Raw genomic sequence first — 56383 nt, 5'->3', positions numbered from 1 at the left:
GGAGTCGTGGAGCGAGGACGCGCGGCATATCTTCCGGCACAACCAGGTGGTCGACGACGAGGCGCACTCGCCGCGGGTCTGGGGCTCATGAGCCTCCACACGATCCGGGACTTCCTCTGGCTCGACGAGAACCTTGGCACATCGGGGCTGGTGCGCCCCGAGCAGCTGGAGCTGGTCGCCGCCGAGGGCTTTGCGTGCGTGATAAACCTCCTCCCCGATGAGTCCGATGCCTGGTTCCCCGAGGAGCCGGAGCGGGTCGCTACGCTGGGGATGGAGTTTGTGCGGATTCCCGTGCTCTGGCGCAGCCCGACGCGGGAGAACCTCGACGCGTTCTGCGCCGCGATGGACGCGCGCCAGGGCCAGAAGCTCTTTGTCCACTGCGCTGCCAACATGCGGGCATCCGCGTTTCTCTACCTCTGGCGCCTGCGCAACGGCTTTGATCCGACCGAGGCCCTCGACGACCTACACGATATCTGGCACCCCGACGGGGTCTGGGCGGAGTTTATTGAAGCAAACCGATAATCCGGCCGATGAGAACGGCCGGACTGGAGAGCGCCGCGCTAACCGGGGGGACACTCCGCTCACTGAGACCGTCCGTGAGTACGCGCTGACGCTCTTTGACGCAGTCGGCTTTACCACGCCCGCCGCGCCCGGTCATGCGGCCTTTGTCGATGCCTGGCTGGAGGCGGGCTACCACGGCGAGATGAGCTACCTCAAGACCCGCAAGCGCCTGCGCGGCGGCCCGCTCAACTCGCAGAAGCTCCTGGGAAAAGCCCGCAGTGTGATCGTGGTCGCCCAGAGCTACGATTTTGGCCCCCTAACCCCCGCCGAGCGGGGGGAGTATAAGGAATCGGATTCCTCTTTGTCCCCCCGTTCCACGGGGGTTAGGGGGCAAGCGGGGGCAGGGGGGGGACAAGGCCAGATCGCGCGCTATGCCCGCGGCGCGGACTACCACCAGGTGATGTGGGAGAAGCTCAACACGCTGCGCGACTGGCTGGCGGAGGAGTTTCCGGGGACGGTCAGCCGGGGCTATACGGACTCCGGGCCGATCCGCGAGCGGGAGCTGGCGGCGCGGGCGGGCTTGGGCTGGCAGGGCAAGCACACAAACCTGATCTCGCTCAAGCTGGGGAATTTTTTCTTCTTAGGCGCACTCCTGACCTCGCTGAAGCTAGAGCCCGACCCGCCGTTTGACAAGCACCACTGCGGCACCTGCACGCGCTGTATCGCCGCCTGCCCCACGGGCGCGATTGTCGCTCCCATGACCCTGGATGCCCGCCGCTGCATCTCGTATCTCACCATCGAGCTCCACGGCAGCATCCCCGAGGAGCTGCGGCCGCTCATGGGGGACCATATCTTCGGCTGCGACGACTGCCTCGCGGCGTGTCCCTGGAACGACAAGGCCCAGGCGGCAAGCGAGCAAAAGCTCTACGGCGGCGAGGGGCGTGTGGACTTGGTCGCGCTACTGGCTCTCCTCGCCACCGACGAGGCCTTTGAGGCGCGCTTTGCCGGAAGCCCGATCCTGCGTACGGGGCGCACGGGGCTGCGGCGCAATGTCTGTGTGGCGTTGGGAAATGTCGGGAGCCCCGAGGCGATTCCCGCGCTGGAAACCGTCGCCCAGACCGATCCCTCCGAGATGGTGCGCGAGCACGCCCACTGGGCGCTTACTCGTCTATGCGTTCGACCGTGACCACGACATCGAGCTTGCTGGCGGGAGGGCCTTGGTAGAGCCCGCGGACCGGAGCGACATCGCTGTAGTCCCGGCCGGTGTGGGTGCGGATGTAGGCATCGTTGACCACCATATCATTCGTGGGGTCGAAACCGTGCCAGCTGCCATCGGGGAGGAGGCACTCCACCCAGGCGTGGGTCGCATCGTTGCTGACAAGCCCATTGTGGCCCGTGTAGAGGTAGCCGCTGACATAGCGCGCCGGGATTCCCTGGCTCCGACAGACCGCCAGCATTACCTGGGCAAAGTCCTGGCAGACCCCACGGCGGTAGATAAAGATCTCCTCGATCTTCGTGTGGACATGGGTGCTGCCCGGCTCGTAGCGGAACTCCCGGTGGAGCAGCTTGGTCAGCGCGACCAGAAAGGCCGCCGTGCTACAGCTCAGCACCTCCTGCCGCGCCGACGCCGCGATCTGCTCGCACTCCAGCTGGATATAGCGGTGGTTGGGGACACGCTCCGTGGGGTCGAGGTACTCACAGAAATTATTGTAGAGGCTCGGCTGGAGATAGAATGGGCTATCGTCGGTGATGAGATCCAGGTGCGAGAAGGGGTTGTTCTTGCAGCTCTCCACCTCAGACTCCGCGACTATCCGCAGGCTATGGTGGGGCAAGCGGTGGCTGAAGTGGTGGACCGCGCCACCCGGTAGCTCGTAGCTGAAGAGGCGTGCCTCCGGTTCGACCCGTAGCTCGAAGCGGCGGCAGGTCTGCCAGAGGTCGCTCAAAGGCTTCAAGCGTAGCTCGTTGTGGCTGTTACGCACCAGACCGGGATAGCGGTATTCGGTGCTATGACAAATGCGATAGATCACGATAATGTTTCGCGCCCGTTTTGTATCGCCCCCGTTGTAGGGGGGCGTCAACGAGCCTACGGCTAGGAAGGCCTTCGGCCATAGGGAGCTCTCCGCGAGTTGTATGGCCGAAGGCCTTTGCGGCGGAACGCCCGTTGACGCTCCCCTACAACGGGGGCGATCACTGATACGAGAGATACGTTTTGGTGATACTACCGCCAATTTCCGTACAGCGCTTCTGAACACTCTGGAGGTACTCGTGCAAGCCCCCCACAATGATCTCATCGGCGCGGGCGTAGTTGAGCTCAGCGCGGAGTCGTCCGACCAGCCGCTCGGGGTCGCACGTGGCAGGGCTGCTGGGCGAGGTCCCGCTCACACGCCGTAGCGCCTCCTCGGTCTGGCCGATACTGTAGCGCACCGATGCCGGGAAGATCGGGTTGAGCACCAGAAAGTCCACGACCCCCGCCGGGTGAATCCCCTCACGGTGGGTCTTGCGGTACATCTCAAAGGCACTCACCGAGCGCAGGACCGCGATCCAGCCATGGATATCCGCCGGCCCACCGACGCCCAGGCCACCGATCTCGGGCTTTCCCGCCCGGGTGGCGGGAAGGAGATCGTGGTACTTGACATCTAAAAGCCGGACGGTCTGGTCGGCGCGCTCCAGGAAGGTGCCGACACGGAGCCAGTCGCGGGTCTCGTTGAGCAGCTGGGTCCGGTAGGTGATCCCATGGAAGAGATGCGCCGCGTTCTTGATCTTGGTGAAGAAGGCATGCGGAGTCCCAGCGAGCGCCTTATCGACATCCCACTCCTTCAGCTCCAGGTAGATCATGTTCAGGCACTCCCAGATCTCCGAGGCCACCATCTCCCGGATCGAGCGGGCGTTCTCACGGGCGTAGGTGAGGGCGGAGACAATCGAGCCGGGGTTGTCCGTGTCGAAGACAAAGTACTGGATGGCGGTGCGCTCATTGAGCTGGTCGTGGCGCTTGCGAAAGTCTGCGGCGCAGTCGGCGATCGCGAGGACGGACTCCCACTCCAGCATGCCAGGAACCCCTTCGAGAGTGGCGTGGTAGTGCACGTCCAGCATGCGCGCCGTGGCCTCGGCGCGCTCGACATAGCGCCCGATCCAGAAACACGAGTCGGCCTCTCGGCTAAGCATTGCGGCTCTCCTTTCCAAGCACCCAGGTATCTTTACTTCCGCCGCCCTGCGACGAGTTCACGACATACGAGCCTTTTCTCAGCGCGACACGGGTGAGTCCGCCGGGGACAATGGTCACGCGCAGGTCCCGGTCACAGAGGGCGAAGGGGCGCAGGTCGATATGGCGGCCCTCAAAGTGCCCTGGCTCCACGAAGGCGGGGGCGCGGGAGAGATGAATCAGCGGCTGGGCGATATAGTTGCGCGGGTTGGCTTTCACCAGCTCAGCAAAGACCTCGCGCTCTGAGAGGCTGGCCTGCGGCCCCATGAGCATCCCATAGCCCCCGGACTCGTTGGCCGCCTTGACCACGAGCTTGTCTAAGTTGTCCAGGATGTACTCACGGTGCTTGTCCTCAAAGGCGGGATAGGTCTCGACATTGGGCAGGATTACCTCCTGGTCTAGATAGTACTTGATAATCTCTGGCACATACGCATAGATCACTTTATCGTCGGCGACCCCCGTCCCAATCGAGTTGGCGAGCGCCACATTGCCCGCGCGGTAGGCATTGACCAGGCCCGCCACCCCCAGCTGCGAGTCCGGGCGGAAGATCAGCGGGTCCAGAAAGTCATCGTCCACGCGCCGGTAGATCACATCGACCCGCTTGAGGCCGTGGGTGGTCTTCATGGAGACAATGTTCTCCTCGACAATCAAGTCCCGGCCCTCGACCAGAGGAATCCCCAGCTGCTGCGCCAGATACGAGTGCTCGTAGTAGGCGCTGTTGTAGACCCCCGGTGTCAGGAGCACGACCGTGGGATCGTCGCTGCGGTGTGCGGGAGCGAGGGCGCGCAGGTTGTGGAGCAGGTGCGACGTGTAGTCGGCGATGGGGCGGACGCCCATGTCCTGGAAGAGCTGGGGCATCACGCGCGCCAGGATGGCACGGTTCTCCAGCATGTACGAGACACCCGATGGCGTGCGGAGGTTGTCTTCCAGGACATAGAACTTGCCGTCGGTGTCGCGGATCAGGTCGGTGCCGCAGATATGGACATAGACCCCGCCGGGGGGATCGGCCCCCATGAACTCGCGGCGAAAGTGAACCGCTCCCATCACCAAGGCGCGCGGAACGACCCCATCTTTGAGGATCTTCTGCTCGTGGTAGATATCCCAGAGAAAGAGATTGAGCGCTGTGAGCCGCTGGGTGAGGCCCTTCTCAATGGTCTCCCACTCGCCGGCGGTGAGGACACGGGGGACGAGATCAAAGGGAAACGCCCGCTCGACCCCACCCTCGGCACCATAGACATTGAACGTGATTCCCTGCTGCATCATCAGGGTCTCGGCGAGGCGCGCACGCTGGGCAAACTCGGTGGGGCTCATCGCATCCAGGTGCTCCGCGAGCGCGCGGGAGTGCGCACGCGGCTTGCCCGAGGGGAGCATCAGCTCATCGTAAAAGATACCCGGCTCATAGGTTTCCAAAAGCGACACGTTCACAGCCCACTTTCCGACGCAATAGCGAATTTTGGGCCACATTGACCACTCTGGTGCTAATTTAGCCGCTCACTGTTTCCAGCGTGTTTCCAGTCTCCCCCCCCCGGTTGGAGCGGGGGGGCTGGCGAGCGTCGCAGGCTCTCCTGTCCGGCCGTTCTCATCGGCCGGACTACGCGTACTTGGCCGGCACCGCGCGGCCTTTCTGGGCGCTCTGGACGGCCAGGTCGAGGATATGCACGGGGCGGCGTGCCCACTGTGGGGTGATGATCAGCTCCTCTTTTCCCTCGAGTGCCGCCGCGATATTGTTGTAGAACTTCTGTCCCTCGCTCGGGGCGTTCTTGCCCTCGCGGATCGTCAGCTCCGTGCCCTCGTGTTTGCGGATGATAAAGCGGTCGAAGTGCATGATATAGGTGCCCTTCGTCCCCGTGATCTCCAGGACACCACGCTCGTTCTTCGGGTGGCTATCGAGGTGCGAGACATTGAGCGAGAGCCAGCGGCCGTCCTTGAAGCGTGCCGTCAGCTGCGCCTCGTCCTCGTTGGTATCGTCGCCGTAGGGAAGCGAGTCTTGCCAGAAGCCGCTCTTGGCGTAGCCGCTCACCTCAACCAGCTCGGAGGGCTGGAGGATCTGGAGGGCGTACTCGAGAAGATGCACGCCCCAGTCGTAGAGGATCCCGCCGGAGATGCTCCGCTGGGTGCGCCACCACTCCCGAGGCTGGCCCCAGCCGCCCATGTGCGCCTCGATCTTATAGACCTCCCCGATCTCGCCGCTACCAATCAGCTCCATCGCCTTGAGGATATGCCCGTCCCAGTGGCGGTTGTGGTAGGTCGAGAGCAAGACCCCTTGCTTCTCGGACTCCGCGATCAGCCGGTCGCACTGGGCGGTCGTGATGGTCATGGGCTTCTCGATCACCACGGCGCGCCCGGCCTTCAAGCACTGGAGCGCCAGCGGAGCGTGCGCCACGTGCGGCGTGATGACCGTCACCAGGTCCACATCGGTCTTGCTCAGGAGCGACGCCACCCGGGTGTAGGTCTTGATCCCCGGAAAGTCCTGCCGCGCGGCCTTGAGCCGCTCTTTGTCCAGATCGCACACGGCGGTGGGGACCATCCCCGCCCGCTCCATCTCTCGTAGGTGATGCCGGCCCATGTTAAACGCAGCCCCATAGCCGATCACCGCAACTTTCTTTGCCATGCGAAGATTATGCACTCCCAAGCTCGTCTACGCTAGCCCTTGCCTCATTTTTCTAGTTCTGCATACTTTTTCCCCCACTGGAAGAGTGCTGCATTCAGCAGGATGCTAATGACTGGTAGGGAGGCTTTCCAGAAGAAATCGAAGGATTGTCCCGGCATAATCATTCGGATCCCTAAGCTAATCTGATACGCTGTGAGAAGAGAAGATAAGCATAAAGAGATCATCCATACTTTTTTTAGTTTATTACTGATAATTGTTGTGATGATCAAGAAGGATACACTAAAAGCCATCTCAATCCACATCCATAACATATTAAGCATTTTTCCAAACAATGAAGCGACTATGAATGGTATGTAGTATGCAGCTAATGCTGCCGCTATAGTAATAAGGGAGAAACGACTGAGCTTCGAAAGCTGCAATAAAGAATCTTTAAAATCTGTTTGCTGGACATCTAGTTTTTGGTGCATCATTTTGGAGTCACCCCTTTCGGGTTGTTATGTGGATCGGAGACAAACAAAAGGTTCCAGGTCATAAGATACGAGCCTTCTCCGTGGGTTTGTACGGGTGATGTAGAAGCGGAGCCATCCAGGCGGACGCGGATCACCCGTGTGGGCATACGGCAATCTGAGAAGTCTGGTGAGCAGTTTTTCGGATCGATCCCTTTTCCCGTAAAGGGCTTTACCCGCTGGTCTGCGTAAAAGATGCTGAGGAGTAGTGTGGGGTTCTGGTTGCCCAGTGTTCGATACCAGTCCCAGCCCTCTTCTGTGTCAAAAGGGGCCACTCCACCCGCGTAGGCATAGGAGCCAATCAGAGGGTCTCGCGAGTAGTCTGAGCAGGACTGACGCCAGTTATCTTCTAAGTCGCAGGTGGGCGAGCTCTTAAGGACACTGCGAGCAATCGCGAGGCTGGGAAGGCTATCGGTACTATAGTCTTCCATGTACATGCGTAGAGACATTCCACACTGGCGAATATTCGACAGAGAGCTCGTCTGCCGAGCAGATCGTCGTGCTTGAGTAAAAACCGGAAATAGTATACTGGAAAGTACACTAATGATAGAAATAACAATCAACAACTCGATAAGAGTAAATGCTTGATATTTTTTTAGAGACATGTGCGTGGCCTTTATAATTTATAAAGAAACCCCATCTACTCATTTATAAGTAGATGGGGATATCTACCCCTAGATTAGTAGGACTGCTGGCAGCTCATATTCGGGCAATGAGGCGCGCCATCAAGGTTGTTGCAGCAGCCTCCATTGAAGGTCGCGCTACAGGTATAGTTTTTTGCAGAGACCAGGTTGTTGGAGGGATCGTAGCAGCACTCCCACGATGCGTTCCAAGTAATTCCTTTATTGGGGCTAATAACGTTACAGTACTGTGCGTAGCATCCCGTACCACCCGTTGCTCCCGCTTCAAGACAGTGGATCGCAGTGGCTGTTCCAGCGAACGCAATATTGGAGCTACTAAACCATAGTCCCGTGCAGGCAAGCGTTGCGAGAAGACCGGTAAGGGAGAGTCGAATCTTATTTGTTTTCATTGGTTTTCTTTCGTAAGAGAGGAGGTGTTTGAGCTAAGAAGAGTTGCTCGAAGCTGTTGCAGAAGCGTGTCTCGCTCTGCTCCAGGGCTCGGCCACCCGTTATACTGGAATGTGATGACACCTCTTTCATCAACTACCAGCAGCATAGGCGTTGGGAAACTTAATCCTGCGCCATTAAAACAGTTTTCAGATTCTAAGGTATTGCAGATTGGAACTTTTCTCCAAGATACTCCAATTTTTGTTAGGTCTTTAGATGCTATATCGCATGAACTGCATCCTTTTTGGCTGACTAGTATAAGCGTTCTTGCCGGGACTTGACTCTTGTAAGAGATGTCAGACCATTTGCGTCCAATAATATTGGGAACATTTTCCTCACCTGGCTCAAGCTTGACTGTCCCGTTTAAAACAAGACCTTGCCGGATAAAAAGTAGAGATAGCCAGATGATAGAAATGGTTTTTAGACTATTGGGTGTTTTGATACAGATGACTTTCCCTGAGTTGATGGCTTTTAAAGATGCAGCTGAGTATAGGATTGAAGCTACTGTCATGAGCATACAACCAAAACATAGCTTAGGTTCAATCAAAAGAAGAACTGACTGGATGATAGGAAATATTCTCGACGCGAGTAGGCATATTATATAACTCCAACGAGGGAAGTTTTTTCCTGAGGAGAAGATACATGCGCTAAAGATTGTATAGAGTAATCCAAAAACAGGTACTAGGGATAAGATTACATTGTTTGTTCCTGAATGGCAAGAGATACATTTTCCTAAAACGGCACTTAATCCGAATAAGCAGAAGAAAACAGCATATCCTACTGATTTGTAGATCTCATCGGTATACAAGATGCCTAGGCCTACGAATAGAACAACGAGAATAATTGCCACTCGTCCTTTTGTAAAGGGGGACTCCTTTAGTAGGGCCGATTTTACGGATTGTTTGACTGCAGAAACGCCTGATACAATAGTTGTATTGTTATTATTTGTCCATACTAGTGTAGGACTGGAAATTTTATCTAATCCTGTCAGCTGTCTGACTTTTTTACCAGCACCTGGCTGGCTTAGGTCTACAGAATATGTTCCGAAAGCTTGGACGATGCCTTGTGCGAGAGTTGAGTGTGATTCACTTTTTCCGTAATAAAATAGTGTTGCTTTTTTAATTGCGAGTATGGATTCTGATTGTTTTTCTGTGAGAGTATGAAACGAAAATAATCCAGATAAAAATATTGTTATGAAATATAGTATACTGTTTACTGTTTTTTTATATTCTTTATTTTTCATATTTTTCGATCTCATGACGGTGTGAGGTTTTATTCATCTTTGGAGATTTTCCTAGGGCGTTTGTCATGACGAGAGTATAGGCAGATTGGATTACAGAAAGCTTACAAGTCCAAGGCCTCGTTTTGAGAAGGAATTACAAAGCTAGGTGTCTTATCTACGTAAGCAGGGGGAATGAGGAGATGGTAGATGGCTCAGGCGATGTTACGTGTCGAGATGCTGGGGGGATTTCAGGTAGCGGGAGTAGGGGGAAGCTTTAGTCGTTTTCGGACGCGTCAGACGGCATCCCTATTTGCGTACTTAGTCTTCCACCGAGGGAAGCGTCTCTCTCGTGAAGTGCTGGCCGAGATGTTCTGGCACGATGCTCCCCATCCCGATAAGGCACGCGCGAGCCTCTCGGTTGCGGTCTCATCACTACGTAGCCAGCTAGAGACGGAGCTCGTGGGACAGGTTCTCCTTGTCGATCCACGTACTTTAGGCGTCAGAGCCGAGGCTGTGAGCAGCGATGTGCTGGAGTTTGAGCAGGCGCTCGATGGGGTTTCCAGTGACAATACCCCCGAGGCGATCAACACACTACGCCAGACACTAGCTCTCTTTCGAGGGACATTTCTCCCCGGTTTCTATGATGACTGGGTGCTGAGCGAGCAGGCACGCCTAAGGGATCGCTTCACGGCTGCCGTGCGGCGACTGGGAAGCTTCTCCGAAGAAGAGGGAGATATCGACGAGGCCATCTACTGGCGTCGCCAGGAGCTGCTCTATTTTCCAGAAGATACAGGCGCTCTGGAGCACTTGATCCAGCTACTGACGGAAGAGAAGCGGATGGAAGAGGCGGCTCAGGCCTACCACGACGCGGTGCGGCGCTGGAAAGACGATGGCTTGGGGAGCTTGCCTGCTTCGGTGGAGCGGCGTGCGCAGGCGGCTTTGGCGCTCTATCCCACGGCGAGTACTCGAAAGAAGCCTCGGCCTGCGGCAGCTCCAGTTGTCTTTGCGGCTCCTGCTCCCTCTCCCCTAAGAGAGACGCCACCGCTGAGCCGCGTGTCCGCCCTACCGCTGGATATCACCCATTTTGTGGGGCGTCAGGAGGAGCTGGCGCAGCTGAAGGGCCTACTGGAGCGCGAGGAGGTACGCCTTCTCACCTTGATTGGGCCTGGAGGAATTGGGAAGACCCGCCTCGCGCTGGAGCTGGCGCGACAGGTTCAGCAAGAGGGGGGGAGTGCCTACTTTGTCTCCTTGCAGGAGGCGCGCCACGGGCAAGGGTTTCTTCAGGCGATTGCCAGTAGCCTGCAGGTCCGCCTCCCCTCGGGGCAGGGGGGTGAGCTACTGGAGCTCGTCTCCTCGCTTCTCAGTCAGAGCGGTAGGGTTCTGCTTGTTCTGGATAATATGGAGCAGCTTCTTGAGTCCGATGCCCTTGAGTGCCTGCGGGCTCTCTTGCAGCGTGCTCCCTCTCTCCAGTGCCTGGCAACCTCGCAGAACCGGCTCTCCATCCCAGGCGAGCGGCTCTTTCCCCTCGCCCCCTTGCCAACCCCGCCTGTGGAGTCTCTTGCTCTGGAGGAAGAAGACCCTGCACAGTTTGAGGCGCGCTGGCCCAGTGTGGCTCTCTTTGTGGATCGTGCGCGTGAGAGCGTGCCGGACTTTCATCTACACGCTCGTAACCTGGCGATTGTTGCTCGTATTGTCCATGTCTTGGAGGGGATCCCGCTTGCGCTGCTGCTGGCAGCGGCACGCGTGCAGGTAATGTCCCCCCTGCAGATCCTTGAGGGGGTCGAGGCACGGTTTCAGCTCCTGGCGACAACTCGAAAGGGCGGGCCGGAGCGACATCGCTCTCTCTATGCCAGTATCTCGTGGAGTTTTGATCTTCTGCGTCCTGAGCTAAAAGTTTTCTTAGCGAGGCTGACGGTCTTCCGGGGGAGCTTTGGCCATCTCGACGTGGAGCAGGTACTCGGAATCCCTCTTGCGCTGGACTACCTTGCAGAGCTGTGTGACTGCTCCTTTCTCACGACAGAGCTGAGCGAGCATCGGGTGTGCTTTGTCATGCTGGAGTCGTTGCGGCTGTTTGCGGACCAGCAGTGGGGGCCTCAGGAGCGTGAAGAGGGACGTCGCCGACACGCGGAGTACTTTGCCGGTCTTGCGGAGCAGGCGCGCGGGCACTGGCGTACAGACCAGGAGTCGCTTTGGATGGAGCGCTTAGAGAGTGTCCTACCGAACCTGCGTGCTGCGATGGGCTGGAGCCTCGAAGGGGAGGAGCCTGAGCGTCTGGAGGTCGCCTATAGGCTGGGGAGTAGCCTGGGGCGCTTCTGGTGGATAAATGTCTACCATAAAGAGGGGCAACGCTACCTTGTAGAGCTACTCCAAAAAGAGTCACTACACCAGGTGGTGACTGTCGAGCAAGTCGTTCGCCTGAAAATCAGTCTGATGACTCAGCTACTAACGGGTGGTGAGTACGAACAAGTTTGTCTCTGGGGAAAAAAGGCTTTAAGTCTAATGAGCGAACGGGGAGATGAGATACTAGAAGCTATAATATATGCAAATATGAGCGCCGCTGAGGTGAGTACCTATGGTGTTGATAATTTTATAACTTATTCAAATCGATCCTTTTATTTGCTGCGAAAAAATAGTGATTATGAAAGACTCATAACAGGTTATTATAATGCTGCTATGGGTTATATTCGTATTGATAATATTGAACAGTCGATAAAATTTACTTGTAAGCACTATTTATTGGCGCGCAGGATACGTAATGGGGCATATGTTAATGGCTCTATCATAGCCCTTGCCGGTTGTTTAATGACCTATGGAGATGAACGGCATGCTTTGATTCTTTATAAGAATGTAATTAAAAACTGTTTGCACTCCAAAAATTTCTTTGAGATGCTTGGGGCTCTGATCTGTTATTGCTTGATCCTGTATAGAGCTAATCCCACGCCTGAGCTACGAGATATTTTGGAATCTATATATGGCATGAGGCAGGTTTTAGGTTTTGAGTTTGGTATTGTCTCGTCCCGTTTTATAGCCCAACATGAGCTGCAGATCACCCCGAAAAAAGTGACCTCGCTTGAGGAGACGAAGAAGACGATCCTAGCTTGGGCGGAGGAGCTGACACAAGGGCAACCTGACCTCACCGATGAGCAGCTACGAAAAATTGTAAGGGAGTTTGTAAGAAGCCTGTAAAGCAAAGCTGTTACTCTCATTACGTCAATGAAAATGACACTCAGATAGAAATCGTTGCCGAGGAAAATGAGATGAAAGTTACAGGTTTTCACAAGATTATCGCTTCAGGAGCGTGCCTACTCATCGTGGCGCTAGGCGCTCTTGGAGATAACGTTCAGCCGACCGATGTGATCTTACCGACACTGGTCACTGCTGGCACTACCGCGCCTTGTGTCGTCACGGTGGAGGGCAGCGGGGTCGCGCATCTGCACAGTATCCCCTCGGGGGTTGTCGAGATGGATATCACGGTGCAAAACGGCGGCAACTATGTCTCTGTCCCGTTTGCGACCGGCTACGTGGGGCCGGTGACGGTCTACGCCACCGTCGAGGGAAGCACGCAGGTTGTCGGGACGACCACGGTGGTCTTGCCTAGCTAGGCGGAAGAGCAACAGGCTTCCTATGTCTGGTCGTCAAGCCACCGCCTACGGCTCTCCCTTGCTGACCGAGGGAGCAGCAAGCGTTCTCAAGAACCTAGCTTGGTTTGAGGCGGTGCGCTTGGTCGACCCTGAGCAGACCTCGTTTGAGGAGCTACGGCGGTTCCCCCATGACCTCTTGGTGTACTTCCCTGAGGGAGTGGCCGCCGCCGAGGTCAAGGACTTTGATGCCTACATCATTGTCAGTGATGTGCCTCAAGACAGCGACGCGCTGGTTGTCTTGAGCCCTTTTGACTCGGTCAAGACAATCCGCGTGGGGATTCTCTCGGCGCTATCGGGGCAGTACTACCGCTCCCCCCGGCTTCGTAGGCAGTCGTGCTAGCTCTGCGCCAGCATCGGTAGGGCAAGCCGGCGCGGGTCTTCCAGCACGGCACGGCTATCGTCGCGCTCGATCACGTTGTAGAGGGGGTCGCGCTCCACCGGGTCGCGGCCCGCCTCGACAATCATCTGGACTAGCTGGCGCTGGCTCAGGTTCTGCCCCTCGTTGTCGTCGTCGATCTCGTGCGTGATGGTGTACTCCACAATGGTGCCGTCGATATCGTCGGCGCCGTACCACTGCGCGGTCTGGGCCACGGGGGGGGTGATCATCATCCAGAAGGCCTTGATGTGCGGGAAGTTGTCCAGCATCAGCCGCCCGATCGCGATCGCCTTTAGGTCCAGATAGCCGGTCGTGCTGGGGATATGCGAGAGCTTGGTGCCCTTGCTGGAGAAGGCAAGCGGGATAAAGGTCAGAAAGCCCCCGGTCTCGTCTTGGGCCTCGCGCAGCTTCATCGTGTGGATCACGCGCTCCTCCAGGGTCTCGATATGGCCGTAGAGCATGGTCGCGTTGGTGTGAAGCCCCGCCCGGTGCGCGGTCTTGGCGGTCTCCAGCCACTCCGCGGCGGTCTCTTTGCGCGGGAAGATCGCATCGTGGACCCGGTCGGTGAGGATCTCTGCGCCGCCGCCGGGCAGGCTACAGAGGCCGTGTGCCTTGAGCTCGAGGAGCATCTCGGTCATGGGCTTGTTGGCCAGGGTCTGGATATGCAGGAGCTCGACCATCGTGAAGGCCTTGATATGCGCCTCGGGGCGGGTAGCCTTGACGGTATCAAGGAGCTCAAGGTAGTAGGAGTAGGGGAGCTTCTTGTTGATCCCCGCCACCATGTGGATCTCGGTGACCGGCAGGTGGCGTGTGCGCTCCAGCTTCTGGCGTACCTGCTCCATGCTCATCGTGTAGGCCGAGGGGCCGTCTTTTTGGGCGTAGAACGAGCAGAACTTGCAGCCCTTGTTGCAGAGGTTGGTGTAGTTGATGTGCTGGTTGCGGACATAGAACGTGTCGTTGCCGTTCTTATTCTCGCGGACGATATTGGCCAGCGCCCCGATAGCCGTGAGGTCGTCGGACTTCCACAGCGCCAAGCCATCGTCGAAGGAGAGCCGCTTGCCCTCCATGACCTTACCGTAGATCCCGGAGAGCTCTCCACGCTGGAGGTACTGGTGCATAAAAAGTGACGTTGCCATTGGTTTGCCTGACTTTGTGAACTTGTTCACAAATTCTATCGCTGCCGGAAGGGGCTGTCAAGCGGGCCAGCGCTTCAGGTGGTAGGTCAGGTGCGCCTCCAGCATCCTCAGGTAGCTCTCGGCATCCAGCGCGCCAAAGACAGGGTGCTGTGCGACCCGCTCGCCGGGCGCGGCGGTGGCGAGCGTGGCCTGAAGAGTCTCCCGGCTAGCGGCCCAGCGCGCCTTGAGCTCGGAGAGGGGCAGGTCGCCGCGGGGCTCCTCACGCGCCTTCGACGGAATCGAGACCGCGGCGCGGAGCAGGGCGCAGCCGACGTAGAAAACAGGCTTGCGCCGGGTCGAGCTACCATCGGGGGGAGCGGGGAGCAGCTCCTCGGCGCGCATCAGGTGGTAGGCGACCTGGGCCGCTGACCAGTCGCCCTGCTGTGCCTGCGTGGGCGTGAGCGCCTCTAGGCGACGGAGCACCTCGGTTTTTTGCTGCTCGATGGCTTGCCAGTGTCTTTGCTGTCGGGTCATGGCTTAAAATTTACCTTGGATTCTGTTAAACTGCCGTGTCTTTGGTAGGGAGCGGCGCGTCCCGTGCCGAAACTAAGCTTAGGAGGTTTGTCATGCTACTGATTCCTGTCTTTGTCGCTCTGGGCACGCTCGCTCAAGGGCCGACTTCTCCATCCACGCTTCTTCCCGGCTTTACGGTCACGACAAAAGTGCTCGAGGTCCCTGAGGCGACCAAAGTGACGCTCGAGAATATCACGCGCTTACCCAACGCCAAGACCGTGGTGCAACCCAGCGTGAGCATGCTGGCGGGCAACGAGGGCAAGACCGCGATTCTTAGCCAGCTCGAGTACCCGATCACGGAGACGGCAAAGGGGCAGGCACAGTGGGGCTGGAGTATCGCCGCGACACCCACCGAGGAAAAAGACGGGACGATCCGGCTTGCCTTCCAGCTGGAGCATAGCTTTCTCGCGGGCTACAACGGGACGCTCCCCACTATCACACGGCGCTCGGTCCAGACAACCTACCGGCTGAAGTCGGGCGAGAGCTTTCTTCTGCCCCTGGGTAAAGGGGAGAACAAGGCCCCGCTCTATGCCCTCGTGAGTGTCACGCGCGACCGACGCTGAGCCTACGGGGACTTTATGGCCCTGCTCTGGTAAAATACCGGGCATGAAGAAGGTGTTTCTGGCGGCAAGCCTTGCCATGATGAGTGGGGCGACCTGGGCACAGGGAATCTCGGTGACGGTCAACGGGAATCCGGTGGCGTTTCCCAAGCAAGGGCCGATCCAGGCACCCGATGGCAGTATCCTGGTGCCTCTGCGCGAGGTCTTTGAGAGCCTGGGGGCATCGGTGCAGTTCTTGCCCAAGACCCGCACGATCACCGCCACCCGCGGCACCACGACCGTCGCGCTGCAGCTGGGCGAGTCGGTGGGCTATGTCAATGGCAAGCCCAAGAGCCTGCCGACTCCCGCGCAGAATATCGGGGGAACCACCATGCTCCCCCTGCGCATTATCTCCGAGGCGTTTGGGGCCGATGTGAAGTGGGACGCCAACGCGCGGCTGGTGGCGATCCTCCTGGTGGGAGCCAAGCCCGTGACCAGCACGGGAGTGGGGGGTGGGAAAGTGCCGCCGCCACCCGCCCAAGAGAAGCCCATTGTGATCCCCGTGAAGGGCCTGACCCCCGAGGAGATCAAGAACGCGGGAGGGGGCACTGCGCCGCCCACCCAGCCCTTGCAGCTCAACACGCCCGCCGTTATCACCAAGACCGAGCCAGTGGCGGGAACCCTCACCGCCATGGCGCCCGATAAGCTCACGGTCCAGCCCGCGACGGGCCTCCCGGAGTCGCTGCCCCTCTCCCCGGATGTGATCGTCCTGGTGAAGGTGGGCGATGCGCCTCAGGTGCGCCAGGAGCTCGCGGCGCTCAAGACGGGCGATGCCGTTCAGATCAAGCGCGATAGCCTCGGGCGGGCGTTTCTGATCGAGGTGAGCTACGACGAGCGGGTGGGGGTACTCAAGAGCCTGGAGGCGCTGGGCGACCACTGGATCGCGCTCTTTACGGAGGGAAGCGCCGCCGAGGTCGAGACCCTCGCCGATATCAAGCGGCTCGGCAACCCGTCGAGCCTGAGCGAGGTCAAGCCCGGCGAGCGGGTGCGCCTGCGGATCAACCCCGTGAGCAAGCGTGCCGTGGCCCTGAGCGTGATCGAGGGAGAGAAGCCCGCCACGCCGCGGGTGGAGGTGCTCAAGGTGGTCCACAACGCCAGCCCCAAGTGGGTCAAGGGCGGCGATACGATCACCTTCACGGTCACCGGAACCCCGGCCGCCAAGGGGACACTTCGGGTTCCCGGACTCGCGGGAGCGGAGGCGCTCCCCCTGGTCGAGACCAGCCCCGGGAGCTATATCGCCAATATCACGGTCCCTGCCGGTGTCGCGCTCAAGGACGCCACCGCGCTGGCGACCCTGGCCCTCGACTCGCTCTCGTCGCCGACCGTGGCATCCGCGGAGACCTTTGTGATCGATGCGGTGGGGCCGACTATTGGAACCCTCACGCCCACGGAGAGCAGCGAGCTCACCGATGCACGTCCTAACTTCACCGGCACCTACGCCGACCAGGGCAGCGGGATCGACCCGCGCAAGATGCAGCTCTCGATCAACGGCGAGGATGTCACGGGCCGCGCGATCTTCACCGATACCTACTTCACCTACCAGCCACCCACCGACCTGCCACAGGGCCCCGTGGTCGCCAAGCTCACGGCGCGTGATGCCGCCGGTAACGAGACCAGCCGCGAGTGGCGCTTCACGGTGATCCCAACCGCCCTGCTGAGCTCGGTTGTCGCGCTGCCCGCGGACCGCCCGCTGAACTTTGGCGATGTCCTGACGATCAAGGCCGTGGGTGCGCCGGGCTCGAAGGCGACCTTTACGCTGGGGGCGAAGGTGAAGGACCAGCCGCTCAAAGAGGACTCGCCGGGGGTCTACGTAGGGAGCTACACGGTGCAGAAGCAGGATGTTCTGGTCGCCGCGCCGCTGAGCGTGACCGTGACCGACTCCCGTGGGCGCACCGCCACCCAGAAGGCGAGCAATGCCATCACGGTCACGGCGGGGCCACCGGAGATTCCGATTATCGACCAGCCGCAAGACGGTGCCAGTGTCGGGGGGAGTGTCGTGCTCTCGGGGCGCAGCCTGCCCAATGCCACGATTAAGGTGACCGTCCGCTACACCGGCAAGCGTGCCAGCATCCTCACGGCCTCCGGGCTGGTCGGGGAGGTGACCGCCAAGTCCGATGCCACCGGCCGCTGGTCCACCCAGCCCATCGTGCTCCGCGTCCCCAAGGAGCTGACCAGCCTGCTCTTCACCGCCGAGGTCACCGCCACGGGCACGGGGGGCAAGGACTCCAGCACCGCGACGGTGAAGTTCAAGAAATAATCGCTCTAAGCCGGGGCCTGAAAGTCCCCGCCTCAGCCGCGCAAGCGCGAAGCGGGCCGAGCCCGCAGAGAAGCCGAATCGGCGCGGCCCCGGGCCGCTTCGCGCAGAGCGCGGCCCAGATGTGGCCTTTCAGGCCACCGAATCTTCGTTGTTTTTGGCGGAAAGGTGCTGGTTGATCTCGTCGCGTAGCTCGGCGACATTGGCGAGGGAGTGCCGCCAGCGGATCGGGCGCTCGCCGGAGCGGGTCACTAGCGTGTCGCTCTCCCGGCTTATTTCAATCGCTTGAATCTCCTCGAAGAACACCCGCCGCTCCCCTAGCAGATGAATCCACGTCACCGACTCGCGGTCCACGATAATCCGCTCGATCTTGAAGCGGCGTAGCTCGATAATCCAGATAGCCAGGCACAAAAGACCAAAGCCACTGAGGACAACGCAGACCTTATCCATGTCTTCCAGGCCGTAGCGATGGCTGAAGAGGGCAAGCCAGATACCCATGGCCAGGGAAGAAATTCCGGTAAGCAAAGGAAGTGCAAGCATGCTTCGGTAGAATCTTGTTTGGTAGTGGAAGGTGCGCTTGCCGTTGTCGCGCTCGGTGGGGATCAGAAGCTCGCGAGGGGGTGTTCGTAGGCGGCCCATGGATATCTGGGGGGCGTACTGGCGGATCATGGCGCGCAGCAGATTGTGGTCTTTCAGCGCCGACGAAAACGAGGCGCTCCAGTCGCGGGTGTCGAGGGTGAGGACATTGCGCTGGAAGATGAGCTGGGGATCGTGGAGGGCGAGGACCTCGCTCCAAGCCGCCTCGTGGAGCGTGTGACCGTCGAAGTAGCGCACGCCCTGCTCATCGGCCTCGAAGCGCTCGGTGCGCTTGGGGCTTTTGTAGCTAAAGACATGCCGCCCCGTGATCGTCCCTTCTTTGCCCCGAAGCAGCCACCCGGATGATTTTGCCTGAGTCGCCTTCTGCGTGACAAGCTCCAGAAACTCAGTCTGGTCGCCCCAGAGGGTAAACGAGAGGTCTAGCTTGCGCCCGTCGCGAAAACGCAGGCAGTTGGTCGTGCGTGCGCCGCGCTCGCTTGCCTGGAAGAAATAGTCGTCGATCTCGTCCCAGCGCGCCGCGTGCCAGCGCCCAAAGTGCCGCCAGCGCAGACCGTCGTCGTCGGCCACGAGCCGCGCGCGCGCCTCCCAGAGAGCAAATGCCAGCGCAGGGGGAAGCATGACAAGGGTGAAGAGTAGAATAATTTCGACCGGGATTTCGGTCTTTGGGAACTGGGAGGTCAGCAACATGAGGAGCCAGAAGAAAAAGAGGATACGTCCCATTTGGGCGATATACTTTCCCGCCCGAAGCTGGACGGTAGGTGTCTCTTTTTCTTGCTGGCTCTGGGTTTGCATGGGGGGCTTAGAGGCGCGCGGCGAAGGTGCGGACGATCTGGGTGAAGTCGTTGTCGGCGCGGTAGCCTAGCGCGAGGGCGCGCTCGGGGGCGAACTTGGTGGGCCAGGTGGCGACCAGCTTGGTCACGCGCGGGTCGGGGACATCTTTCACCAGCGCGAGCGCCTCCGGGCCGCCCACTTCGAGCAGCGAGTCTAGCATCTGTGAGACACTCACGCACAGGCCGGGCAGGTTGACCGCGGGGCCGTAGACTCCGCCGTGAAAGACCTCATGATCAAGGGTGAGCGTGTGGCGTAGCGCCGCGACCGCCGAGTCCGGGGAGAGAATCCAGACCGCGGTGTCGCGCGTGACGGGGAGCTCGGAGACCTTTCCCTGGAGCGGCTCGCGGATGATCCCACTGGCGAAGCTGGAGAGCGCCGCGTTGGGCTTACCGGGGCGGACACTCACGGTCGGGAGGCGCACGGCGCGGCCATCGACATACCCCTTGCGGGTGTAGTCCCCGATCAGATACTCGCTCATGAGCTTCTGCACCCCGTAGGAGCCCTGCGGCGCGGCGACCGTGCCATCGGTGACGACCTCGGGGAGGTTGCCGCCAAAGACCGCGACGCTCGACGTGAACACCAGCCGGGCAACGGGGCCGCCGCTGGCGCTCTGGCGGCGCAGAGCCTCCAGAATATTGCGCGTCCCCTCTAGGTTGGCGCGGTAGCCCAGGTCGAAGTCCGCCTCCGCCGAGCCCGAGACCACGGCCGCGAGGTGGTAGGCCTGCTCGACCGGTGCCACCTGCGCCAGAGTCGCCGCCAGCCAGGCAGCATCAGAGAGATCTCCGACAAACGCGGTCACGCGCTCGCTGGCAAAGGAGAGAGGCACGACATCGAGTGCCGTGATGGTCGCGTCGGTCTGGGCAAGGAGGGTGTCGATCAGCAGCCGTCCCAGAAAGCCACCCGCACCGGTTACAAGGATATGCATGGCACTAGGTTGTCCAGCGAGGGCGCAGATTCCTACATCCCCCCGCTCGCACCGCTCGCGACCCCCTTCGCCTTTTCGCTCCTTCGTCGCTGCGAAGGGGGTTGGGGGGCTTCCTTAATCCCCTTCGCCCCGCGGAACGCGGGTTTCAGGCGAAGGGGGTCGCCGTCTAAGCGGCGGGGGGATGTCACTCCTTCGGCAGTGCTGGCTCGATGTGCACCAGAACACGGGCGAAGCGCTTATCGGTGATCTGGGCGCGGACAGCATCCTGCACCTCGTGGGCGATCTCATGGCCGTGAAAGACCGACAGCTCGCCGTCTACCCGCACATCGATCTCGACATAGTAGTCAAAGCCCATCTTGCGGATAAAGCACTTGTGCAGGTTCTCCACTCCCTCAACCGTCAGCGCGACCCGGCGGACCTCGGCCTCCAGCGCGGGGTCGGGGTGGGCATCGGTGAGCTCAAAGAGGGCGCCCCGCAGGACACCGATCCCGTTGTGGAAGATCACCAAAGACGCCATGAGGGCGGCCCAGTCATCGGCGCTAGGCCAGCGGGGATCGGGGTGGAGGCGGCTGCCCACCAGGGCGACCGTGATTCCCACAAAGGCGGAGATGCTCGTGATCGTGTCGGAGCGCTGGTGGAGCGCATCGGCCTTGACCGCGTTGCTGCCCGTCTCCTCCCCGACCTTGAGGGAGAAGCGCACCAGCGCCTCCTTGATCGCAACCACCCCCAGCAGCACGATCAGGGTCCAGGGAGCGGGCATGCGGTGGGGAGTGCGGATGCGCTCGATACTCTCGTAGGCGATCCCAAAGGCCGCGACAAACAAGAAGATCGCCACTACCACGGCGGCCAGCGGCTCGGCCTTCCCATGCCCCTGCGGGTGGTTCTCATCCGCAGGGAGGGTCGAGACCTTCAGGCCGAAGTAGACCAGGATCGACGAGAGCACATCGAGGCCGGACTCAATGGCATCGGCGATCAGAGCGTAGGAGTGCCCAAAGATCCCCGCAAGCATCTTCCCGATGGCCAGGAAGATATTGACTCCAATTCCGATCAGCGTCGAGCGCATCCCCTGTTCAGCGGGGTGGGGGACAGACATCGCCCCCATTGTATCGCCTTCTAAGGAACGGGCACCCAGACAATCGCGTGGCGCTCCCCGGTGGGCAGGGTCGCGGTCCCGGAGATATTGCCCTGGGCATCGACCCCCGTCGCCGTGGAGCTGGCAAAGCCGGCGGGGAGCAGGCGATGCAGGTCGGTGAGGGTGTGGCTTGCACCGGTCCAGGCGATGGCATGGCGGCTCGTGATCGTCCCCGTGGGAATCCCAATCGCCCCGGTGCCGCAGATCACGCTCCCCGAGACTCCTGTGGCGTAGGTGTCGCGGAACGACGACGAATCCAGGGTCTGGAAGCTGGTGGCCGTGCCGCTCCAGAGCATTGCGTAGTTGAAGCGCACGCGCCGTCCCCGCTTCTCTACATAGATCTGCACATCGACCCCGGCGTAGCCCACTTGGGAGAGGCCATCGGTTGCGCTGGCCACCGACGCGTCGTACGGGGCGGGGTGGAGGGAGACCATCGAGCGTGCGCTCCCTGACCAGACCACCGCGCTTGCCTCGCTCTTAATCTCGTAGCCGACCTGCTTGCCGCCGCCCACGCCCAGCGCCACGGTGCCATTTCCGCCGGGATGCAGGTCGGTCACCGCGCCCGAGGCCGCGTCCCAGAGCAGGGCGTGCTGGGGGCCGTAGGAGATCACCTCGCGCTTGGTGGTGATGGACTGCGCCTGCCCCACAATCTGGCCGCCCCCGACCGCGTTGGCCTGAGCGCCGTAGTGGTCAAAGGGAACGAAGAGCACCGATGCGCTCTCCGCAGTGCCCGTCCAGCAGAGCGCGGCGAGGCGGTTGTTTGTCGCGGTGCCCGTGCCCGAGCCGACCTGGTAGCCCTCGGCCTGTGCCAGCAGGGTCGAGCGGCCCACAACAGTTGCTGTATTCAGAAAGCTAGGGTGCAGATCGAGCGTGGTGCCGTCTTGCGAGAAGAGAGCGGCATGGGAGCTGCCCGCGGAAGTCAGGCTCCCGGCTGCCTGCCCGGCAAAGATCCCATTGGCGGCGGCAGTGCCTCCCGAGGGAGTGAGGTCGATTGCCTGGTAGGCGGTCTGTGCGTGCGCCATCACGGAGAGGGAGAGCACGGCAAGTGTGGTGAAGAGTTGCTTGACGTTCATGCTCCAACAGAGAGGGAGCCAGAGCGTAAAAATACACCCGCGAAAAGAAATTTTTTATGGCATAACGTGTTGAGATGCGCCGCCTTACCCCCCAGACCCCCGACCCTGAGCTCCTGCGTGCCTACCGCGCGGGCGAGCTGCGGGCGTGGGACCTGCTCGTGGCGCGCTACGAGGTGCTGGTCTGTGCGATCCCGCGCCGGATGGGGCTCTCGGCCAGCGATGTGGAGGATGTTGCGCAGACCGTCTTTATCGCGCTCCTGAACCATGTCGACAAGCTCCAGCAAGAGAGCCGCCTCTCGGCGTGGCTGGTGACCACGGCCAAGCGTGAGTCCTGGCGCCTCGTGCAGCGCCAGCGCACCCGCCGCCTCACCGAGCTCCCCGAGACCGAGACCAGCACGCTGGAGCAGCTCCCGGACTCCGAAGACGCCGCCCTCCCCGAGGCGAGTGTGATCGCCTTGGAGGAGCAGCACCTCGTGCGCCAGGCGCTCTCCCAGCTCCTGGAGCGCTGCCGTGAGCTCCTCACCCTGCTCTACAAAGACGATCCCCCGCTCGCCTATGCCCTGATCGCCGAGCGCCTCGGAATCCCCGTGGGCAGTATCGGTCCGCAGCGTGCGCGGTGTTTAGAGCGCCTCAAGAAGATCCTCCATACCCTGGACTTCTAATCGTGTGATAAAGCCGCCAGAACGATAAACGTCCGGCTTACCCAGAGGGTATCCAGGCCTTTGGCCGCCGCCTTGTGCCTCGTCGGTACAAAGAGGCTCGTTGGTACAAGAGAATTCCGAGCGAAGCGAGGCGGCGCGAAGCGTCCCATAGCCCTGAGGTTTACCGTCGAGGGCAATCACACAATCTCCGACAAAAAGAATTTTCCTGTGCGTGTATTTTCTCGTGTCTTGCTCCCTCTGTACAGGCGGGACTCATCCTCCCCAGCTGCAATCTTAAACGAAAGAACGAGACAATGAAGAAATCTCTGATAACCCTTCTTGCGACGGTCAGTGTGCTGCTTCTGCAGGCACAGACCTTTGCGCAAGAGTATCACTACAACGATCTCACCCCTGCGGGCAGTACCTCAGGGCGACTGAGTGGGACCGCGGGCGGCTCACAGGTCGGGGCCGCCACGGTTGGTGGCACCTCGCATGCGGTATCGGTGGGGAGCAATGCGCTGACCTCCATCGACCTAAACCCGGCTCTGTACTACAACTCCATGGCCATGTGCACCGATGGCACGCAGCAGGGTGGCTGGGGCTACTCCAGCCTCAGCGGAGGCGTGCATGCCTTGGTCTGGAATGGCTCGTCGTCCTCGTACGCGGACCTGAACCCTAGCGGCTACATGTTCTCCTACTGCCTCGGGGTGCGCAACCACAAGCAGGTCGGCTATGCCCAGAACCAGGTCTACTTTGTCACCGCCTCCCATGCCATGTGCTGGCACGACTCTGCGGCGAGCGCGGTGGACCTCCACCCGATCTCTGCCTATCCCTTCTCCCGCGCCCTCGGCTGCGACGACAACGAGGAGGTAGGGTATGTCTCGTCGCTTGCCTACCCGGACGGCGATGCGGCGGGCTACCACACGACCAGCCACGCCATGCGCTGGGCAGGGACCGCCGCGAGCGCCGTGGACCTGCACCCGGTCGGCTACGATGCCTCGGAGGCGAGCTGTACGAATGGTACGCAGCAGGGCGGCTGGGGCTATATCGCCCTGGGAACCAGCCACCAGCACGCGCTTCTCTGGAGCGGCAGCGCCTCCAGCGTGGTCGATCTGCACCCCAGCGCCTACACCGACTCGAAGATCACATCGCTGAGCGGCGACAAGCAAGTGGGCGAGGGCTGGGTCGGGGCCGCCAACACGGCGGGCTCGGTGCGCCATGCCCTGCTGTGGACGGGGACGCCCGAGAGCGTGATCGACCTGAACCAGTTCCTACCCGCCGGCTACACCAACGCCGTGGCGACGGGAATCGACGCCAATGGCAATGTCGTGGGCTACGCCTACAACGGAGCGCATCCCTACGGCCTCGCGATCCCCGCAGGTGCCATCGCCGTGGTCTTTGCACCGGGCGCTCCGGCTCCCGTGCAGCTGGCCTCGCTCACCCTGGACCAGGCCAATGTCGCCCCCGGCACGACACTCCAAGGCCAGGTGACACTTGGTAGCCCTGCTCCTGCGGGCGGCGTGAGTATCCAGTTCCTGAGCACCGCGACCGCTCTGGTGCCCACTCCCGCCTCGATTGTCATCCCTGAGGGCGAGACCACCGCGACCTTTAATGTACCGACGGATGGTGCCACGCTGACAACACCGGCGAGCCTGAAGCTCTACGCCACCGATGGAACCGTGAGCCGCGCGACCGCACTGACCCTCACCCCCGTGGTCAAGCTGGCATCGCTGGTGGCCAACCCGGTGGAGGGCGGCTTCAACACCACGGGAACCGCCTCGCTCAATATTCCTGCCCAGCTGGGCGGAGCGAGTGTGGCCCTGACCAGCGGGAACCCGTCGCTGGTGAGTGTCCCGGCGGCCTTGAACTTCCTCCAGGGCTATACGACCCTGAGCTTTGCCATCACCACGGCATCGGTCACGACCACTACCGTGGTTCCGATCACCGCGACCATGGGAGGAACCACGATCTCGGGGAGTGTTACCCTGAGCCCTGCCCCCGTTGTCGCGCTGAGCAGTGTGAGCGGCCCCGAGACCGTGGGCGGTCAGACCATGCCCGTGACGGTCACGCTCAATAACTTCCCCCGTGCGGCGGCCGGTGCGGTCATTACCCTCACCAGCAGCGACCCCGCGACCCTGCAGGTTCCCGCAACGGTGACCGTCCCCTACGGCACCTACAGCACGACAATCAACGCGACCACGGTCGTGGTTCCAGGCCGCAAGGGCGTCACCCTGAAGGCGACCTACAACGGCTCCACAGTTAGCGCAACCGTCTTTGTGGTCCCTATCCCCACGGTCGTGATCACCCAGGCGGACTACATGCTCGACACGAAGATGCTCAAGGTGCAGGCAACCACCACCTACGCCAACAGTGTCCTGACCTACGGCGATGCCAATGGCCCCTTCGGGACGATGCAGTTTGAGCTGGGAGTCTTCAAGGGCTCGATCCTCCTCGACACCCCGCCGACAACGGTCACTGTCTGGAACTCGGTGGGAGGACAGGCAAGCATGGCGGTTACCATCAAGACCGGTCTGGGAGGAAACAGCGGTGGAGGCGGCGGCGGTGGTGGTAGCACCACCAAGTACAAGCTGACCCTGGTGACCAACGGCAAGGGAACCATCACGGCAAGCCCCGCGGCCAGCACCTACGCTCCCGGAACCGTGGTCACCCTGACCGCCACTCCCGCCTCAGGCTCCCCCTGGCTGGGCTGGTCTGGAGCGGTCTCGGGAACCACGAATCCCATCGCGGTGACCATCACCAAGGACACGTCGGTAACCGCAAACTTCCGCTAAGCTCCTTGGTGGGCTGGTGGAAGACGATCAAGTGGTGCAGCTTCTCAGGGAGCTGCATCACTTGATCGTTGGTGCAGGCCCGGTCCGCACAAATAAATTGACCCGAGTGTATTTCTTCGAGGTAGAGATGCATTCTTTAAACCGATCCGCGGGAATACTAACCCTATGACACACTGTCCTTCCCTACAAGACTGGCTCGACCTAGCCGAGACGCGCACAACCCCCGCGCGTGCGGCGGAGCTTCAGGCACACCTGGAGAGTGGCTGCGCGGCGTGCACGGCGCAGCAGGCTTGGATTGGGCGGACGCTGGCGGCGTTCTCTCAGGTAGCGGCTCCTGGCCTGGCTGAGACAACCCGGCGGGCGCTTCGGGAGCTAGCCGCGGCACGGCTGGAGGCACGCGAGCGGCCTCTCTGGATCGCCACGCTCCTGCGCGATACCCGCCTGCAGCAGGCCGTGGGAGCACGGGGCAGCGACGAAGGCATTCAGCTACGCTACGATGCGGGCGAGTACGAGATTCGGCTCTGGGCCGAGGCGACCGAGGTGGAGGCCGTGGAGCCCTGGTACCTGATTGGTCAGGTCTACGACCGCGCGACCCAAGACTTTCTCTCCCCCGAGGCGGTGCTGATGGTGGGAGCGCAAGGCAACGCCCAGACCGCCCACACCGAGAACCAGGAGTTCCACTTTGGGGCCGTGGCGGCGGGAACCTACCGCCTCGCCGTGCGCCTCCCCAACACCGAGCTGCTCGTCCCCGAGCTCACGCTGGAGGGGGTGTGAGCGAGCTGCTACAGCAGGCGCTGGGGCTCCTCTCCACGGACCCTGCGGCGACGCTCCGCCTCGCCGACGAGGCCTTGGGCGTGGAGGCGACACCGCTTGCCCACCGCATCCGTGGGCAAGCACTGCGCGCGCTCTCCCGCCACGCCGAGGCTGTCGAGGCCTTCTCCGCCGCCGCCGCGCTCGCCTATGCCCTTGGGGACACAACCCAGGCGGCGCTCGTGCAGGTGGGAAGTATCGACTCTCTGGGGATGCTGGGCCGCTACGACGAGGCCGAGGCGCTGGCACTGGCGCTGGAGAGCGCGCTCCAGGCTGTTGGGGCGAGCGAGGCCGCAGCAAAAGTAGTCTTCAATCTCGGGGGCCTGCACTACCGCCGGGACCGCTATGCCGAGGCACTGGCCTGCTTCGAGCGGGCCGCAGAGCGCTTCGCAAGCTCGGCCAACGCTGCGTTTCTCCTGCCCCATGTCTGGACCAATACCGCGCTCGCCCTGACGTTTCTTGACCGCACCGACGAGGCCCTGGCCCTCTACGAGCAGGCACGGGCGGCGTTCTTAGAGACCGAGCAGCTTGTCGAGGCCGCGACAGTCGAGGCCAATATCGGCTTTGTGCACCATGTCTCCGGGCGCTCGGTGGCGGCGCTGGCGGCGCTGAACCAGGCGCGGGCGCGCTTTGCGGAGCAGGGGCGGCTCCACGATGCGGCACGCTACGCGATCGATGCGGGCGATGTCTACCGAACCCTGAACCTGGCCCCCGAGGCACGCGAGTGCTACGAGCAGGCGCTGGCGGTCTTTGTCGAACTCCCCCTCGACTACGACGAGGCCCGCGCCCGTCTCGGGCGCGCCGCGACCCAGCCGCTGGCACCGGAGACGAGCGCGGACCTGAACCGGGCAGAGGCGATCTTCGAGCAACAGCAGGTCGCGCCCCAGCGTGCCCATGCCCAGCTCCTGCGGGCTCGCCTCGCCTTGCTCCAAGGCCAAGCCGATGAGGCCCGGCGCATGGCCCGAGCCGCGGCGCGCGCCTTCGCTCAGGCAGGCCTCCAAGGCTGGGCGGCGGAGGCAGCGCTCGTGCTGGATACGCTCGGCCCCAGCCAGCCAGGGCGCCTCCAGCGCGTCCGGCGCACCGCGCAGCAGACCGGGCGCGGCTGGCTGGAGTGCCGGGCCCTGCTCGCCCTTGGAAACCATGCCGCGGCCGCAGGAAAGACCCGCACCGCCCTGCGCTACCTGCGTGCCAGTGTCGCGGCGCTGGAGACCGTCCGGGGCCACCTGGCACAGGAGGACTTCCACACAGCCTTCCTACAAGACAAGCTCGGGGTCTACGAGGCGCTGGTGGCGCTCTTGCTGGAGCAGGGAACCCCCGAGAGTGTCGCCGAGGCACTGGAGCAAGTCGAGCGCTCTCGCTCCCGGCTCCTGCTGGAGCGTGTTCTGGCCGCGGTGGAGGAGAGTGTCCCCGTGCTGCCCCAAGAGCTCCAGGGCCGCTTGAGCGCGCTCCGGGCACAGCTCAGCCGGGCCTACCACCGTGAGATTGTCCTAGGCGACAGCGAGGCGCGCCGCCTGACTCTAGCCAGCGCGGGGCAGCTCAAGGGCCTGGAGCACTCCTACCGCCAGCTCCTGCGCGAGGCTGAGCTCAGCCAGCCCGCCAGCGCCAGTGCCCTCGCCCCGACCGTTCCTATCGCGCTTCTCGCCCAGAGCCTGTGTCCAGAGCAGTGCTTGGTGGAGTACTACCTGCACCGGGGAGAGCTGGGGGCCTTTGTCCTGACAACCCAGGGCGTGCGCTTTGTCGCGCACCTCTGCACGACCGCGGCGCTGGAGACAAACCTGCGCCGCCTGCGCTTCTACCTCCAGACCGCCGCCACCGATGCCGAGCACGGGGGAGAGTCGCTGCCACAAGCGGGGATTCAGCAGGTCCTCGGGCTCCTCTACGACCAGCTCCTGCGACCGCTGGGGCCGCTGACAGGTATCACGCAGCTGGTGATCGTCCCGCAAGGCCCCCTGCACCGGGTGCCGTTCCACGCGCTCCACGATGGCACCGGCCCGGCGCTGGAGCGCTGGGAGCTGACCCTGGCCCCCAGCGCCTCGCTCTGGCACACGCTCCAGCAGCGGCCCCGCCTCGCGCTCGACAATCGCCTGCTCCTCTTGGGGGTTCCCGAGCCCGGAATCGCCCAGGTGGCCCAGGAGCTGGCGCAGCTCACCGCGCTCCTCCCCGATGCGATCTCGGTCTGTGGGCCGGAGGCGACCCTGGCGACCTTCCTGCAGCACGCCCCCGGCAAGCGCCTGCTCCACCTGGCGACCCACGGCCTCTTCCGCGCCGACAACCCGCTCTTCTCCGGCCTGCGCTTCGCCGATGGCTGGCTGCTGGCGCGCGATCTCTATGGGATGCGCCTGGACGCCGAGCTGGTCACGCTCTCGGCCTGCCGGACCGGGGTCTCGGATGTGGCGCCCGGTGACGAGCTCTTTGGGCTGGTGCGGGGCTTCTTGGCCGCAGGGGTCAAGTCCCTGGCGGTGAGCCTCTGGCCCGCCGACGATACCGCGACGGCGCGGCTGATGGGGTTGTTTTATGAGGCACTGCTGGCGGGGGAGACCCCCAGCGCCGCGCTTCGTCGTGCACAGACAACGCTACGTGCGGAGCTTCCGCACCCGTACTACTGGGCACCGTTTTGTGTGATCGGCTCGCGGTAGCCACCGGTCAGAATGGTAAAGAACAATGAACGTACTTAAGGCAATTCTTACACTGAGTTTTCTCCTGCTCCTCGCGCGCATGGGGTGGGCGGATGGAACTATCCTAGGGCATGTCCTGGTGAAGACCAAGCCAGGGGTCTCGATTAGCGCGATCGCCAATACCTACCGGGTAAAAGTGGACGACCAGGTGCCGGGGACTGCGGTCTATAGCCTGACCGTGCCCGCAGGCCAGACCGAGGCGAGCTTTGCCACGCTCCTCAACACCGACTCGCGCTTGGTCTTTGCCGAGGTGGATACGTTCTTGCTCAACCCGGAGATCAAGGGCGACCCGGTCCATCTTGCCTTCGATTTTGCCGCCGCCGATGCGGGGTTTTTGGCCCAGTGGACCGCGCCGCTCGGGGTCTACACCGACTCCAGCCCGCTACGACAGGTCAACCTGGGGCTGGCGCAGGCGCGAACCCGGGGCGCGGGCGTGCTGGTTGCCGTGTTAGACACGGGCCTGGACACATCGCACCCGCTCCTCCAGGGCCACTGCCTACTGGGAATGAACGTCCTCAACCCGGCGTACCTCCCCGGTGAGTCCTACGACGGGCTAACCAACGCCGCGATGGGGCACGGGACCATGGTCGCCGGGATCATCGCCCGGATCGCCCCCGATGCCCAGATCCTCCCGATTCGTGTGCTCAACGCCGATGGGCTCGGGAGCGCACTCAATGTTGCCAAGGGGATTCAGTACGCACTGCGGAGCGGCGCAAAGGTCGCCAACCTCAGCCTGACCTCGTCGGTGCGCTCCAAGACAATCGACGATGCCATGGACGCTGCCGAGGCGGCGGGGATGACCTGCATTGTCGCCGCAGGCAACAACGGCACCAGCGAGACCCAGTACCCGTCGTCGCGCAAGGAAGTGGTTGTCGTGGGGGCCGTGGACAGCAACAATATCAAGGCCCCGTTCTCCAACTACAACCGCTCGGTCTCGGTGGTTGCGCCCGGTGTGGAGATTCGCAGCACCTACCTGAGCGGCGGCTACGCCACCTGGGCCGGCACCTCGTTTGCCGCGCCCTTTGTCACCGGCGAGGCCGCGCTGGTCCAGTCCCTCCACCCCGAGTTTCTTCCTGCCAACACCAAAGACGCGATCCTCAGCTCTGCCCGCTCCGTGGATAAGTTTAACCCCGCCTACAAAGGCAACCTCGGCAAGGGCATGATCGATATCGCCGCCACCGTCAGCCGCCTCTAGAAATAAGAAAGCTCCCCCGCACGCCGGTGCGTGCGGGGGAGCTTTTGCAGGGACTACTCGCTGGGAGTCGTGTTTTGCTTCTGGTCGGACTGGAGCTGATCGCCGATCAGACGGGTGGCGAGGAGGCTCTGGACGATTCCGGTGAGCTGGCTGGCTGTGTCGCCCGCCGCGCTGCCGCCGCCCCCGCCGCCGCTGATATTGACCATCTTGGCCTGTGCGAGCGCCTTGGCGATCTCGGCGGTGATCTGCGGGGTCATCTCCAGCTGCTTGAGGCTCAGGTAGGCATTGCCGCCCTGCTGAATGGCTTCGTTGACCGCACGGATCGCCTCGGCCTGCGCCTGCCCGACCGCACGAATCTTCACCGCTTCGGCCTCTGCCTCGGCCTGTGCGATCTTGAGGGTGCGCTCTGCCTCTGCCTCAGCGGCGATCTTGGTGCGAGTTGCCTCAGCGCCCGCGGTGATGGTCACGCGGTTGGCCTCTGCCTCGGCGTTGATCTTCATCTTGGCGGCATCGGCCTCCGCGGCGACACGCTTGCGCATGGCCTCGCCCTCGGCATCGACACGGGCCTTGGCAAGGTCGGCGTTGGCCTGGGCGATCAGGGTGGCGCGGAGCTCGGCCTCACGCTGGATGGCAAGCGAGTTCTGGCGCTCGGCCTCGGCCTGTGAGATCGCGGCGGCGTTCTCGGCCTTGCGGCGCTCGAGATCACGCTGCTTGTCGTTGACCGCTTGCTCGGCCTGGAGCTGTGCCTCTTTGGCGCGGCGCTCTTGATCCGCGGCGACAATATCGGCGTTGGCCTTGGCCTCGACCGCGGACTGGCGGCGGCGCGCCTCCGCCACCTCGGACTGGACCTCTTTAATGTTGAGCGAGTTAAACACCAGCCCGAGGTCCTGGAGCTCACGGGAGCACGCGCCCTTGATGATAATCGCCAGGCGGTCGTCCTCCTCCGGCCCCGCCGTGCCCGTCCCCCCCGCGGAGAAGAGCTCATCGTGGTTGAGCAGGTTGATCGCACGTCGGCCTGTGGAGGTCAGCAGGTCGGAGAGAATCCCGTTTTGCTCCTCCATGTTCTTGGCAAAGAACTTATTGGCCGCGGTCATGATCATCTCGTTGGAGTCGCCCACCGAGACAATGGCGCTGGCAAGCACGCGCACCTTGATCGGGCGGGGAATCCCATCACTGCCCATGTCCGCGGTCTGGTCGGAGATATCCAGGTCGATATTGATCGCCTTGGAGGGAATGGTCGTCCCCGTGGTGAGGATGGGGATCTCAAACGCCTTGCCGGGGCCACGGAAGATACTCGTGCTCCCGCGCCACCCGGTCACCATGCGGATCGTACCGGCATCGACCGTGGTAAGAAACTGGCCCACACTGACAAGAATCAGCAGTATGGCAACCACCACGACAATTGGAATAATGAGCCCTAGAGGCATCTTGCTTTCCTATTTTCTTTCTTTAAAACCTATCTAGAGCCGGGCGATACGGCAGGTGTTTCGCCTCGGGTCTACATCCACAACGACAACTCTCTCGCCCACTTGGAGGGAACGGGGGTTTTCCTCGGTCTCGGCCAGGGTGGCCAAGACGCGCCGGAGCTGACCATCTACCGTGATGCTCACCATGCCCTGTCCTTGGGAGTCAAACCGGCTCTGGACAATCGCCTCGGTGGCGCGGGCCCCTTCTAGGTTCTGGGCGGGCTCTGAGGCGAAGCGCATCACGAGCTGCTCCAGAGGTTCTACGATCAGCTTCCAGAAGACAATGCCTCCCAGCAAGGCCCACCACCAGCGCCCCGTGAGCATCCCGACCGCCCCGGCTCCGAGGCAGATCGCAAAGAGGTTCATCGGGGAGAGCAGGCCCACCAGTGCATCGAGCAGCGAGCCTCCGACCGCGCCTTTGCCACGGCCGCGGCCTCTTGCGTGCGCCCGGCCTCGGCCCCGCACACGCCCCCCGCGTCCGCCGCGTAGCCCCGAGAGGCTCATCACCAGGATGCCGAGGAGGCCAATCGTAAACAAGCTCTGGTAGATCATAGCTTTGCCACGGTCGCGGTATTGCGCCGCATGTCGATCGCAATCACCACGAGCTTCTCGCCCGCCTCGACGGCTTCGGGCGAGCCCTCCAGAGTTGCCAGCAGGCGCACAAGGTGCCCGTCCACCACTAAGGTGATAATGCCTCGCCCGGTTGCATCGAAGCGACTGTCCGCGGTTGCCTCTTGCCCGACTGCTCCGGAGAGCATCGTGGCGGGCTTGCTGGCAAAGTGCAGGACAAGGGCCATGAGCGGCTTGATCACGGCGCGGTAGAACAGCCAGCCCGCGAGCAGGGCCAGCCCAAAGACCAAGACGGGGGGGAGCTTGAGGGCGCTCTCCAGAGCCAGTCCTGCGCCCCCCATACCCAGGCTAAAGCCAAAGAGGCGAAGGGGCGAGAGAAAGAGAAGCCAGAAATGCCCACCGTCGTCGGGGAGCGAGTGGTCGCTGTGCCCGCTGTGTCCGCTGTCGCTGGTGGCATCGCCATCATGGTGTGCGGAGCCAAGGACCGCTTGTACGAGCAGTCCTAACCCTCCCACCGTGAACAGAACTTGATAGAGCATTTTGGTTTCCTCCGGTGCAGACGTTACAAATTTGGAAAGGTTGCTTTTTTATTTTACGTCGAGCGTCGTGGCTGTCACGCGGAGCTGCCAGCTTCTCTTGCCCGGCGTGTTTACCTCGACAAGGACCTCCTCGCCGCGGGTGCGGGCCGTGAGAGTGGTCCCACGGGGCGCGATTGCCCAGACCCAGCGTGCGCTCTTTTCCACGGTGCGTGCCAGGAGGATCGGGACACGGTCCTCGCTGCTCTTGCCCATCCCGGTCGCGATCACGTAGCGGGTGGGGGTAGTCAGCGGGACGAGCGAGAGGGCAAACCCCGACGAGTCGGTGTAGGATGAAAAGCTGCTGGTTTGCTTGGCGGCTTGCAGGTAGCGGTAGCCTGGTTTGTCCGGCAAGCTCTGCACGTCTCCCGGTTGCATCAGCCAGCTCTTGGGCTCGAAGCTGGGGTGGATCGCGAGGTCGAGCAGGCCGGGGGCTTTTTGCTCGGCGTGGTCCACGAAGACTGCGGTGTCGCTGCCCAGCAGAAACGCGGCGCGCTGGAGAGTGGTGCCCTCGTAGGCGGCCCCGGCATCGGCGAGGGCGGCGGCCCAGCCCGTGCCGGTCTTGAAGTCCAGGAGCCTTCCTGTGGCGGGAGCTTGGTTGGTCTCGGCCTGTACAAACGTGTTGTGCGCCAGGGTGGTCTTGTACCAGCCGAGGTGGGCAGGAATGCCATAGACACTGGTCCCCGGGTCATCGAGGAGCGTCTTCCCGCCCGCAAAGAAGACCGTGTTGAGCTTGTCGGCGTGGCCGTGGCCGCCGCCGTGGGGGCCGTACTTAAGGATCAGGGTCGCGCCGGGTGCACGGAGGTAGGCATAGCCCACCGCCGCAAAGACCTCGGAGGGGAGTGTCTGGCTGGCTGTTGCGGGAAGTGGGGGAGCGCCGGCCAAGAACGCGGGGAGGGTCTTGCGCGGGCTGGTGGTCAGGGGCAGGGCGAGCTGGGGGTCTTGGAAGCGTACGAACGCGGTCTCGTAGAGCGGGTTGCTCATCGCGGTGGCGGCGTTGGAGTCGTTGAAGGCGGGGAGCTGACCGCCGGGCAGGGCCATGCGGATCGCGGCGAGATAGAGCTTCTTGTAGCGCTCCCCGAGCGTCCCCGAGTAGAGCGGGAGCCCGGCGTGGTAGCCCGCCTCCATCAGCGGCGCGAGGGCGCTCATCGTGTAGAAGTGGTAGCTCCACGCCCCCTCGTACCACGGGCCATCGTCGGTGATTCCCTCGCGTAGCTGGCGCTGCAGCCCACGCTCGGGATCGTCGATGGCTTCGGCGAGGAGCGCCTTGTCGCCGTAGAGCAGCGCCACCAGCCCGACCGCGCTATTCTTCCAGCACTGGATATTGTGGACCCCCATCTTGTGCTTGCGAATGACCTCGGCGGCGGGGAAGAAGAGGTCGGTCTTGAGGGTGGCGCGCTCGCTCTCGGAGAGGGTCTCCCAGACTAGGTCGGCCCCCTGCGCCATCGGGATCAGCCAGACTGCTTCGTCGAGGGTCTGCGGCCCCACTTTACCGCCACCCGTGCCGGTCTTACCGTCTTTGTCGTGGTAGGCGTAGCCGGGGTACTTGACGGCGTAGGCGAGCAGGATCTCCCGCGCCTTCTGTGCGTAGCGTCGCTCGCCGCTGAGCTGGTAGGCCAGCCCGAGGTCGCGCAGTGCGCTGGCCCAGTCGTTGTGCTCCGCCAGGAGCGGGACATCGTCGTAGGGCCAGCCCGTGTAGACCTGCCCATCGACCGGACAGACATGGCGCGTGGGCGACTCGGTCTTGAGGCGTGCGCCGTGGGTCTTGCAGGCGTACCAGTGCGGCCACTGCCCCCCGCGCTCGGGTAGCACGACGGGCTTCTTACTCAAGGTCTCGGCGCGGGCGAGTAGGCCGTCTAAAAACGCCTTGTTCTCGGGCTTGCGCTTGGCCGCTTCCAGCTCGGCCTTGGTCGCCAGCAAGCGCGGGTGTGCGGGAAGTGCCGCGAGCTTGGCATCGGTGACCAGTGGGGGTGTTTGGAGCGACGTAATGGCTATCAGAGGCATCATGTCCTCAGTATACAACTGCTTGCAAAGCGGTAGCCTCATTAAAATCAGCGTGCCTGCCGATATCTTAACCATAGATAGTCACGTTTTATGAGTAGTGCCGTCCCTCCCTCCCTAGGCTCTTCCCTAGACTATGCACTCCGTCGGGGGCGCTATCTGCTCTGGTACGCCGACTTCATCCCCGGGCTCTGGAAGACAACCGTCTTGAATGAAGAGGCGGCCCATACCTGGCTGAGCATTCCCCGGCAGGAAGGCCACAGCTATGCGGAGGACCTTTTCTGGGCACGCTCCGCCGAGGCGCAGCGTGAGGGGTGCCGGATAATCGACGAAGCCTTGGCGGCGAATCTCTCCTCGGTGACCCGCGAGTTCGAGCTCATCCAGACCGATGGCTCAGTGCTCTGGGTGCAGGAGTCGATCGAGCTGGAGCAGCAGACTCCGGGCTACGGCCGTGCGGTGGGGGTCTGGGTCGATATCACGGAGCGCAAGAGTACGGAGCGCCAGCTGATCCACGAGGCGCACCACGACCCCCTCACCCAGCTCCCCAATCGTGCCTATCTCTCCAAGATTCTGGAGAAAGACCCACGGAGCGCACAGCGCCTCTTGCTCTTTCTCGATCTCGATAACTTCAAGGCCATCAACGATAACCTTGGGCACCCCATGGGGGATCAAGTACTGGTGGAGGTGGCAAAGCGGCTCCGGCAGAGTGTGGGCGCACGCGGCGATGTCATCCGGCTGGGCGGCGATGAGTTCACGGTGCTTCTGCGCCCGGACGCAACCCACGACGAAGCCTGGGCACTGGCGGAGCGGGTTCAGGAGCAGATCAGGCTGCCTCTGTCTCTGCCGCTTGAGCTGACGGAGCGGATCTATCTCTCCGCAAGCATTGGTATCTCCTTGGGCAGCGACCAGGGAGCAACCGGGCTCCTGCGCAACGCCGATATCGCCATGTACGCCGCCAAGACCCGTGGCCGTGGCCGTGCTTGTGTCTTTGATGCGCAGATGGAGCAGGAGACTCGCCTTCGTTTTGAGCTGGAGAACGCCCTGCGGGTTGCTATCGAGCGGGAGCAGCTCACCCTGGCCTACCAGCCTCTCTTTCTGCTGGAGTCACGAGCTGTGGTGGGGCTGGAGGCACTGGCACGCTGGCAGCACCCTACCCATGGCAATATCCCTCCCGATCAGTTCATACCGATTGCGGAAGAGACAGGTCTGATTGTCCCGCTGGGGTTCCAGCTCCTGCGCCAGGCGTGCCACTGTGCGGTTCGGTGGCGGCAGCTTGCTCCGCACCTCAGCATGGGGGTGAATATCTCCGTGGCACAGCTTCAGGCTCCTCACTTTACCCGCGAGGTACTCGCCACTCTGGAGCAGACCGGCCTCCCCCCCGATAAGCTCGTGCTGGAGGTAACGGAGAGTATCTTTGCGCTGGGGCGTGAGTCCGTCCTGCCGCAGCTACAGGAGCTCTACGATGCAGGCGTGGCACTGGTGCTCGACGACTTTGGGATCGGGTACTCGTCGCTCTCGGCCCTGAGTGAGCTCCCTATCCATGCCCTGAAGATCGACCGCTCGTTTCTCTGGAGCGCCACCGATGCGCTCCCCGTGCGTGCCCAGCGCAACCAAGCACTCCTCCGGGCAATGGTCTCTGCGGGGCAGGCACTGGATCTCTTGATCGTGGCAGAAGGGATCGAGACCGCCGCCCAGCGCGAGCTTGCGCGCTCCATGCGTTGCGCGTTGGGCCAAGGCTATCACTTCCAGCGCCCCCTGGCCGAGCACGATGTCGCGGCCTTTTTAAGCACCACAACCCATGCGTCCGCCACCGAGGCGCTGAGAACCGCACTCCGCTGGGCTGCCTAGCGGGATATACTAAGCGTGTATGCAGCGCACTCTTGCAGAGGCCATGGAGACCTACGGTCCGGTGATGCGACGGCGCTTTGTGCCCGCGTGCAAGCGGGCGGGGATCGCTTTCCCTCCCAAGCGCCTGCTCCTGCTGGCCTTCAAAGACGAAAAATCCCTGGAGGTCTGGGGAGCCAATGGGGGCGGTCGCTACAAGCTTCTCACGCGCTACTCTGTCCAAGCCGCCAGCGGGAGCCCCGGAGTGAAGCGCCGTCAAGGCGATCGCCAGGTCCCCGAGGGGTTCTACAAGCTCACCGCTCTCAACCCTAGCTCCCGCTTCCATCTCTCGTTTCGGGTGGACTATCCCAACAAAGACGACCTCGCGCACGCGACCGTGCCGCGGGAGCAGCTGGGCGGGGATATCTATGTCCATGGGAACTGTGTCTCAATCGGCTGCCTCGCGCTGGGAGATGCGAGTATCGAGGAGCTATTCCCGCTGGTGGCGACTGTCGGGCTGAAAAATAGCCGTATCTGGATCGCCCCCTGCGACCTGCGGAGCCGACCCGCGCCTCCCGCCGACGATCCCTGGGTGGCGCGGCTCTACCAGCGCTTGACCCTCGCCCTCAAGCCCTTTCGGCGCTAGCTCTCCAGGCGGTGCCGGCTGGTCGCCTCGGCATCTAGGGCGCTACGAGTCCAAGGAACCCTCCGGTAGCGACGACGACAGGCGAGGGGCATCTGGTCGGTGTAGTGGGGCGAGTCCGGGTTGTCCGAGTTGCCGTAGGGCTGGGCGGCCCAGAGCTCCGGTGGCGTGTCGGGAGCTAGCTGAGCCAGCATGCGAAACGACGACCCAAACGTCACGACCGTGCGGCAATCGGGGCCAAGCTCTCCGTCGTTGGGACAGAGCGACTCCCCGCCGCCGTCCATAGGCAGGTCGATCTTGCCCCGCTGGTGCCGGTGGAGCTCCCCCCAGGCAGTATCGAGGGGCAGGCCATGGCGCGAGAGCCGGGCCAGCGCCCGCACGACACTCCCCTCCCGACGTGCAAGCTGAAAGAGAGCCGCTCCACGGGAGTCTTGGGTGAGGGTCTTGTCCCAGCGTACGAGCAGCTCATGGGCGGGGCCGGTCTTTGCCTCGGCCAAAAAGCGCGGTAGGTCGGCCTCCGCATTCAGGTCGCGGCAGTCCATCGCGATGGTCTTGGCCCCCTCCAGATCGAGTGGTCCGCTGGCCTCTAGGAGCGCATGGAGCCGCTGGCCCCGCAGGGTCTGGGAGTCGGGGGCGAGCCAAGCGGGGAACGGGCCGGGCGGTGTGAGATGGGCCCCCGCCCCTGTGCGGGTGGGGCCATCGTTGCAGCTCTGCAGAAACCCGAGCGGCGGGAAACTGCACTGGGGGTGCTCCGAAAACGCCACCGGCTCGCCCCACTCAGTTGCACTCGTCCAGCCGGGAACCGGGCCGCTAAAATCAAACCCCTCCGGGCGGCGCGGGATTCGTCCGCCCCAGACATAGCCCACCTGTCCACGGCTATCCCCGAAGAGATGGTTGAACATCACGGTCCCACGCTGCGCGAGCGCCTCTCGGTACTCCTGCGTCGTTGTTGCCAGCCCCTGCGCTCGAATCTGCGTCACCAGCCCCGCATCGCTCCCCCCGACTCGGCGAAGGGCAACCCCCTCAGTCAGCATCGGCCCATGGTGTGAGTAGGCGATCTTGCGTGTCAGCTCTCCGCCGTCCTTGAGCTTAAAGACAAACTCCCGAAACTCCAGCGCACGGGTCTGGCCGTCGTACTCGTAGCCTGTATTGCCCTTCAGGCGTAGTAGGTACGCATCCGACAGATCCGGCTGGTTGACTGTATTTGCCCAGGCGAGGTGGCCGTTGCTTCCCATGCCAGGGTAGGGGAGCCCCACAAACGTCACCCCATGCAGGTCGAACTCTCCCCCCACCAGCCGCGCTTCGTACCAGCGGTAGAACCCCTGGAGGGGCAGGTGTGGGTCCATCGAGACAAGGCTCCCGTGCTTGCTTGCCAGGCGCTCGGGTGCGACCACAAAGGCATTGGAGCCCGCCGCGAGCCCTTCCAGCGAGAAGGCAAGGTTGACAAAGAGAGCGAAGGTGAGGATATCCTGTGGGGTGACCATGAACGCGCCAAGGGGACGCTGCTCCGGGAAGTCGCGCTGGTAGCGGTTGATCCCCGCCGCAAACGCCCCGATCTCCGCCCGCACCGCACCGGGCAGCGAGCGCCAGGCCCCCTGTGCCCGCTCGTGCAGGCAGAAGGCACGCACCGCGATATCGCCCTCCAGCGCCGTCGCCCCCTCTAGCTCCGCGAGCTCCCCACGGGCCTGCTTGAGGTTGCGAAAGAGCGCCTCCTGCCGGTCTTGTGCCTGGACATAGCCAAAGCCAAAAAAGAGCGCCGCGGCTGTGTCGGCGTAGAGATGGGGAACCCCAAAAGCATCGCGCAGGATCGTCACTGCCATCGCTGTCTTCTCCTCGGTTGCATCGTACCTGAAAATAAATTGGGTTCGGGGCCTGAAAGTCCCCAGCTCAGCCGCGCAAGCGCGAAGCGGCCCGAGGCCGCGGAGAAAGATGGGGTGCGGGCTCGGCCCGCTTCGCCGAAGGCGGCCACAGCTGGGGACTTTCAGGCCCCAGCGACTAGTGACGCTGGGCGAGGCGCTCGAAGGCCTTGGGGGCGAGGCGGTTGCGGCCAAACGACTTGGCTTGGTAGAGGGCGGTATCGGCCTCCGAGAGGAGCTGGTCGCCGGTCTTGCCATCGCCGGGACGAAGCGTCGAGGCGCCGATCGAGAGGGTGAGAATTCCTAGCTCGCTGCCTTCGTTGGGGAGGGCGGCGCTCTCGAGGGTCAGGCGGATGGTCTCCAGAGTGTCCGTGGCGGGGGGCGGGAGGCTCTCGATCACCAGGCAGAACTCCTCGCCGCCAAAGCGAAACGCCTGCCCGACTCCCTCGACCCCGTTGCGCAATATCTCCGCGACCCGCCAGAGGGCGAGGTCGCCCTCCAGGTGCCCGTAGCGGTCGTTGTAGCGCTTGAAGTAGTCGATATCGCACAGGGCCAGCGTGACTCCCTGACCCATGGTCTCGACCTGCTCCCGCAGGATGGCGAGCCGCTCATTGAGCCGCAAGCGGTTGGAGAGCCCGGTGAGCGCATCGGTGCGCGATGCTTCAAAGAGCCTGCGGTGGAGCGTGGTCACCCGCTCGGCGGCGATCAGCCGCGCCTGGAGGTGGCGAATATCCAGCGGCTTGACTAGGTAGTCGTCGGCGCCGGCCTCCATGCCGCGCAGAAAGTGATCCGGGCCGTCGTGGGCGGTGAGCAGAATGATGTAGGGATAGGGCGACGCATCGCTGCGGGTCTCGCGCAGGCGGCGGCAGAGGGTCAGCCCATCGGTGCCGGGCATCTTCCAGTCGGTGACAATCACATCGGCTCCGAGGCGCTGGTAGCTACAGGTCGCCTCATCGCCACTGGCAGCCGTGCGGACTCCATGGCCCAGCTGGGTGAGCTGGCTCGCCAGAACTTTCCGCGCCGAGGTGTCATCGTCAACAATCAGAATCTGCATGGTCGTCTAGAGATACGAAATGTCGTGGATTATCTTGCGCTGGTGTAGGTAGGCCTGCACCTGCGCGAGGGTCTCTTTATGGTAGTAGAGCCGGAGCTCACAGCCCCCCGTGAGCGCGTCCACCCCCAGAGCTAGGTGAGGCAGCTTGAGCTCCGCGAGCATCACCTCCGCGAGTCGCCTGGGACGAGTGGGGTTGTCGTAGGAGAAAAAAACGACCACCTCTCTGAGCTCTTGTGTTTGGTCCATCGCGCTGGCTACTCCGCAGATCCATAGACTGCAAGATTCATGCCCTGGTAACTCTGTTGGCTCTGGTGGCCCGCCCAGCGCCGGGTGCCGTACTCAAAGTGCCACCACTCGTTGGGGTAGTTGGCAAACCCGGCCTGGGTCATGGCGTGGTAGAGCAGGCGCCGGTTGTGGGTGAGGGGCTCCTGGGGGTAGCGCTCGAACCAGTCCGTGACAGTCGCATCGCAGGCTTCGTCAAACGCGGTGCCCATCGCCAGCTCCGCGCCCGTGGCGAGCTCAAAGAGCGTCAGATCGACCGCGCCGCCGGTGCGGTGGGGCGTCGGCTTGGTCGGGTCGGCGTTGGGCTCGGCGACAAAGTGGCGCACTTTCTCGTAGATCTCTGCCTGCGTGAAGTGCGGGTAGTCGCGGGTGACCTCGGCCCACTGCCAGTCCCAGAGCGCCTGCTGCACAATAAGGGGCCGGAAGCCGTCGTAGACCAGAAACCCGAGCGTCTCCGGGAGCGTCGCGAGGGCTCGCTCTAGGCGCTCCAGCGCACCTTGACGGAGGGTGATCGTGGTCGAGGCTCCCGCGAAGCCAAGCTGGGCGTAGACCGGCTGGAGGTGCAGGCGCGGACCTTCGACAAGAGTAACCAGCGGCTCGCCGCACTCCTGGCAGGGTAGGCTCCACCACTCGGGCTGCTCGGTGAGGGTGGGGATGACAAACGAGGCAGGTAGGGTAGGCACGACGGCCTATCCTACCTGCTTTTTTACCAGGGACGCAAGCGGCTAGTCTTTGACCCAGATCACGGGCAGTCGGACCACATTGCCATTAGACTCACGCCGGTCCACCCAGCCGACAATATCTCCTGCGCTGTTGATACCCAGGGCCTCGCTGCGGACGATCGTCCCGAAGCTGGCGGGGATAAAGCTCTCCAGGTTGATTGCCGAGGCCGCCGTGCCCGTCCAGACCGTCGCCGCCGAGGTCGTCCCGCTGGAGTTGCGGACAAGTCCTACCTGGTCGATCCCATTGGTGGCACGGATCAGCGAGTCGGTCTTTCCGAGCTGCGCCGGGTGGACATCCACGACCGACGCCGCCGTGCCGCTCCAGATCGCCGCATGGATCGAGCCGCCCGAGGGCTGGAAGGCCCCGACCTGCTGGTTACCCTGGACACCGAGGGCAAAAGATACTGCTGAGCCCGTGGGATTGAGGTCCACCGCGGAGGCCGCCGTGCCGGTCCAGAGGAAGGCGTGGTTCGTGCTGCTCGTGAGCAGGGCCTCGCCCACCTGGTGTGTCCCATCGGTGTCGTGTGCCTCGGAGTTGAGTGTCCCTGCGGGGTGGAGGTCCACAAACGAGGCCGCACTCCCCGACCAGAGCGCGGCGTGGTTGTTGAGAGTCCCCACCTGCTGACTACTGCTCATACCCTGCACCTCGGACACGCCATCCGAAGTGGGGTGCAGGTCGACCACGGAGGCGGCGGTACCGGACCAGAGGAGCGCGTGATTCTGGCCGGAGGATGGGGTGCCTCGTCCTGCTTGCTGAGTCCCGCTTAAGGCAAGGATGCGCGACGAGTTAAAGCCGCTGGGGTGCAGGTCCGTAATCGCTCCCGTTGCCGCAGTCCACAGGGTTGCGTGGGAGCCAAAGGACCCCTCCCCAAAGGTCTCACCGCCCTGCTGGGTGCCCTTGCCGGCGTTTGCCAACCCAAAAGGCCGGCTGGCGAGGGTCGTGGGGAGCACGGAGAAGGCATAGCGGCCCGTGGGAGCCGGCGTTGGTGTTGGCGTCGGGGTGGGGGTTGCGCCGGGTGTCGGTGTAGGCGTGGGATCGGTTCCGGGCGTGTAGCCGCCGCCGCCACAGCCGAGTACGAGAGAGAGGGAGAGGGACGCGAGCGCCACGAGCGCGGCGCGAGAGTAGTACTGCATGGATTCAACCTTTCGTGTCTGTTATCTGGTCGTTGTTACTTTCTTCGTAGAGTGGCTCCGTTGAGCTTGAGAACTCCACCTTGGAGCGTGAAATCGGTGACGGTCGTGCCGTTCTTGGCGCTGGAGAGAACCAGCTTCTTGCCCACCACAAAGAACTCGCCTTCGTCCTCGGTGGAGCTATCTTTTGCGAGGCTGGAGCCAAAGTCCCCAAACTCCCCGCTGGCGCTCACACTGCTCTGGGAGCGTGAGGCGAACCGGCCCGAGCCCTGGAAGACATAGCGGGTGAACGATGAGACACTCACCCCACCGATCCCCGAGGTCCGCGAGCCCTCGCTACGGCTACTCTCCCAGACCCCCATCAGCGGCGTGGCCGCGGTGCGTGAGGGCGCAAAACTGCCAAACTGCAGGCTGGTCATCAGCTCCTCGGCGGCGCGGAGCGTCTCGTTGCCCTGCGCGGGCTGGGAGAGCGCCACAAGGCCCGCCCCCAGCTGCTTGTCACTGAGCAGGCTGTAGAGCGCAAAGACCACGGGCTTGTCTTGCCCATTGAGCGCCTGCCCCTTGGCGACATAGAACTTCTTGCCCGCAAGAGTCCGCTCACCCTCCTCGCGCACCTCGATATTTTTGCAATTGAGGTCCTTGAGCGAGGCCGCCAGCCCCTTGACGAGCGTCTCTGTTTTTGTGTAGAGGCCCAGGTGGGCGATCAAGAGCGCCTCGACCTCACCGGAGCTGCTGGGAACCAGAACCGTGTTGTTGTCCTGTGCTTTCAGGACCTTCCAGCCGCGTGGGAGAGAGAACGTGATAGGAAAGATCGAGTTGGTAATCGGAGTGAAACGCATGGTCTTAGCCTTTCTGATGGGGTAGTATCTCACCCTCGCGTAGACGTAGCGTCATCGCAGTATCATCGGAGCGTCATTTTTGTTATAATTGTAAGGAATGACTCGTATCTTGCTCCTGGGCGGTCTGTGTGTTGAGGTGCATGGGAAGCGCTTTGAGACATTCCCACGGCGCAAGGCTGCAGCCCTGCTGGCGCTCCTGGCGCTCCGACCCCAGCAGCGGCACGCCCGTGAGGAGCTCGCCGTGCAGCTCTGGCCCGATGCCGATACCGAGACAGGGCGCCGGAACCTGCGCCAGACCTTGCTGTACCTGCGCCAGGCCCTCCCTGAGCAAGAGCTTGTCCACGCCGATAGCCACGCGCTCTGGCTCGCCGAGGGAACCACGACCGATGTGGCGACCTTTGAGGCGGCCTTGCTGCGGGGCGAGGGCACTCGGGCACGGAGCCTCTGGCGCGGCGAGCTCCTCCCTGGCTTCTTTGAGGAGGCGATCCTCACCGAGCGAGAGCGGCTCAACGCCCTCCTTGCGCAGGTTCCCGCCGCAGGGATTCCCGCTCCCTCCCCGCGTGCGGGGCTCCCCCTCTATCTCTCGGAGCTGCAGGGACGAGAGAGTGAGCTGGAGCGGCTCTCGCTTCTCCTGTCCGAGCCGGGCGTGCGGCTAATCACCCTCTTGGGCCCAGGCGGGGTGGGGAAGACACGGCTTGCGGTGGCGCTGGCAGCAGGGATGAAGCACGATGTTGTCTTTGTAGAGCTGGCAGCACTGTCCTCTGGCTCCGGTGAGGAGCGACTTCTTCAGAGCATTATCGAGGCGCTGGGGCTCTCTCTGCATGGGGAAGAGCCGCGCGAAGAGAGCCTCTTGCGGCTGATGGCGAGCCGAAATCTACTGCTAATCTTAGACAACGCGGAGCATGTCTTGCCTGCAACCAGTGCGCTGGTGCTGCGGCTTTTGCGTGCAGCGCCCCGCCTCAAGCTCGTGGTGACAAGCCGGGAGCCGCTTCGGGTGGAGGGCGAGCGTACCCTGGCGCTCCAGCCGCTCGATCCTACGGTCGCGGCCCGCTTCCTGCGGACATCGGCGCGCGCCGTGCGGCCGGACCTCCCCGACGATCCCGAGGCGCTACGGCAGATCTGTGCGCAGCTTGAAGGGCTACCTTTGGCGCTTGAGCTAGCCGCCTCGCAGTGCCGGAGCCTGTCATTGCGGGAACTCGCCCAGGACCTGAGCGAGGGGTTTGGGCTTGGGGAGACAGCAAGTGCCTCGCTGCCGACACGCCAGCGCTCTCTGGAGGCGACTCTGGCCTGGAGTGAGGCACTCCTGGTGCCCGAGCAACGCGCGCTGCTCTATCGTCTTGCGGTCTTTGCGGGAGGGGCCGAGCGTGCGGCGGTGCTGGAGATCTGTCAGGCGCGCCGCGAGTCTCTGGCGGCGCTGGTGGAGAAATCCCTGGTCCAGGCCCAGATCCAGCCCGATGGCACGACCCGCTACCGCTTTCTGGAGCCGATTCGCCAGTGGTGTGTCGAGCGGCTGGAGCGCAGTGGCGAGGCACCCGAGCTTCGTCAGCGCCACGCCCACTGGTACCTCGTGCTTGCCGAGAAAGCCGCCCCGGAGCTGCGCCGCGCCGAGCAGCACCTCTGGCTCAAGAAGCTCGACAAGGAGCAGGCAAACCTCCTGGCGACCTGGCCCTACCTCACCGGCCAGGAAAGCCTACGCCTCGCCGTCGCTCTAGGCCAGTACTGGCAGCGTCGCGGCCTGCTCACCGAGGGCATCCAGCGGACCGAGCAAGCACTAGCCGGCGTCTTGGAGCCGTCGGAGGTGCGCTTTGCGGCGCTCCTGGTGCTGGGAACCCTCTACAGTGCCGCGGGAGACAGCGTGCGTGGGCGGGCGTGCCTCACCGAGGCGGCGCAGGCGCAGAGCCGCACGATCGCGATCGAGGCGACCCTTGCTCTGAGCACCGATAGCAAGGCGCTTACCTACGAGAGCTACTGGGCATCCATACAGCCGATCCTGGAGGAGACCCGTGGGACGACTTGGGGGCGCTGGCACCATGCCCAGGCACTCCTTCAGGTGGAGAGCTTCCTCGATAGCCTCAACGACCATGCGATCAAGCTGGAGCGTGTGAGCCAGGCCACGGCTCTGTTTGAGGCAGAGGGCGATCTGCACAAGGTGATGGAGGGGCTCTATAGCCTTGTCGGGGTGCACCTGGTTCAGCAAAACTTTGTGGCGGCGGCACCCTTGCTCCAGCGGCTCCAGGAGACCGCGGCTCTGCTGGAGAGTACCTACATCGAGGTGCTGACCCTCAGCATGCAGATGCGGGCACAGCGAGCACGGCCTCACCCAGAGCCTGGTGCTTTAAGGACTCTTGTGGAGCGCCTCGTTGTCTTAGCGCCCCGGCTGGGTGTCCCCAGTGATGCCTTCAATGCCTGGCACGATCTGCTCCAGGCGAGTCGCCACCTTGCGCTCTGGGGCCAGGCGCAGCATGCCTTGGGGCAGATGCTCCACTTCCGTCAGCGGAACTTCACCCGCCCGATCCTTGGGGTCTATCTTCTTGGGGCGGTGGGCTCGTTTCTCGCCGATATCGGAGAGACCGAGCGTGGGGGAAGGCTCTATGGCTACCTGCTGGAGACACGCGAGCAGCTGGGGGCTCTCCCCAACCCACTGGAGCAGCGGGTCTACGAGCGGGACCTCGCCTGCCTGCGTGCCCCCGACCCCGAAGGGCTGGAGCGGGCGCTGGCGGAGGGACGCCAGCTAAGCTTTGAGCAGGCACTCGCCCTCGCACAGCAGCCACTGGCACTCCCCCCCGACGGCACCGCGCCGCTCCTGCCTCCGATCTAGCGCCTAGGAGTAGAGCACGGCGTCGAACGAACCCAACGTGGCATACTCATAGCAGGTAGCCGTCGTTCCCAAGACACTGCCTAGGCCCGCCCAGATCTCTAGCTCCGCGACAAGCGTGTAGGTGGAGATATCACCAGGACGGTCCCGGTTAAACTCGCAGCGTAGAGAGAGTGGCCCTTGGCCTGACTCTGAGGAGGCTCCACCGACCGGGATGCTAATGCGCTTCAAGCTAAGACGGTCACTGGCAACCACGCGAGAGCCATCCATCACGCGGAGATTGACAATGGTCTCGGTGTTGCCATAGCCCAAGACAATCACCACGCTCTGCCACCAGTTCAAGCTCGTGAGGTTTGCTGTGACACTCACACGGTTCACACCTGCAGGAACCGCAAGGCTCTGGGTAATGAAGCTACGGGCTTGATCGGATCCCACCCAGTACAAGGCGAGCGATGAGTTGAATTTTCCATCGGCTGCGGTGGCCTTGCTACTCCCCGAAGGACCACTCACGCCCGCTCCCGTGAACGGGGCTTTAAAGGATAGCTGCTGCGGGCCCGCTGGTGTTGTCTTCCCGCCTAGGATCTTGCCGATCCCTGAGATTCGTCCGGGCGCTGAGAGGGGCCTGTAGGTGACCTGAGACGACGATCCCTCGACGGAGCTGGAGTCTCCCTGGAGGACGCCATTCTTGAGCTGCATCCCCGCAAACGCTGCTCCCCCGGCTGCCTCACTGCCTGTCAGCCCCGTTGCACTGCGGAGTGACTCAATGGTTGAGCCCCAGCGCTGGAGAAACTGGGCGGTCGCTGCCTGGAGCGCTGCGGGGTCGCTGATGGCCTTGAGGCGCTCGGTATCGGCGCGGAGGGCATTTTCATCGAACTTGACGGCCTGGCGGGCCTTGTCGAAAGCAGGGCGGTTCTGGTCAAAGCCCTGCTTCAGGCTCTGCAGGCGATTGCTAATGCCACGCTCTTGCAGCTGAACGAGGGAGTCTGAGCGTAGGATCTCCAGGTAGCGCTCGGGACGCAACACGACCGGGGAGAGGGGGTTTGACTTCTGGATTAAGTTGACTTTTGAGTCTTGGGGGAGAGGACGTTTCATCGTAAGATACTGCTCCTTGTCACAGATTTTCTTGAGAGGGGACTATTTTTTGAGAGTGATGACCTCTTTGGTCACGCGGGCGATCTTGAGCCCTAGGCTCATGACCGCGCTGTCGTCTTGTAGGTTGGCCGCGAGCCCTTTGATGGCCTTGGGAGCGCCCTTGATGACGATCTCCGTGCGCTCGGGGGTGAAGTCGGCGATCTCGGCCTCGGAGATATCCTTGAGCTTGGCGATGGACTTTGCCAGGGTGTCGGCCTCTTTGAAGCTAGCGAGCCCCTCGACACTGAGCTTGATCGTGATGGCATCGTCGATCTCTCCCTCCGGGGCCAGGGGAATCTTGCCAAAGATCGAGCGGGCAAGCTGGCTGACCGCCTTGCGTGCCGCCTGTCCCGCCGCCGACTCGTTCCAGTCATCGGCCTTGGTAGTCGTGCTCCCTAGGCCTGTCGCCGCCACCGCCGCGCCCGCCAGGGAGTTCTTCTGCGCAAACGACTTGCCAAACAGGCTCTCCATGCTATCGTCGGCCTGGCTCTCCGTGACAGTCGTGGACGCAACCGCCAGGATATCGCCTGTCTCGACATTGACCAGCCGGACATCCATGCTCACCCGGAGCTCATAGTCTTTTTTATCGTCGCTGCTTTTCTTCTTCTTGCCAAGGAGCCCACCGATCTGGTTGGTTGCCTGGTTGACCGCGTTCTTTGCCACCGAGGCGTTCTTCTCAAAGACCCCAAACTCGGTGATCTTGCCCATCACGGCGACACTGGCTCCCTTGAGCTTGCCCAGCTCCTGCACGGCCGCTTGGCTCCCCCCGCCGTTTTGTAGGCCGCGCTCTCGCTCCAGCGCCGCCAGCTCGACCCGCTCGACAACCCGCGTCCCGATATTGACCAGCGAGAGGGTCATCATGTCGGCGACATCCTGGCCGATGGGGAGGTTGTTCTTGATCTTCCGATCCAGCTGCTGGAACGAGACCACCAGGACGCGCTTGGTCTTGGGGGCGACTTTCTCCTCGACGGGTGCCGCCTTTGCGGGAGGCTGCTCGGGGGGCGTCTGTGCCTGTGCGAGAGCCACGCCCGGCAAAGTGAGGGCGACAAGAATCGGAAAGAACTTCATTTTACACGTCTCCTTCAGTGAGTACTACAAATAGCATACCCAGCTTCTACTTAGGTTGATCGGAGAAATGTCGAAAAAAACAGAGGTTTTTAAAGGCTGCCCCACTACTCGTTTTTCAAGAGTGGGGCAGGGTATCCCGGCCCTAGGCGGCGTCTTCCGCGTGCGCTGCCCAGAGGCAGCCACGGGTGAGGAGCTCTAGGACGGCAGGCGGGGTGAGATCGCTTGCGCGGTGGCCCAGAGCGGTGTAGAAGACACGGCCCTCGCCGTAGTACTTGGTCCAGATGGTCGGCATGTCCACGATTCCGTTCTTGACATGCGGTCCGTCTGCGACAGGGAAGCGGGTGGTGCCCAAGACCCGAACTGCGGGATCGACATGGAGGTAGTACTGCTCCGACTTCACAGGGATCACGGCGGGGCAGCCCTGCGTGATGAAGTGGTCGGGGTCGCGGATATCGACCGTGTACTCCACCTCCGAGTTGCCGGGGTGTGAGACCCACTGCCCACCGGTCATGAACTGGTACTCGGTGCTGTTGCGGAAGGAGTCGCACATGCCGCCGTGGCAGCCCGCGATCCCGACCCCCGACTTCACCGCGCTGACCAGCGCTTTCTCTTGCTCGCCGGTGATCTGTCCCATGGTCCAGACCGGGACGATCACACTAAACGTGGTCAAGTCGTGGTTGAGGTACGCATCCAGCGTGTTCTCGACCACCACCTCGAAGCCCTTGCCTCGCAGAGCCTCGGCAAATAACTCCCCAACTTCTTTGGGCTGATGCCCATCCCAGCCGCCCCAGACGACCAGTGCTTTTCGTGTTGCCATGAGGGAAAGCATACCACATTCCCGGACAGCGAGGTTTGCCCGGACAACAAGATTCCCGGACAACGAGTGTCCGGGCTTAGGAGGGCTACGGCGACCTTCGTCGCCACTAGATTCGATTGACTGCATCTCGTATGATTGGCTGCGCAGGCCGGGTACCCGCTTGCGGGTGGATCGCCCTCTCAAGCCCAAGGACTTGTTCCTAGGGCCACGCGTTCCTAGGGCTCTTCGGGCTTTGGTAACTTTGGCAAAGGCCTCGGTGATACAATTCGCCTGTGCGACGACTCCCCTTTTTGCCGGTTCTCTTGGGCGCTTTGCTCCTGTGCCTGGGGAGCATTTTTGTCGCGGCACTGCTGGGGGAGCGCACGATCTCCGTGGCGGCGGCTTGGCAGGAGCTCCTCCACCATGGGGAGACCGTCTGGAGCGCGCGCCTTCCCCGGATTCTCGCGGCGGCCTTGGTGGGCGCGGCCCTCGCGGTGGCGGGAGTGGGGCTGCAGGGACTGACCGGCAACCCGTTGGCCGATCCCTATCTAGTCGGGGTTGCCTCGGGAGCGTCGGTGGGGGTCGGGGTCGGGGTGCTTGTCGGGATCGTGGACCTGCCCGGGCAGCCGCTTCTCTCGCTCCTGGCGCTGGCCTGCGCCCTGCTGGCCACGGGGCTGGTCTTTGCCCTCTCCCGCTCCGAGCGGCAGCTCTCGCTCTCGGGGTTTCTCCTGGCGGGAGTTGTCGTCGGAACCTTTCTCTCGGCGATCGTCAACCTCTTGCTCACCCTGGCCGGGCAGCAGCAGAGCCAGATCCTCCAGAAGCTCCTGGGCTACCTGGAGCTCACTGACCGAGACTGGCCCCAGATTGCGGTGCTAGCCGTGGTGACTAGCTTGGGCACTTTTGCGATGGCGCGCTGTGGCAAGGGGCTGGATGCGATGGCGTTTGGCGAGGCGACCGCGCGCTCGGTGGGGGTGGAGGTCGAGCGCTTCAAGCTGGGGGTGCTGGCCCTGATCGCCCTGCTGACCGCGAGCGCCGTGGCGGTCTCGGGGGTGATCGGCTTTGTGGGGCTGGTCGTGCCGCACCTGGCGCGGGCGCTGATCGGTCCGCCACACCGCCCGCTTGTCCCCGTGTCTGCCCTGCTCGGGGCGGCGCTCTTGGTGCTGGCCGATCAGCTCTCCCGCAGCGTCCTCCCCGACAAGCTCTTGCCCATCGGGGTGATCACGGCTATTTTGGGCGCGCCGTTTTTTGCTTTTTTGCTCCGCCGCCAGCTTGCGACTTAAGCCGCTTGAGCATATAGATCTTGGGGTGCATCCCGCCGACCGTGAGCGGAATCACGCGCTCGATCTGCCACTGCGACTGCGCCCCGATGGTCTGCTCAAAGAGCTTGAGCTCGTGGGTCAGAAAGACCGCAGTCCCGCCCACACGCAGGAGCCGTGCAGACTCGGTGAGGAGCGCGGGGTAGAGCTTGACATTGTCCTTGTGCGAGCCGATGCGCTGCCCAAACGGCAGATCGGCCACAATCGCATCCGCCCAGCCGTCTTCCAGCGGGACCGCGGTGGCGTCCCAGTCGGCCAGCTCCACCCCATTGGCGGCGGCGGCCTCGCGGGCGGCCTTGCTGGTATCACAGCCTAGTGCGCCCTTTTGCTCCCGCTCGATCAGGATCGTCCCCGAGCCCGCGCAGAGGTTCAAAAACCGCTCCGCCGGCCCGACTAAGCGGCCCATGGCGTAGCCGACACAGGCATTGACCGCGCCGGGGTAGTTCTCTTTGCGCCACGTGCGGGTCGAGAGCGGGCGCGGCGAGAGGCTCACCAGGCTCTCCCAGACCGTGACATACTCATCCACCTCGGGGGCATCGTCACGGGAGCGGCGGCGCGGCGGCTTCTCGACTTTCTTTTGGAGAGGGAGGAGTCGTACGAGAAGTGTCTGTGTCTCCTCGCCGGTTGTGTCGATATCGAGCTTGAGCTCCTTGGCGAGCTCGCTGGCGATCCGGGCCATCACGGCGGAGTCGCGACCGGCGGCGGCGAGGCGCAGCGACGTGAAACTCCCCTCGGGGTGCAGGGCGATCGCGGCGTTGCAGTCGGCGAGGATGGCGGAGAAGTACTGGTGCCCCAGGAGGCCGGTCGGGCGGGGGACGGGATGGACGCGCCGTCGGAAGACCGCCACGATCGAGCGCAGGGCCAGCAGGCGCTCCGCCTTTCCGGTGAACGCGAGGTGCATCAGCCCCGGCACGGTGCGGTCTTTCTTCGGGGGCGTCGTGAAGCGCTCCTTGATCTCCACACTGGCGACCGCCTCTAGCCCCGGGATCGTCTCCAAGATGTACTCAAACGCGGGACCCGCTGGCTTCTTCTCCGCCTCGGGCTTCGCCTTTGCTACGGGGCGGGTCTTGCCCCCCTTCAACGGCCTTCCCGGCTTCGCCGCAGGCTTCGGGGTGGCGCGGGCCGCGCCTCGTTTTCCCGGTTTACTTGGTTCTGATCGCATAATAAATCCTAGTGTTGCTCCAGGCTTGCCCGGGCGAGCTGGAGCTGTGCTTCGACCGCCACGCGGGCCGTGCCGCCTTGGCTGGTGCGGGCGTTGGCGGAGGCCTCGGGGGTGATGGCATCGAGCGCGGTGGCGGTGAAGCGCGGGTCGTAGGCTTGGAGCGCCTCTAGGGTGAGGTCTTCCAGGCCGATCTTCTCCGCGATACAGCCGCGCACGATCCGCCCAACAATCTCGTGGGCCTCTCTAAACGGGACACCGTCGGCGGCCAGCGCATCGGCGAGGTCGGTGGCGGTGGAGAAGTCGCCGCGCATCGCTTGCTTCATCCGCTCCGGCTTGAAGGCGGCGGTCTCCAGCATCCGGTGCATGAGCGAGACGCAGAGCGTGACCGTATCTGCGGCATCAAAGAGCGGCTCCTTGTCCTCCTGCATGTCCTTGTTGTAGGTCAGCACCAGGCCCTTCATGAGGGTCAGGAGCGTCGTCAAGTCGCCGTAGACACGCCCGGTCTTGCCGCGAATCAGCTCGGCGACATCGGGGTTTTTCTTCTGGGGCATGATCGACGAGCCCGTGGTGACGGAGTCGGCGAGCTCGACAAAGCCAAACTCGGGCGCGCTCCAGAGCACCAGCTCCTCGGCGAGGCGCGAGAGGTGGAGCTGCAAGAGGCTGGCATCGGCGCAGAACTCGACCGCGAAGTCGCGATCCGCCACAGCATCCAGTGAGTTGGGACAGACACCGTCGAAGCCCAGCTCCTTGGCCACAAACTCCCGGTCGATCGGAAACGGCGTCCCCGCCAGCGCCCCGGCTCCGAGCGGCAGGCGATTCAGGCGCTTGCGGCAGTCCGCGAGGCGCTCGTCGTCGCGGCTGAGCATCCAGAAGTAGGCCAGCAAGTGATGGGAAAGGAGCACGGGCTGCGCGTGCTGGTGGTGCGTCCGCCCAGGCAATACCGTCCCCAAGTTCGCCTCGGCCAGCGCGACGAGCTGCACGCGGAGCTTGGTCAGCTCGCTCTGCAACTCATCCAGCGCAGTGCGGAGCCAGAGGCGCACGTCGGTGGCGATCTGGTCGTTGCGGGAGCGCGCGGTGTGCAGCTTCCCGGCGACCTCTTTCCCCAGGCGCGCAAAGAGCATGCTCTCCACCGCGGAGTGGATATCCTCAGCCTCCGGCGGCAGGCTCGCCGCGCCGCTCGCTAAGTCGGCGTAGAGCGCCTCTAGCCCCGCGACGATCTTTGCGGCGTCGCTCTCGGGGACAATGCCCTGCCTGCCGAGCATCTTCGCATGCGCGATGCTGCCGGTGATGTCCTCACGCCAGAGCCTTTGGTCGAAAGGAAGTGATTGATTAAATGTCCAGACGAGAGCATCGGTCGTGCCCTCAAATCGTCCGCCCCAGAGTGCCATATCGGGGTCATGGTACCACGGCAGCGTTTCGGGGCGTTTTGTTTTCGGGCGGGAGACGGGCGGCTAAAGCGGCCCGCTGGTGCGGCAAGACCCGTAAACGGGCCTACTTGGGGGGGCTTGCTTTTTTGAACAGCGCGATCAGCTCTGGTTTTTTTGTCTCCTCGGCGAGCTGACGGGCAGTCATGTTGTTGTACTCTCTTAGCTTGCGATCCGGGTCGGCGCCATGGTCCAGGAGCCGCTTCACGAGGCTGAGGTTCTCGCTCTGCACGGCGATCCAGAGGGGAACCTCGGTACTCTCTTCGAGGTTCGGGTTGGCTCCGTGCTTCAGGAGCGCATCAATCGCTGCATCGTTGGCTTGTGTGCAGGCTAGGGCGAGGAGTGTGGTGCCAAAGCCCGGCCGAGCTGTCTCTACCCCGGAGAGCGCGGAGTTTATTTTTTCGAGGGAGCTAGGCTCCTGCTTCGATGCCGAGTAGGTGTAGTTGGGGTTTGCGCCATGGGAAAGCAGTACCTCAAGCTGCGCGGCACTCTGCTTGTCTTGGATGGCGCGGACGAGCTGCTGATTGAGGACATCAGGACTGTTGGCAAACATCCACCCTCCTCCCAGGAGCAGAAGGACGATCAGCGCGGCAACGATGGTAAGGACTCGTTTCATGGGTTAATGCATCCGGGAGGAACTAGGCAGCGGTACGCGGTCTTAGGAAGAGGGGACGCTCTTTTCCGGTTCGGGCTGGCCCCAGAGCTTCCAGGGAGAGGTCAGGAGGCCAATCGCCCCGACAATTCCCAGCAACACGAGAAAGAAACGCAGGAGTTTTTTCACTCCGGACCGTTGCCACAGTTGGGCCCATCCTCGTGGACAGTGTAGTCTGGGAGATCGACCACAGCGGGCTTTAGGTTTAGGGTGACGGGCTTTTGCGGCGTGGGGGAGTGGTGGAGGAAGCGCTCAGCAAGCTGGGCGTAGCCAAGCGCGATCAGGATACCAAGGACGGTGAGAGCGTTTTTCATGGGCGATCAAATGAGTAGGTGTACCCATCTCCAACATAGGCATCCGTGAGGGTGAGCTGGCGCTGGTCGGTGGACTGTGTGAGCCAGTAGCGAATGCCCGTGCCATCGAGGCGCGTTAAGAGCTGCTGGTCTTGAACCGTAGACAGGGTGTACTCGAAGCGCTCTTCGCTCCCATCGGCGTGCTTCCAGACACCGCGACGGGGCTCTAGCGTGAGGGTTTCTCCCCCCGTGATGGTGGTGGTGGTGCCTGTAAAACCACCGCTTCGCTTGCGTAGGGGCCACGCGCTGTAGAGCGAGGGAATCTCCTGAGCCGAGCCACAGCCGGTGAGCGCCAGGAGGAAGAGACAGAGGGTTCGTCGGTTCATAGAGTGGCTATAGTTTACCTGCATACCGAGTCGGTCGGGTACCATGCCGGTGCTATGTCAACTTCCGCCGCTCTCGCCTCTCTTCCCTTTCGCCTCGCTGTCTTCGATCTGGATGGCACGCTCCTTGGGCCCGATAAGGAGATCTCTGCTGCCAATGTCGCGGCGGTGGGGCGGCTCCAGGCGTTGGGGGTCACCGTCATTCTCGCCACGGGGCGACCGCACTTCAATGTCGTGCGCTTCCACGAGCAGCTGGGGCTCTCCGGGCCGATTGTCAGTGCCAACGGCTGCCTGGTCAAGGTGGCGGAGACCGACGAGGTCTGGCGGGAGCTGCTCTTTGATGGGGAACTAGCGAGCGAGCTCCTCGACGAAGGCCGGCGACTGGGGATCACCCAGGTCTGGGACGGTCCTCCGGGGGTGGTGGGCTGGGAGCGGACACGGCACTTTGAGATTCTAGAGGTGCGCACCAAGGCCACGTATGAGGTCGTCGGGGACCCGCGCGTGCGCTTTCCCGGGCAGCCGCCTTTTAAGATTCTGTGGATCGCCGACGAGCCCCAGATCGCGACACTCGCAGAGCAGTGGCGAGAGCGGCTGGGGGAGCGCTGCTACATCACCATCACCGACCCGGAGTACCTGGAGTTCTCCGACCCGCGTGTCAATAAAGCCACCGCGCTTGAGGTAGTTGCCCAGCGTCTCGGCATCCCTCCACAGGAGATTGTCTTCTTTGGCGATGGGGACAACGATGCCGAGCTCCTGCGCTGGGCAGGTCTGGGGGTGGCGATGCCACACTCGCGCCCCATGGCGCTCGCCGCCGCGGACCGGGTCGGCCCGGAGGCCCCCCCCGAGGCGGCGGTGGCGGCAGCAGTGGAGCAGCTCCTAGCGGAACTGGTTGAGTAGGCGCAGGATCCAGCGGAAGAGCATCACGATATCGAGCAAGAGCTCGGTCGCCGCCTCACCGGGGGTCATGCGCTGCCCATCGTCTTGGAGCAAGCGGCTGGTATCAAAGAGGATCCAGGCCCCCATCACCACCGCCCCCAGCGCCGCGATTCCCAGGCTGAGAAACGGGATGTGCAAAAACAGGTTGAGGATAATCCCCACCAGCAAGACCCAGAACGACGACCACAGAAAGCCCATCAGGTAGCTAAAGTCCTTGCGGGTCGTGTGGGCATAGAGGGTCAGGCCGCTGAAGGCCCCCACGGTGAGGAGCACGCCCGGCAGAAAGACCTGCGCGTACATGTGTCCCAGCCAGCCCATCATGATCCCGGTCGCCACCGTGAAGAGGGGAAGCACCACCCGCGTGGGCCGACGCCAGCCAAAGCAGACCGCGATCCACATGATCAGGGAAAATAGTCCCCCCACCAGTGCAAAGAGCGGCGACTGCACGATCAGGTTGTAGGAGATCGCCCCAATCCCTGCCATCCCCAAGAGGCCAAAGAGGAAGAGGCGGTAGGTCTCACGCACAAAAGGGGTCAGAGCCATGCGAGACCCTTGGCTGGGCTGCGGCTCCATCTGGTACTGGTTATAGCTCATGGTAGTAGGTCTCTATTGTACGCCGAAAATATTTTCTATGCCCTCTGACGGCTCCTCGACAGGCACCCCTCACGCGCGCGAGCCTAGTTATAGGCTCGAGTGGACAAGGTGCTATCTACCGCCTGCGAGTGTCGTGTTGCTAAAGAAAAAGTAAAAAGTTTTACGGATTGTCTTGACAGAGGGTTCCCATTGCGATAATATCCTCCCTGCGCCTCGGCCAAGACCGAAGCAAGTAGCTAATAGAAATGATAGTTACTGACGAACTTTAACAATAAAATAGTGTTTTACAGATAGCTTTGTAAGTTGTGTTCTTTGAGCAACAACCAGAGCGAATGTACATAACTTCGGACGATCACTCTAGTAAAGTGATCTCCAAAAATGTTTGAAACTCAAGAGGAGCGATTCTCTTGGGGGCAACGTTTTTATCGAGCTTCAGGATTTACAATTTGCCAGCACCTAGCGTGACTGGCGCAAATCGTGGAATGGCAACATTCTACAAAAAACTGATTTCCCCT

General features: G+C 62.8%; 50 protein-coding genes and 1 pseudogene (1 of these 51 cut by a window edge). 18 read left to right on the top strand and 33 right to left on the bottom strand.

Features of this window, described 5'->3' with window-relative positions; translation table 11 throughout:
* The 3 genes in view from HNQ39_RS00250 to queG are tightly spaced (each overlapping or abutting the next) and all read left to right on the top strand, a layout consistent with a single transcriptional unit that may run on beyond the window.
* Positions 1-91, top strand: the 3' portion of a protein-coding gene (locus HNQ39_RS00250; RefSeq protein ID WP_184191749.1) for a phytanoyl-CoA dioxygenase family protein. 713 nt of this gene lie to the left of the window's left edge; the window shows 91 of its 804 coding nt (coding positions 714-804); the start codon falls outside the window, past its left edge; its stop codon occupies positions 89-91.
* Complete coding sequence (locus tag HNQ39_RS00245; RefSeq protein WP_184191747.1) at positions 88-522, top strand: protein tyrosine phosphatase family protein; 435 nt, start codon at positions 88-90, stop codon at positions 520-522. Before HNQ39_RS00250 ends, HNQ39_RS00245 begins: the two co-directional genes overlap by 4 nt.
* Positions 506-1687, top strand: a complete 1182-nt coding sequence (gene queG / locus HNQ39_RS00240) for a tRNA epoxyqueuosine(34) reductase QueG (protein WP_184191746.1) — start codon at positions 506-508, stop codon at positions 1685-1687. Before HNQ39_RS00245 ends, queG begins: the two co-directional genes overlap by 17 nt.
* On the opposite strand, the gene HNQ39_RS00235 is transcribed toward queG, so the two are convergent.
* The 8 genes and pseudogenes from HNQ39_RS00235 to HNQ39_RS00205 form a co-directional block, all read right to left on the bottom strand.
* Positions 1662-2528, bottom strand: a complete 867-nt coding sequence (locus HNQ39_RS00235; RefSeq protein WP_184191745.1) for a transglutaminase domain-containing protein — start codon at positions 2526-2528, stop codon at positions 1662-1664. The two genes, queG and HNQ39_RS00235, sit on opposite strands and share 26 nt — an antisense overlap.
* A 160-nt stretch (positions 2529-2688) precedes the next feature.
* Positions 2689-3663, bottom strand: a complete 975-nt coding sequence (locus HNQ39_RS00230; protein ID WP_184191743.1) for an alpha-E domain-containing protein — start codon at positions 3661-3663, stop codon at positions 2689-2691.
* Entirely contained in the window at positions 3656-5164 is a 1509-nt protein-coding gene (locus HNQ39_RS00225) for a circularly permuted type 2 ATP-grasp protein (RefSeq protein ID WP_184191740.1), read from the bottom strand. Before HNQ39_RS00225 ends, HNQ39_RS00230 begins: the two co-directional genes overlap by 8 nt.
* A 127-nt stretch (positions 5165-5291) precedes the next feature.
* Positions 5292-6311: a Gfo/Idh/MocA family protein gene (locus tag HNQ39_RS00220; protein ID WP_184191737.1), complete on the bottom strand. Its 1020-nt coding sequence runs from the start codon at positions 6309-6311 to the stop codon at positions 5292-5294.
* Positions 6312-6355: 44 nt separating this feature from the next.
* Positions 6356-6781: a hypothetical protein gene (locus HNQ39_RS00215; protein WP_184191734.1), complete on the bottom strand. Its 426-nt coding sequence runs from the start codon at positions 6779-6781 to the stop codon at positions 6356-6358.
* Positions 6778-7248, bottom strand: coding sequence for a hypothetical protein (locus HNQ39_RS00210; protein WP_246385260.1), 471 nt, complete (start codon positions 7246-7248; stop codon positions 6778-6780). The genes HNQ39_RS00215 and HNQ39_RS00210 overlap by 4 nt, the downstream gene beginning before the upstream one ends.
* A 117-nt stretch (positions 7249-7365) precedes the next feature.
* Positions 7366-7422 (bottom strand): annotated as a pseudogene (locus HNQ39_RS30445) (prepilin-type N-terminal cleavage/methylation domain-containing protein); the annotation flags it as partial.
* Positions 7423-7843: 421 nt separating this feature from the next.
* On the bottom strand, positions 7844-9127 hold the full coding sequence (locus HNQ39_RS00205; RefSeq protein ID WP_184191728.1) for a hypothetical protein: 1284 nt from the start codon (positions 9125-9127) through the stop codon (positions 7844-7846).
* A 198-nt stretch (positions 9128-9325) separates the two neighbouring features.
* Between HNQ39_RS00205 and HNQ39_RS00200 the strand changes: the two genes are divergently transcribed.
* From HNQ39_RS00200 to HNQ39_RS00190, 3 genes are all read left to right on the top strand, one after another.
* Positions 9326-12292, top strand: coding sequence for an AfsR/SARP family transcriptional regulator (locus HNQ39_RS00200; protein WP_184191725.1), 2967 nt, complete (start codon positions 9326-9328; stop codon positions 12290-12292).
* Between the two features lie 71 nt (positions 12293-12363).
* Positions 12364-12708 carry a hypothetical protein gene (locus HNQ39_RS00195; RefSeq protein WP_184191722.1) on the top strand — a complete coding sequence of 115 codons (345 nt, stop codon included), beginning with the start codon at positions 12364-12366 and terminating at the stop codon, positions 12706-12708.
* A gap of 22 nt (positions 12709-12730) precedes the next feature.
* On the top strand, positions 12731-13087 hold the full coding sequence (locus tag HNQ39_RS00190; protein WP_184191719.1) for a hypothetical protein: 357 nt from the start codon (positions 12731-12733) through the stop codon (positions 13085-13087).
* On the opposite strand, the gene mqnE is transcribed toward HNQ39_RS00190, so the two are convergent.
* Positions 13084-14259: an aminofutalosine synthase MqnE gene (gene mqnE, locus HNQ39_RS00185; RefSeq protein ID WP_221289718.1), complete on the bottom strand. Its 1176-nt coding sequence runs from the start codon at positions 14257-14259 to the stop codon at positions 13084-13086. The two genes, HNQ39_RS00190 and mqnE, sit on opposite strands and share 4 nt — an antisense overlap.
* 57 nt (positions 14260-14316) lie before the next feature.
* Positions 14317-14772, bottom strand: coding sequence for a DinB family protein (locus tag HNQ39_RS00180; RefSeq protein WP_184191716.1), 456 nt, complete (start codon positions 14770-14772; stop codon positions 14317-14319).
* Between the two features lie 92 nt (positions 14773-14864).
* On the opposite strand from HNQ39_RS00180, the gene HNQ39_RS00175 reads away from it, so the two are divergent.
* Entirely contained in the window at positions 14865-15374 is a 510-nt protein-coding gene (locus HNQ39_RS00175; protein ID WP_184191713.1) for a hypothetical protein, read from the top strand.
* 43 nt (positions 15375-15417) lie between these two features.
* Positions 15418-17667, top strand: a complete 2250-nt coding sequence (locus HNQ39_RS00170) for a copper amine oxidase N-terminal domain-containing protein (protein WP_184191710.1) — start codon at positions 15418-15420, stop codon at positions 17665-17667.
* Positions 17668-17796: 129 nt separating this feature from the next.
* Here the strand turns inward: HNQ39_RS00170 and HNQ39_RS00165 are convergent, their stop codons facing one another.
* The 4 genes from HNQ39_RS00165 to HNQ39_RS00150 form a co-directional block, all read right to left on the bottom strand.
* The gene (locus HNQ39_RS00165) at positions 17797-19053 is read right to left on the bottom strand and encodes a hypothetical protein (RefSeq protein WP_184191707.1); all 1257 of its coding nucleotides are present in this window, start codon (positions 19051-19053) and stop codon (positions 17797-17799) included.
* Positions 19054-19060: 7 nt separating this feature from the next.
* Positions 19061-20017, bottom strand: a complete 957-nt coding sequence (denD, locus tag HNQ39_RS00160; RefSeq protein WP_184191704.1) for a D-erythronate dehydrogenase — start codon at positions 20015-20017, stop codon at positions 19061-19063.
* Positions 20018-20201: 184 nt separating this feature from the next.
* Positions 20202-21110 (bottom strand): cation diffusion facilitator family transporter, encoded by a 909-nt coding sequence (locus tag HNQ39_RS00155; protein ID WP_221289716.1) that lies wholly within the window; start codon positions 21108-21110, stop codon positions 20202-20204.
* Between the two features lie 20 nt (positions 21111-21130).
* Positions 21131-22222, bottom strand: a complete 1092-nt coding sequence (locus HNQ39_RS00150) for a hypothetical protein (RefSeq protein ID WP_184191697.1) — start codon at positions 22220-22222, stop codon at positions 21131-21133.
* A 74-nt stretch (positions 22223-22296) separates the two neighbouring features.
* On the opposite strand from HNQ39_RS00150, the gene HNQ39_RS00145 reads away from it, so the two are divergent.
* The 5 genes from HNQ39_RS00145 to HNQ39_RS00125 all read left to right on the top strand — a co-directional run bounded on the left by HNQ39_RS00145 (position 22297) and on the right by HNQ39_RS00125 (position 30335).
* Positions 22297-22884 carry an RNA polymerase sigma factor gene (locus HNQ39_RS00145; protein ID WP_184191694.1) on the top strand — a complete coding sequence of 196 codons (588 nt, stop codon included), beginning with the start codon at positions 22297-22299 and terminating at the stop codon, positions 22882-22884.
* A 293-nt stretch (positions 22885-23177) separates the two neighbouring features.
* Complete coding sequence (locus tag HNQ39_RS00140) at positions 23178-25655, top strand: InlB B-repeat-containing protein (RefSeq protein ID WP_184191692.1); 2478 nt, start codon at positions 23178-23180, stop codon at positions 25653-25655.
* Between the two features lie 165 nt (positions 25656-25820).
* On the top strand, positions 25821-26429 hold the full coding sequence (locus HNQ39_RS00135) for an anti-sigma factor (RefSeq protein ID WP_184191689.1): 609 nt from the start codon (positions 25821-25823) through the stop codon (positions 26427-26429).
* The gene (locus HNQ39_RS00130) at positions 26426-29101 is read left to right on the top strand and encodes a CHAT domain-containing protein (protein WP_184191686.1); all 2676 of its coding nucleotides are present in this window, start codon (positions 26426-26428) and stop codon (positions 29099-29101) included. Before HNQ39_RS00135 ends, HNQ39_RS00130 begins: the two co-directional genes overlap by 4 nt.
* Positions 29102-29126: 25 nt before the next feature.
* Positions 29127-30335: a S8 family peptidase gene (locus HNQ39_RS00125; protein WP_184191683.1), complete on the top strand. Its 1209-nt coding sequence runs from the start codon at positions 29127-29129 to the stop codon at positions 30333-30335.
* 53 nt (positions 30336-30388) lie between these two features.
* Here HNQ39_RS00125 and HNQ39_RS00120 read toward each other — a convergent pair whose 3' ends face one another.
* The 4 genes from HNQ39_RS00120 to HNQ39_RS00105 are packed head-to-tail and all read right to left on the bottom strand — an operon-like array spanning position 30389 to position 34953.
* Positions 30389-31762 carry a flotillin family protein gene (locus tag HNQ39_RS00120; protein WP_184191680.1) on the bottom strand — a complete coding sequence of 458 codons (1374 nt, stop codon included), beginning with the start codon at positions 31760-31762 and terminating at the stop codon, positions 30389-30391.
* A 33-nt stretch (positions 31763-31795) separates the two neighbouring features.
* The gene (locus HNQ39_RS00115; protein ID WP_184191677.1) at positions 31796-32353 is read right to left on the bottom strand and encodes a hypothetical protein; all 558 of its coding nucleotides are present in this window, start codon (positions 32351-32353) and stop codon (positions 31796-31798) included.
* Positions 32350-32910 carry a hypothetical protein gene (locus tag HNQ39_RS00110; RefSeq protein WP_184191674.1) on the bottom strand — a complete coding sequence of 187 codons (561 nt, stop codon included), beginning with the start codon at positions 32908-32910 and terminating at the stop codon, positions 32350-32352. The genes HNQ39_RS00115 and HNQ39_RS00110 overlap by 4 nt, the downstream gene beginning before the upstream one ends.
* 48 nt (positions 32911-32958) lie before the next feature.
* The gene (locus tag HNQ39_RS00105) at positions 32959-34953 is read right to left on the bottom strand and encodes a heparinase II/III domain-containing protein (RefSeq protein ID WP_184191672.1); all 1995 of its coding nucleotides are present in this window, start codon (positions 34951-34953) and stop codon (positions 32959-32961) included.
* A gap of 87 nt (positions 34954-35040) precedes the next feature.
* Between HNQ39_RS00105 and HNQ39_RS00100 the strand changes: the two genes are divergently transcribed.
* Positions 35041-36795: a putative bifunctional diguanylate cyclase/phosphodiesterase gene (locus HNQ39_RS00100; protein ID WP_184191669.1), complete on the top strand. Its 1755-nt coding sequence runs from the start codon at positions 35041-35043 to the stop codon at positions 36793-36795.
* Between the two features lie 19 nt (positions 36796-36814).
* The gene (locus HNQ39_RS00095) at positions 36815-37417 is read left to right on the top strand and encodes a L,D-transpeptidase family protein (protein ID WP_184191667.1); all 603 of its coding nucleotides are present in this window, start codon (positions 36815-36817) and stop codon (positions 37415-37417) included.
* Here the strand turns inward: HNQ39_RS00095 and HNQ39_RS00090 are convergent.
* From HNQ39_RS00090 to HNQ39_RS00065, 6 genes are all read right to left on the bottom strand, one after another.
* Positions 37414-39234 carry a penicillin acylase family protein gene (locus HNQ39_RS00090; RefSeq protein ID WP_184191664.1) on the bottom strand — a complete coding sequence of 607 codons (1821 nt, stop codon included), beginning with the start codon at positions 39232-39234 and terminating at the stop codon, positions 37414-37416. The genes HNQ39_RS00095 and HNQ39_RS00090 overlap by 4 nt on opposite strands.
* Positions 39235-39409: 175 nt before the next feature.
* On the bottom strand, positions 39410-40324 hold the full coding sequence (locus HNQ39_RS00085) for a diguanylate cyclase domain-containing protein (protein WP_184191661.1): 915 nt from the start codon (positions 40322-40324) through the stop codon (positions 39410-39412).
* 6 nt (positions 40325-40330) lie between these two features.
* Positions 40331-40570: a hypothetical protein gene (locus tag HNQ39_RS00080; protein WP_184191648.1), complete on the bottom strand. Its 240-nt coding sequence runs from the start codon at positions 40568-40570 to the stop codon at positions 40331-40333.
* A gap of 8 nt (positions 40571-40578) precedes the next feature.
* Positions 40579-41289 (bottom strand): M15 family metallopeptidase, encoded by a 711-nt coding sequence (locus HNQ39_RS00075; RefSeq protein ID WP_184191645.1) that lies wholly within the window; start codon positions 41287-41289, stop codon positions 40579-40581.
* Between the two features lie 42 nt (positions 41290-41331).
* Positions 41332-42462 carry a hypothetical protein gene (locus HNQ39_RS00070; protein WP_184191642.1) on the bottom strand — a complete coding sequence of 377 codons (1131 nt, stop codon included), beginning with the start codon at positions 42460-42462 and terminating at the stop codon, positions 41332-41334.
* Between the two features lie 35 nt (positions 42463-42497).
* On the bottom strand, positions 42498-43298 hold the full coding sequence (locus HNQ39_RS00065; RefSeq protein ID WP_184191639.1) for a hypothetical protein: 801 nt from the start codon (positions 43296-43298) through the stop codon (positions 42498-42500).
* 97 nt (positions 43299-43395) lie between these two features.
* Here HNQ39_RS00065 and HNQ39_RS00060 point away from each other — a divergent pair, with 97 nt between their 5' ends.
* A complete protein-coding gene (locus tag HNQ39_RS00060; RefSeq protein WP_184191636.1) occupies positions 43396-46116 on the top strand; it encodes an ATP-binding protein in 2721 nt (906 codons plus the stop codon).
* Between the two features lie 3 nt (positions 46117-46119).
* Here the strand turns inward: HNQ39_RS00060 and HNQ39_RS00055 are convergent, their stop codons facing one another.
* The 3 genes from HNQ39_RS00055 to HNQ39_RS00045 all read right to left on the bottom strand — a co-directional run bounded on the left by HNQ39_RS00055 (position 46120) and on the right by HNQ39_RS00045 (position 49129).
* Positions 46120-47205 carry a hypothetical protein gene (locus HNQ39_RS00055; protein ID WP_184191633.1) on the bottom strand — a complete coding sequence of 362 codons (1086 nt, stop codon included), beginning with the start codon at positions 47203-47205 and terminating at the stop codon, positions 46120-46122.
* A gap of 42 nt (positions 47206-47247) precedes the next feature.
* Positions 47248-48312, bottom strand: coding sequence for a CsgG/HfaB family protein (locus HNQ39_RS00050; protein ID WP_184191630.1), 1065 nt, complete (start codon positions 48310-48312; stop codon positions 47248-47250).
* Positions 48313-48454: 142 nt separating this feature from the next.
* Positions 48455-49129, bottom strand: a complete 675-nt coding sequence (locus HNQ39_RS00045) for a ThuA domain-containing protein (protein ID WP_184191628.1) — start codon at positions 49127-49129, stop codon at positions 48455-48457.
* Between the two features lie 272 nt (positions 49130-49401).
* Here HNQ39_RS00045 and HNQ39_RS00040 point away from each other — a divergent pair, with 272 nt between their 5' ends.
* Positions 49402-50388, top strand: coding sequence for an iron chelate uptake ABC transporter family permease subunit (locus tag HNQ39_RS00040; RefSeq protein ID WP_184191625.1), 987 nt, complete (start codon positions 49402-49404; stop codon positions 50386-50388).
* On the opposite strand, the gene HNQ39_RS00035 is transcribed toward HNQ39_RS00040, so the two are convergent.
* The 5 genes from HNQ39_RS00035 to HNQ39_RS00015 form a co-directional block, all read right to left on the bottom strand.
* Entirely contained in the window at positions 50333-51586 is a 1254-nt protein-coding gene (locus tag HNQ39_RS00035) for a class I SAM-dependent methyltransferase (protein WP_184191622.1), read from the bottom strand. The genes HNQ39_RS00040 and HNQ39_RS00035 overlap by 56 nt on opposite strands.
* 8 nt (positions 51587-51594) lie before the next feature.
* A complete protein-coding gene (argH, locus tag HNQ39_RS00030; protein ID WP_184191619.1) occupies positions 51595-52974 on the bottom strand; it encodes an argininosuccinate lyase in 1380 nt (459 codons plus the stop codon).
* Between the two features lie 103 nt (positions 52975-53077).
* Positions 53078-53626, bottom strand: a complete 549-nt coding sequence (locus tag HNQ39_RS00025; RefSeq protein ID WP_184191616.1) for an ankyrin repeat domain-containing protein — start codon at positions 53624-53626, stop codon at positions 53078-53080.
* 161 nt (positions 53627-53787) lie between these two features.
* The gene (locus tag HNQ39_RS00020; RefSeq protein WP_184191613.1) at positions 53788-53976 is read right to left on the bottom strand and encodes a hypothetical protein; all 189 of its coding nucleotides are present in this window, start codon (positions 53974-53976) and stop codon (positions 53788-53790) included.
* Positions 53973-54341 carry a hypothetical protein gene (locus HNQ39_RS00015; protein ID WP_184191610.1) on the bottom strand — a complete coding sequence of 123 codons (369 nt, stop codon included), beginning with the start codon at positions 54339-54341 and terminating at the stop codon, positions 53973-53975. The genes HNQ39_RS00020 and HNQ39_RS00015 overlap by 4 nt, the downstream gene beginning before the upstream one ends.
* Before the next feature lie 54 nt (positions 54342-54395).
* Between HNQ39_RS00015 and HNQ39_RS00010 the strand changes: the two genes are divergently transcribed.
* Positions 54396-55235, top strand: a complete 840-nt coding sequence (locus HNQ39_RS00010; protein ID WP_184191607.1) for a Cof-type HAD-IIB family hydrolase — start codon at positions 54396-54398, stop codon at positions 55233-55235.
* Here the strand turns inward: HNQ39_RS00010 and HNQ39_RS00005 are convergent.
* Positions 55215-55868 carry a Bax inhibitor-1/YccA family protein gene (locus HNQ39_RS00005; RefSeq protein WP_184191603.1) on the bottom strand — a complete coding sequence of 218 codons (654 nt, stop codon included), beginning with the start codon at positions 55866-55868 and terminating at the stop codon, positions 55215-55217. The two genes, HNQ39_RS00010 and HNQ39_RS00005, sit on opposite strands and share 21 nt — an antisense overlap.
* Between the last annotated feature and the right edge of the window lie 515 nt (positions 55869-56383).

Source organism: Armatimonas rosea, assembly GCF_014202505.1.
GTDB classification, from domain to species: domain Bacteria; phylum Armatimonadota; class Armatimonadia; order Armatimonadales; family Armatimonadaceae; genus Armatimonas; species Armatimonas rosea.
Note: the sequence above shows the minus strand (reverse complement) of the source record. Positions and strands in the feature narration are given on the sequence as shown.

Coding starts and splice junctions, on each gene's coding strand:
- argH (WP_184191619.1), bottom strand. CDS start 52,974: ATGGCACTCTGGGGCGGACGATTTGAGGGCACGACCGATGCTCTCGTC.
- HNQ39_RS00005 (WP_184191603.1), bottom strand. CDS start 55,868: ATGAGCTATAACCAGTACCAGATGGAGCCGCAGCCCAGCCAAGGGTCT.
- HNQ39_RS00245 (WP_184191747.1), top strand. CDS start 88: ATGAGCCTCCACACGATCCGGGACTTCCTCTGGCTCGACGAGAACCTT.
- HNQ39_RS00070 (WP_184191642.1), bottom strand. CDS start 42,462: ATGCAGTACTACTCTCGCGCCGCGCTCGTGGCGCTCGCGTCCCTCTCC.
- HNQ39_RS00190 (WP_184191719.1), top strand. CDS start 12,731: ATGTCTGGTCGTCAAGCCACCGCCTACGGCTCTCCCTTGCTGACCGAG.
- HNQ39_RS00205 (WP_184191728.1), bottom strand. CDS start 9,127: ATGAAAAATAAAGAATATAAAAAAACAGTAAACAGTATACTATATTTC.
- HNQ39_RS00020 (WP_184191613.1), bottom strand. CDS start 53,976: ATGAAAAACGCTCTCACCGTCCTTGGTATCCTGATCGCGCTTGGCTAC.
- HNQ39_RS00095 (WP_184191667.1), top strand. CDS start 36,815: ATGCAGCGCACTCTTGCAGAGGCCATGGAGACCTACGGTCCGGTGATG.
- HNQ39_RS00215 (WP_184191734.1), bottom strand. CDS start 6,781: ATGATGCACCAAAAACTAGATGTCCAGCAAACAGATTTTAAAGATTCT.
- HNQ39_RS00105 (WP_184191672.1), bottom strand. CDS start 34,953: ATGATGCCTCTGATAGCCATTACGTCGCTCCAAACACCCCCACTGGTC.
- denD (WP_184191704.1), bottom strand. CDS start 20,017: ATGCATATCCTTGTAACCGGTGCGGGTGGCTTTCTGGGACGGCTGCTG.
- HNQ39_RS00110 (WP_184191674.1), bottom strand. CDS start 32,910: ATGCTCTATCAAGTTCTGTTCACGGTGGGAGGGTTAGGACTGCTCGTA.
- HNQ39_RS00195 (WP_184191722.1), top strand. CDS start 12,364: ATGAAAGTTACAGGTTTTCACAAGATTATCGCTTCAGGAGCGTGCCTA.
- HNQ39_RS00150 (WP_184191697.1), bottom strand. CDS start 22,222: ATGAACGTCAAGCAACTCTTCACCACACTTGCCGTGCTCTCCCTCTCC.
- HNQ39_RS00010 (WP_184191607.1), top strand. CDS start 54,396: ATGTCAACTTCCGCCGCTCTCGCCTCTCTTCCCTTTCGCCTCGCTGTC.
- HNQ39_RS00035 (WP_184191622.1), bottom strand. CDS start 51,586: ATGCGATCAGAACCAAGTAAACCGGGAAAACGAGGCGCGGCCCGCGCC.
- HNQ39_RS00165 (WP_184191707.1), bottom strand. CDS start 19,053: ATGCAAACCCAGAGCCAGCAAGAAAAAGAGACACCTACCGTCCAGCTT.
- HNQ39_RS00060 (WP_184191636.1), top strand. CDS start 43,396: ATGACTCGTATCTTGCTCCTGGGCGGTCTGTGTGTTGAGGTGCATGGG.
- HNQ39_RS00225 (WP_184191740.1), bottom strand. CDS start 5,164: ATGTGGCCCAAAATTCGCTATTGCGTCGGAAAGTGGGCTGTGAACGTG.
- HNQ39_RS00145 (WP_184191694.1), top strand. CDS start 22,297: ATGCGCCGCCTTACCCCCCAGACCCCCGACCCTGAGCTCCTGCGTGCC.
- HNQ39_RS00200 (WP_184191725.1), top strand. CDS start 9,326: ATGTTACGTGTCGAGATGCTGGGGGGATTTCAGGTAGCGGGAGTAGGG.
- HNQ39_RS00085 (WP_184191661.1), bottom strand. CDS start 40,324: ATGCAGATTCTGATTGTTGACGATGACACCTCGGCGCGGAAAGTTCTG.
- HNQ39_RS00015 (WP_184191610.1), bottom strand. CDS start 54,341: ATGAACCGACGAACCCTCTGTCTCTTCCTCCTGGCGCTCACCGGCTGT.
- HNQ39_RS00120 (WP_184191680.1), bottom strand. CDS start 31,762: ATGCCTCTAGGGCTCATTATTCCAATTGTCGTGGTGGTTGCCATACTG.
- HNQ39_RS00140 (WP_184191692.1), top strand. CDS start 23,178: ATGAAGAAATCTCTGATAACCCTTCTTGCGACGGTCAGTGTGCTGCTT.
- HNQ39_RS00135 (WP_184191689.1), top strand. CDS start 25,821: ATGACACACTGTCCTTCCCTACAAGACTGGCTCGACCTAGCCGAGACG.
- HNQ39_RS00100 (WP_184191669.1), top strand. CDS start 35,041: ATGAGTAGTGCCGTCCCTCCCTCCCTAGGCTCTTCCCTAGACTATGCA.
- HNQ39_RS00170 (WP_184191710.1), top strand. CDS start 15,418: ATGAAGAAGGTGTTTCTGGCGGCAAGCCTTGCCATGATGAGTGGGGCG.
- HNQ39_RS00090 (WP_184191664.1), bottom strand. CDS start 39,234: ATGGCAGTGACGATCCTGCGCGATGCTTTTGGGGTTCCCCATCTCTAC.
- HNQ39_RS00220 (WP_184191737.1), bottom strand. CDS start 6,311: ATGGCAAAGAAAGTTGCGGTGATCGGCTATGGGGCTGCGTTTAACATG.
- HNQ39_RS00080 (WP_184191648.1), bottom strand. CDS start 40,570: ATGGACCAAACACAAGAGCTCAGAGAGGTGGTCGTTTTTTTCTCCTAC.
- HNQ39_RS00125 (WP_184191683.1), top strand. CDS start 29,127: ATGAACGTACTTAAGGCAATTCTTACACTGAGTTTTCTCCTGCTCCTC.
- mqnE (WP_221289718.1), bottom strand. CDS start 14,259: ATGGCAACGTCACTTTTTATGCACCAGTACCTCCAGCGTGGAGAGCTC.
- HNQ39_RS00055 (WP_184191633.1), bottom strand. CDS start 47,205: ATGAAACGTCCTCTCCCCCAAGACTCAAAAGTCAACTTAATCCAGAAG.
- HNQ39_RS00155 (WP_221289716.1), bottom strand. CDS start 21,110: ATGTCTGTCCCCCACCCCGCTGAACAGGGGATGCGCTCGACGCTGATC.
- HNQ39_RS00180 (WP_184191716.1), bottom strand. CDS start 14,772: ATGACCCGACAGCAAAGACACTGGCAAGCCATCGAGCAGCAAAAAACC.
- HNQ39_RS00065 (WP_184191639.1), bottom strand. CDS start 43,298: ATGCGTTTCACTCCGATTACCAACTCGATCTTTCCTATCACGTTCTCT.
- HNQ39_RS00050 (WP_184191630.1), bottom strand. CDS start 48,312: ATGAAGTTCTTTCCGATTCTTGTCGCCCTCACTTTGCCGGGCGTGGCT.
- HNQ39_RS00230 (WP_184191743.1), bottom strand. CDS start 3,663: ATGCTTAGCCGAGAGGCCGACTCGTGTTTCTGGATCGGGCGCTATGTC.
- HNQ39_RS00115 (WP_184191677.1), bottom strand. CDS start 32,353: ATGATCTACCAGAGCTTGTTTACGATTGGCCTCCTCGGCATCCTGGTG.
- HNQ39_RS00025 (WP_184191616.1), bottom strand. CDS start 53,626: ATGAAACGAGTCCTTACCATCGTTGCCGCGCTGATCGTCCTTCTGCTC.
- HNQ39_RS00175 (WP_184191713.1), top strand. CDS start 14,865: ATGCTACTGATTCCTGTCTTTGTCGCTCTGGGCACGCTCGCTCAAGGG.
- HNQ39_RS00045 (WP_184191628.1), bottom strand. CDS start 49,129: ATGGCAACACGAAAAGCACTGGTCGTCTGGGGCGGCTGGGATGGGCAT.
- HNQ39_RS00210 (WP_246385260.1), bottom strand. CDS start 7,248: ATGGAAGACTATAGTACCGATAGCCTTCCCAGCCTCGCGATTGCTCGC.